Annotated in this window: 47 protein-coding genes and 2 pseudogenes (1 of these 49 running past the window's edge); 20 read left to right on the top strand and 29 right to left on the bottom strand. The window is 74.2% G+C overall.

What is annotated here, in order from left to right; genetic code table 11:
* Nucleotides 1-152 precede the first annotated feature (152 nt).
* The 5 genes from ACGFZL_RS26110 to ACGFZL_RS26130 form a co-directional block, all read right to left on the bottom strand.
* A complete protein-coding gene (locus ACGFZL_RS26110; protein ID WP_393695237.1) occupies nt 153-2,525 on the bottom strand; it encodes an AbfB domain-containing protein in 2,373 nt (790 codons plus the stop codon).
* 176 nt (nt 2,526-2,701) lie between these two features.
* On the bottom strand, nt 2,702-3,736 hold the full coding sequence (locus ACGFZL_RS26115) for an ABC transporter permease (RefSeq protein ID WP_355175824.1): 1,035 nt from the start codon (nt 3,734-3,736) through the stop codon (nt 2,702-2,704).
* Nucleotides 3,733-4,695 carry an ABC transporter permease gene (locus ACGFZL_RS26120; protein WP_355175825.1) on the bottom strand — a complete coding sequence of 321 codons (963 nt, stop codon included), beginning with the start codon at nt 4,693-4,695 and terminating at the stop codon, nt 3,733-3,735. Before ACGFZL_RS26120 ends, ACGFZL_RS26115 begins: the two co-directional genes overlap by 4 nt.
* A complete protein-coding gene (locus ACGFZL_RS26125; RefSeq protein WP_393695239.1) occupies nt 4,688-6,277 on the bottom strand; it encodes a sugar ABC transporter ATP-binding protein in 1,590 nt (529 codons plus the stop codon). Before ACGFZL_RS26125 ends, ACGFZL_RS26120 begins: the two co-directional genes overlap by 8 nt.
* 71 nt (nt 6,278-6,348) lie before the next feature.
* Nucleotides 6,349-7,446, bottom strand: a complete 1,098-nt coding sequence (locus ACGFZL_RS26130; RefSeq protein ID WP_393695241.1) for an ABC transporter substrate-binding protein — start codon at nt 7,444-7,446, stop codon at nt 6,349-6,351.
* Between the two features lie 270 nt (nt 7,447-7,716).
* On the opposite strand from ACGFZL_RS26130, the gene ACGFZL_RS26135 reads away from it, so the two are divergent.
* Nucleotides 7,717-8,061, top strand: a complete 345-nt coding sequence (locus tag ACGFZL_RS26135; RefSeq protein ID WP_393695243.1) for a pentapeptide repeat-containing protein — start codon at nt 7,717-7,719, stop codon at nt 8,059-8,061.
* 367 nt (nt 8,062-8,428) lie between these two features.
* On the opposite strand, the gene ACGFZL_RS26140 is transcribed toward ACGFZL_RS26135, so the two are convergent.
* The 3 genes from ACGFZL_RS26140 to ACGFZL_RS26150 all read right to left on the bottom strand — a co-directional run bounded on the left by ACGFZL_RS26140 (nt 8,429) and on the right by ACGFZL_RS26150 (nt 11,443).
* A complete protein-coding gene (locus ACGFZL_RS26140; protein WP_393695245.1) occupies nt 8,429-9,448 on the bottom strand; it encodes a LacI family DNA-binding transcriptional regulator in 1,020 nt (339 codons plus the stop codon).
* A gap of 231 nt (nt 9,449-9,679) precedes the next feature.
* Complete coding sequence (locus ACGFZL_RS26145) at nt 9,680-10,732, bottom strand: ketopantoate reductase family protein (protein WP_393695247.1); 1,053 nt, start codon at nt 10,730-10,732, stop codon at nt 9,680-9,682.
* A gap of 9 nt (nt 10,733-10,741) precedes the next feature.
* Nucleotides 10,742-11,443: an MBL fold metallo-hydrolase gene (locus ACGFZL_RS26150; protein WP_393695249.1), complete on the bottom strand. Its 702-nt coding sequence runs from the start codon at nt 11,441-11,443 to the stop codon at nt 10,742-10,744.
* A gap of 14 nt (nt 11,444-11,457) precedes the next feature.
* On the opposite strand from ACGFZL_RS26150, the gene ACGFZL_RS26155 reads away from it, so the two are divergent.
* Entirely contained in the window at nt 11,458-11,934 is a 477-nt protein-coding gene (locus ACGFZL_RS26155; RefSeq protein WP_393695251.1) for a MarR family winged helix-turn-helix transcriptional regulator, read from the top strand.
* A gap of 12 nt (nt 11,935-11,946) precedes the next feature.
* Here the strand turns inward: ACGFZL_RS26155 and ACGFZL_RS26160 are convergent, their stop codons facing one another.
* Nucleotides 11,947-12,495 carry a hypothetical protein gene (locus ACGFZL_RS26160; protein ID WP_393695253.1) on the bottom strand — a complete coding sequence of 183 codons (549 nt, stop codon included), beginning with the start codon at nt 12,493-12,495 and terminating at the stop codon, nt 11,947-11,949.
* 253 nt (nt 12,496-12,748) lie between these two features.
* On the opposite strand from ACGFZL_RS26160, the gene ACGFZL_RS26165 reads away from it, so the two are divergent.
* Nucleotides 12,749-13,993: a glycosyltransferase gene (locus tag ACGFZL_RS26165; RefSeq protein ID WP_393695255.1), complete on the top strand. Its 1,245-nt coding sequence runs from the start codon at nt 12,749-12,751 to the stop codon at nt 13,991-13,993.
* 52 nt (nt 13,994-14,045) lie between these two features.
* On the opposite strand, the gene ACGFZL_RS26170 is transcribed toward ACGFZL_RS26165, so the two are convergent.
* Nucleotides 14,046-14,777, bottom strand: a complete 732-nt coding sequence (locus ACGFZL_RS26170) for a TioE family transcriptional regulator (RefSeq protein ID WP_393695257.1) — start codon at nt 14,775-14,777, stop codon at nt 14,046-14,048.
* Nucleotides 14,778-14,834: 57 nt separating this feature from the next.
* Between ACGFZL_RS26170 and ACGFZL_RS26175 the strand changes: the two genes are divergently transcribed.
* Nucleotides 14,835-16,046, top strand: a complete 1,212-nt coding sequence (locus tag ACGFZL_RS26175) for an erythromycin esterase family protein (RefSeq protein ID WP_393695259.1) — start codon at nt 14,835-14,837, stop codon at nt 16,044-16,046.
* On the opposite strand, the gene ACGFZL_RS26180 is transcribed toward ACGFZL_RS26175, so the two are convergent.
* Both ACGFZL_RS26180 and ACGFZL_RS26185 read right to left on the bottom strand, forming a co-directional pair.
* Nucleotides 16,024-16,599 (bottom strand): pyridoxamine 5'-phosphate oxidase family protein, encoded by a 576-nt coding sequence (locus ACGFZL_RS26180; RefSeq protein ID WP_393695261.1) that lies wholly within the window; start codon nt 16,597-16,599, stop codon nt 16,024-16,026. The two genes, ACGFZL_RS26175 and ACGFZL_RS26180, sit on opposite strands and share 23 nt — an antisense overlap.
* Before the next feature lie 243 nt (nt 16,600-16,842).
* Nucleotides 16,843-17,853 (bottom strand): LacI family DNA-binding transcriptional regulator, encoded by a 1,011-nt coding sequence (locus ACGFZL_RS26185; RefSeq protein ID WP_393695263.1) that lies wholly within the window; start codon nt 17,851-17,853, stop codon nt 16,843-16,845.
* A gap of 216 nt (nt 17,854-18,069) precedes the next feature.
* On the opposite strand from ACGFZL_RS26185, the gene ACGFZL_RS26190 reads away from it, so the two are divergent.
* The 4 genes from ACGFZL_RS26190 to ACGFZL_RS26205 are packed head-to-tail and all read left to right on the top strand — an operon-like array spanning nt 18,070 to nt 23,160.
* The gene (locus ACGFZL_RS26190; protein ID WP_393695265.1) at nt 18,070-19,914 is read left to right on the top strand and encodes a glycoside hydrolase family 2 protein; all 1,845 of its coding nucleotides are present in this window, start codon (nt 18,070-18,072) and stop codon (nt 19,912-19,914) included.
* A 47-nt stretch (nt 19,915-19,961) separates the two neighbouring features.
* Entirely contained in the window at nt 19,962-21,281 is a 1,320-nt protein-coding gene (locus tag ACGFZL_RS26195; RefSeq protein WP_393695267.1) for an extracellular solute-binding protein, read from the top strand.
* A gap of 27 nt (nt 21,282-21,308) precedes the next feature.
* Nucleotides 21,309-22,211, top strand: coding sequence for a sugar ABC transporter permease (locus tag ACGFZL_RS26200; RefSeq protein ID WP_355175840.1), 903 nt, complete (start codon nt 21,309-21,311; stop codon nt 22,209-22,211).
* Nucleotide 22,212: 1 nt separating this feature from the next.
* A complete protein-coding gene (locus ACGFZL_RS26205; RefSeq protein ID WP_393695269.1) occupies nt 22,213-23,160 on the top strand; it encodes a carbohydrate ABC transporter permease in 948 nt (315 codons plus the stop codon).
* A gap of 79 nt (nt 23,161-23,239) precedes the next feature.
* On the opposite strand, the pseudogene ACGFZL_RS26210 reads toward ACGFZL_RS26205, so the two are convergent.
* From ACGFZL_RS26210 to ACGFZL_RS26225, 4 genes and pseudogenes are all read right to left on the bottom strand, one after another.
* Nucleotides 23,240-23,773, bottom strand: a pseudogene (locus ACGFZL_RS26210) (lysoplasmalogenase family protein); the annotation flags it as partial.
* Entirely contained in the window at nt 23,773-24,606 is an 834-nt protein-coding gene (locus ACGFZL_RS26215; protein WP_393695271.1) for a sterol desaturase family protein, read from the bottom strand. The gene ACGFZL_RS26215 and the pseudogene ACGFZL_RS26210, both read right to left, overlap by 1 nt.
* Nucleotide 24,607: 1 nt before the next feature.
* Nucleotides 24,608-25,330: a GntR family transcriptional regulator gene (locus ACGFZL_RS26220; protein WP_355175843.1), complete on the bottom strand. Its 723-nt coding sequence runs from the start codon at nt 25,328-25,330 to the stop codon at nt 24,608-24,610.
* A gap of 79 nt (nt 25,331-25,409) precedes the next feature.
* Nucleotides 25,410-27,284: an ABC transporter ATP-binding protein gene (locus ACGFZL_RS26225; protein WP_393695391.1), complete on the bottom strand. Its 1,875-nt coding sequence runs from the start codon at nt 27,282-27,284 to the stop codon at nt 25,410-25,412.
* A gap of 174 nt (nt 27,285-27,458) precedes the next feature.
* Here ACGFZL_RS26225 and ACGFZL_RS26230 point away from each other — a divergent pair.
* The 4 genes and pseudogenes from ACGFZL_RS26230 (at nt 27,459) to ACGFZL_RS26245 (ending at nt 32,773) form a co-directional block, all read left to right on the top strand.
* Nucleotides 27,459-28,381 (top strand): annotated as a pseudogene (locus ACGFZL_RS26230) (YbhN family protein).
* Nucleotides 28,382-28,515: 134 nt separating this feature from the next.
* Complete coding sequence (locus ACGFZL_RS26235) at nt 28,516-29,619, top strand: mechanosensitive ion channel family protein (RefSeq protein ID WP_393695393.1); 1,104 nt, start codon at nt 28,516-28,518, stop codon at nt 29,617-29,619.
* 36 nt (nt 29,620-29,655) lie between these two features.
* Nucleotides 29,656-31,875 (top strand): NADP-dependent isocitrate dehydrogenase, encoded by a 2,220-nt coding sequence (locus ACGFZL_RS26240; RefSeq protein WP_393695273.1) that lies wholly within the window; start codon nt 29,656-29,658, stop codon nt 31,873-31,875.
* A 100-nt stretch (nt 31,876-31,975) separates the two neighbouring features.
* Nucleotides 31,976-32,773: an N-formylglutamate amidohydrolase gene (locus ACGFZL_RS26245; RefSeq protein ID WP_393695275.1), complete on the top strand. Its 798-nt coding sequence runs from the start codon at nt 31,976-31,978 to the stop codon at nt 32,771-32,773.
* Nucleotides 32,774-32,779: 6 nt separating this feature from the next.
* On the opposite strand, the gene ACGFZL_RS26250 is transcribed toward ACGFZL_RS26245, so the two are convergent.
* The 3 genes from ACGFZL_RS26250 to ACGFZL_RS26260 are packed head-to-tail and all read right to left on the bottom strand — an operon-like array spanning nt 32,780 to nt 35,332.
* Nucleotides 32,780-33,247, bottom strand: coding sequence for a hypothetical protein (locus tag ACGFZL_RS26250; protein ID WP_393695277.1), 468 nt, complete (start codon nt 33,245-33,247; stop codon nt 32,780-32,782).
* Entirely contained in the window at nt 33,244-33,888 is a 645-nt protein-coding gene (locus ACGFZL_RS26255; RefSeq protein ID WP_355175849.1) for a sigma-70 family RNA polymerase sigma factor, read from the bottom strand. The genes ACGFZL_RS26250 and ACGFZL_RS26255 overlap by 4 nt, the downstream gene beginning before the upstream one ends.
* Before the next feature lie 10 nt (nt 33,889-33,898).
* Nucleotides 33,899-35,332 (bottom strand): S8/S53 family peptidase, encoded by a 1,434-nt coding sequence (locus tag ACGFZL_RS26260; RefSeq protein ID WP_393695280.1) that lies wholly within the window; start codon nt 35,330-35,332, stop codon nt 33,899-33,901.
* Nucleotides 35,333-35,491: 159 nt separating this feature from the next.
* Here ACGFZL_RS26260 and ACGFZL_RS26265 point away from each other — a divergent pair, with 159 nt between their 5' ends.
* Nucleotides 35,492-38,080 (top strand): CHAT domain-containing protein, encoded by a 2,589-nt coding sequence (locus ACGFZL_RS26265; RefSeq protein ID WP_393695395.1) that lies wholly within the window; start codon nt 35,492-35,494, stop codon nt 38,078-38,080.
* A gap of 21 nt (nt 38,081-38,101) precedes the next feature.
* Here the strand turns inward: ACGFZL_RS26265 and ACGFZL_RS26270 are convergent, their stop codons facing one another.
* Nucleotides 38,102-39,889 (bottom strand): LuxR C-terminal-related transcriptional regulator, encoded by a 1,788-nt coding sequence (locus ACGFZL_RS26270; protein ID WP_393695282.1) that lies wholly within the window; start codon nt 39,887-39,889, stop codon nt 38,102-38,104.
* Between the two features lie 177 nt (nt 39,890-40,066).
* Here ACGFZL_RS26270 and ACGFZL_RS26275 point away from each other — a divergent pair, with 177 nt between their 5' ends.
* Nucleotides 40,067-40,627: a hypothetical protein gene (locus ACGFZL_RS26275; protein WP_393695284.1), complete on the top strand. Its 561-nt coding sequence runs from the start codon at nt 40,067-40,069 to the stop codon at nt 40,625-40,627.
* Nucleotides 40,628-40,634: 7 nt separating this feature from the next.
* Here ACGFZL_RS26275 and ACGFZL_RS26280 read toward each other — a convergent pair whose 3' ends face one another.
* Nucleotides 40,635-41,321, bottom strand: coding sequence for a TetR/AcrR family transcriptional regulator (locus ACGFZL_RS26280; protein ID WP_393695286.1), 687 nt, complete (start codon nt 41,319-41,321; stop codon nt 40,635-40,637).
* Nucleotides 41,322-41,430: 109 nt separating this feature from the next.
* Between ACGFZL_RS26280 and ACGFZL_RS26285 the strand changes: the two genes are divergently transcribed.
* The 3 genes from ACGFZL_RS26285 (at nt 41,431) to ACGFZL_RS26295 (ending at nt 45,802) form a co-directional block, all read left to right on the top strand.
* A complete protein-coding gene (locus tag ACGFZL_RS26285) occupies nt 41,431-43,053 on the top strand; it encodes an MFS transporter (protein ID WP_393695288.1) in 1,623 nt (540 codons plus the stop codon).
* Nucleotides 43,054-43,118: 65 nt separating this feature from the next.
* Nucleotides 43,119-44,630, top strand: a complete 1,512-nt coding sequence (locus ACGFZL_RS26290; RefSeq protein WP_393695290.1) for a flavin-containing monooxygenase — start codon at nt 43,119-43,121, stop codon at nt 44,628-44,630.
* Entirely contained in the window at nt 44,627-45,802 is a 1,176-nt protein-coding gene (locus tag ACGFZL_RS26295; protein ID WP_393695292.1) for a zinc-binding dehydrogenase, read from the top strand. The genes ACGFZL_RS26290 and ACGFZL_RS26295 overlap by 4 nt, the downstream gene beginning before the upstream one ends.
* Nucleotides 45,803-45,820: 18 nt before the next feature.
* Here the strand turns inward: ACGFZL_RS26295 and ACGFZL_RS26300 are convergent, their stop codons facing one another.
* Genes ACGFZL_RS26300 through ACGFZL_RS26310 form a run of 3 tightly spaced genes read right to left on the bottom strand, consistent with a single transcriptional unit; the run spans nt 45,821 to nt 48,451 of the window.
* On the bottom strand, nt 45,821-46,663 hold the full coding sequence (locus tag ACGFZL_RS26300; RefSeq protein WP_393695294.1) for a helix-turn-helix transcriptional regulator: 843 nt from the start codon (nt 46,661-46,663) through the stop codon (nt 45,821-45,823).
* A 13-nt stretch (nt 46,664-46,676) separates the two neighbouring features.
* The gene (locus ACGFZL_RS26305; RefSeq protein WP_393695296.1) at nt 46,677-47,630 is read right to left on the bottom strand and encodes an SDR family oxidoreductase; all 954 of its coding nucleotides are present in this window, start codon (nt 47,628-47,630) and stop codon (nt 46,677-46,679) included.
* Nucleotides 47,631-47,689: 59 nt separating this feature from the next.
* Entirely contained in the window at nt 47,690-48,451 is a 762-nt protein-coding gene (locus ACGFZL_RS26310; RefSeq protein ID WP_393695298.1) for an SDR family NAD(P)-dependent oxidoreductase, read from the bottom strand.
* 215 nt (nt 48,452-48,666) lie between these two features.
* On the opposite strand from ACGFZL_RS26310, the gene ACGFZL_RS26315 reads away from it, so the two are divergent.
* The gene (locus ACGFZL_RS26315) at nt 48,667-49,632 is read left to right on the top strand and encodes a bile acid:sodium symporter family protein (RefSeq protein WP_393695300.1); all 966 of its coding nucleotides are present in this window, start codon (nt 48,667-48,669) and stop codon (nt 49,630-49,632) included.
* A gap of 10 nt (nt 49,633-49,642) precedes the next feature.
* On the opposite strand, the gene ACGFZL_RS26320 is transcribed toward ACGFZL_RS26315, so the two are convergent.
* Nucleotides 49,643-50,296, bottom strand: coding sequence for a GntR family transcriptional regulator (locus tag ACGFZL_RS26320; protein WP_393695302.1), 654 nt, complete (start codon nt 50,294-50,296; stop codon nt 49,643-49,645).
* A 177-nt stretch (nt 50,297-50,473) separates the two neighbouring features.
* On the opposite strand from ACGFZL_RS26320, the gene ACGFZL_RS26325 reads away from it, so the two are divergent.
* Nucleotides 50,474-50,824, top strand: a complete 351-nt coding sequence (locus ACGFZL_RS26325) for a cupin domain-containing protein (protein WP_355175862.1) — start codon at nt 50,474-50,476, stop codon at nt 50,822-50,824.
* A gap of 117 nt (nt 50,825-50,941) precedes the next feature.
* Nucleotides 50,942-52,111: a Gfo/Idh/MocA family protein gene (locus ACGFZL_RS26330; protein WP_393695304.1), complete on the top strand. Its 1,170-nt coding sequence runs from the start codon at nt 50,942-50,944 to the stop codon at nt 52,109-52,111.
* Nucleotides 52,112-52,178: 67 nt separating this feature from the next.
* Here ACGFZL_RS26330 and ACGFZL_RS26335 read toward each other — a convergent pair whose 3' ends face one another.
* The 4 genes from ACGFZL_RS26335 to ACGFZL_RS26350 all read right to left on the bottom strand — a co-directional run.
* The gene (locus ACGFZL_RS26335) at nt 52,179-52,592 is read right to left on the bottom strand and encodes a VOC family protein (RefSeq protein ID WP_393695306.1); all 414 of its coding nucleotides are present in this window, start codon (nt 52,590-52,592) and stop codon (nt 52,179-52,181) included.
* A 77-nt stretch (nt 52,593-52,669) separates the two neighbouring features.
* Nucleotides 52,670-53,572, bottom strand: coding sequence for a sugar phosphate isomerase/epimerase family protein (locus ACGFZL_RS26340; RefSeq protein ID WP_393695308.1), 903 nt, complete (start codon nt 53,570-53,572; stop codon nt 52,670-52,672).
* A gap of 1 nt (nt 53,573) precedes the next feature.
* Complete coding sequence (locus ACGFZL_RS26345) at nt 53,574-54,494, bottom strand: ATP-binding cassette domain-containing protein (RefSeq protein WP_393695310.1); 921 nt, start codon at nt 54,492-54,494, stop codon at nt 53,574-53,576.
* 5 nt (nt 54,495-54,499) lie between these two features.
* Nucleotides 54,500-55,264, bottom strand: partial view of an ABC transporter permease gene (locus ACGFZL_RS26350; RefSeq protein ID WP_393695312.1) — the 3' portion only. It continues 312 nt past the right edge of the window; the window shows 765 of its 1,077 coding nt (coding positions 313-1,077); its start codon lies off the right edge, out of view — the gene reads right to left on this strand; the stop codon is at nt 54,500-54,502.

Consider the following 55,264-nt stretch of genomic DNA (forward strand, 5'->3'; position numbering starts at 1 on the left):
CGGCGGGGTGGTGGACCCCCGGCCGGGGGGGGGGCGGCCCCCCGGGGGGGTGGGGGGGGGCCGCCGGGGGGCCCCCGGGGGGCCCTCCCCGCCGGGGGGGGGGGCGCCCCCGGCGGGGCCCCCCACCGCTCTCTGCTCTTCGGCTCAGCCGGTCAGGGCGCCCAGGGCGCCTCCACCGCCCAGCTGGTGTCCTCCGTGAAGAGGGACGGGCCCTCCCAGGCGTGCGTGCCGCCCGGGGTGGCGAGGTACAGCGTCGAGTCGTAGTGGCGCAGGTACTGGTCGGGGAAGTTGTACGCCGACATCCGCACCGAGCCGTTCGCGCCCGGCACCGGGCAGAAGGTGGCGTCGTTGCGGAACAGGTCGTCGGTGCCGCCCTCCTTGTAGACGCGGAACTCGCGGTGGCGCAGGTACTGGCCCGGGTAGTTGCGCGACTCGAAGGAGTAGCAGGAGCTGTTCGCCAGGCCCGGCACGATCCGCCAGGTGGCGTCGTTCTTCAGCAGCGCGTCGCTGCCGGAGTTGACGACGTCGGTGCGGGCGGCGCCCGCCTGGTGGCGCACGTAGCGGTCGCTGAAGCCCGGGGTGACCACGCGCAGCGACTTGTACTGGTTGACCGGCAGGGTGGCCGGCGTCGTGTTGCCGCGGGAGGCGTTGATCAGCGCCTGGTTGGCGGCCCTGACCCGGGCCTCGTCGACCTTGACCACCTGCCGGTCGTAGGTGAGCAGGCCGTTGGCCTCGTTCTCGACGTCGGTGATCTCGGTGTAGACCGAGGCCGACAGGCCGCGGGGCATGCGTACCTGGCGCAGGGCGTCGAGGAGGCCGATGAAGCGGTTGGTGAGGTGGGCGGCGTCGGGCTGGTCCTCGTAGCTGAAGCCGCCGCCCGGGTACCACTCGTGTCCGGCGACCTTGAGGCCGAGGCCGCCGTACTCGCCGAGGACGGCGGCGCGGGTGGAGCTGGGCACGGTGTTGCCGGGGCCGACGTAGACGTGGTGGTCGAGCACGTCGCCGTTGCCGCCGTCGACGGCGCCGCAGCAGTTGATGCCGCTCATGTTGTCGACCAGGCGCGAGGGGTCGGCCGCCTTCACCTTGTTGGCGATGCGGGCCTGGTCGTACTGGCCCCAGCCCTCGTTCTGGTTGACCCACATCACCAGCGACGGGGAGCTGCGGTGCTGGTCGATGATGCGGTCGTACTCGGCCTCCCACTGGGTGCGGGCGGCGGCGTCCGGGGTGCGGGTGTCCATGGCCGGCATGTCCTGCCAGACGAGCAGGCCGAGCCGGTCGGCCCAGTAGAACCAGCGTTGCGGTTCGACCTTGATGTGCTTGCGGACCATGTTGAAGCCGAGGTCCTTGTGCTTCTGCAGGTCGAAGCGGAGGGCCGCGTCGGTGGGCGCGGTGTAGATGCCGTCCGGCCAGTAGCCCTGGTCGAGGGTGCCGGTCTGGAAGACGAACTGGCCGTTCAGGACGGGCCGCAGGACGCCGCCGACGTTGGCTACGGAGATGGTGCGCATGCCGGTGTAGCTGCCGACGGAGTCGACGGTGGTGGAGCCGGAGAGCAGGTCGGCCTTGACGTCGTAGAGGAACGGGTCGTCCGGGGTCCAGCGGTGCGCGTTGGGTACGGGCACGTAGAACTCGCTGCCGACCGTGCCGGTGGCGGTGCCGACGGTGGTGCCGCCGGTGGACACCGTGACGCGGGCCTGCTGGCCGCCGCTGGTGCCGGCGCCGCGGACGGTGACCTTCAGGCGGTTGTTGGCCAGGTCGGGCACCATGTCGAGGCGGTCGACGCGGGCCGCGTTGGTGGGCTCCAGCCACACCGTCTGCCAGATGCCGGAGGCGGCGGTGTAGAAGATGCCACCGCCCGGGTGCGGGGTGACGTCGTTGATGCGCTGCTTGCCGATCGCCTGCCCACCGGTCTGGGTGGGGTCGAAGACGGAGACGACGATGGTGTTGGTGCCGCCGTTGAGGAGGTCGGTGATGTCGTAGGTGAAGGCGTCGTAGCCGCCGCTGTGCGCGGCCCCGGCCTGGCGGCCGTTGACCCACACCGTGGTCTGCCAGTCGCTGGCGCCGAAGTTGAGCTGGACGCGGCGGCCGTTCCAGTTCGACGGCACGGTGAAGGTGCGCTTGTACCAGAGCTTGTCGTTCTGGGTGATCCTGCGCTGGATGCCGGAGAGCGCGGACTCGGCGACGAAGGGCACCCGGATCTGCTCGCCGAAGGTGGCGGGCTGGCCGGCGCCCGCCGAGGTGACGGCGAAGTCCCAGATGCCGTTCAGGTTGGCCCAGTCGGGCCGGGTGAGCTGCGGGCGGGGGTACTCAGGCAGCGGGTTGGCCGTGGGCACCTGGTTGGTCCACGGGGTGGTCAGGGGCGCGGGCTTGGGGGTCCACGCCTGCGGCGCGGCGCTCGCGGTCCCGGAAGCGGCGGCGGTGAGCGCGGTGCCGCCCAGGAGGGCCAGTGCCGCGAGGGCGGTGGCGGCCCGGTGCGCTCGCCGTCTGAGCCAGGGCACCGGGGAACGCCGTGCGGGTGGTCGACGCATCGTGACTCCTTGCTGAGTGGGGGCGGGGAGACGTGCGTGTACGACGACGGGCCGGTCCGTACCGTCGGTGCGGTGGTGCCGGCCCGCCGTGGGTCCGGACGCGGCGGCCGGGATCGAGAGAAGGCACGACCGCCGCGTCCGGGGTTCTCGGGGGTGGGTGTCGGAGTGTCGGGGGGTCACATGAGCTGGCGCCTGCGGCCCAGATACGTCTGGGCGATGACGACGACGGCGAGGAACGCGCCGCTGACGACCTGCTGGTAGGAGGAGTCGAGGGAGCCGATCTGGTTGATGACGTTCTGGATGACCTTCAGCAGCAGCACGCCGACCAGCGAGCCGCTGACGTAGCCGAGGCCGCCGGTGAGCAGGGTGCCGCCGATGACGACGGCGGAGATGGCGTCCAGTTCCATGCCGTTGCCGAGGATGGTCACGCCGGAGGCGAGCCAGGCGGCGTTCAGGGCGCCGGCCAGGCCGGCCAGGAGGCCGGAGAGGGTGTAGACGAGGATCTTGGTGCGGGCCACCGGGGCGCCCATCAGGGCCGCCGCGTCCTCGTTGCCGCCGACCGCGTACACGTGCTGCCCGAAGCGGGTGCGGCGCAGCACGATCGCGCCGGCGACGAACAGCAGCAGCGTGATCCACACCGGGTTGCCGACGCCGAACGTCTTGCCCTGGCCCAGCTCGGCGAGGACGGAGTCCTTGCCGATCAGGTAGGTGTCGGCGCCCTCGTCGGTGAGGGACAGCATCAGGCCGCGCGCGCCGAGCATGGCGGCCAGGGTGACGATGAACGGCGCGAGGCGGGAGCGGGCCACGAGGAGCCCGTTGACCACGCCGATCAGGCCGCACACCGCGAGCGGCAGCAGCAGCGCGACGAAGGTGCCGTGCCGGGAGCCCCAGGCGGCCAGCACGCCGCCGAGCGCGAACAGGGAGCCGACCGAGAGGTCGATGCCGCCGGTGATGATGACGAAGGTCATGCCGAGGGCGACGACGGCGAGGAAGGCCGAACTGGTGGCCATGTTGCCGAGGTTGTCGCCGGTGGCGAAGGAGTCGAAGCTGAACGACGCCACCAGGGAGACGATGACCAGGACGGCCAGCGCGCCGTGCTGCTGGACCAGGGCGCTCAGCCGCTCGGAGCGGGCGGAGCCGGCCGGCGCGGTCTCGCCGGTGGGTTCGTTGCTCGCGGTGGTCACGGGTGAGTCCGTGTTCGTGACGGTCATCGCTTCCCCCGTCCCCGTGCCGCGTAGACCGCGCACACGATCACTATGGCCTGGGCGATCTGGGTCCACGAGGGCGGCAGATCGTGCTTGATGAGGGTGGCGGTGAGCAGCTGGATGAGGACGGCGCCGGCCACGGTGCCGCCGATGTTGACCCGGCCGCCGGTGAGCGGGGTGCCGCCGACGACCACCGCGGTGATGGCGGACAGCTCCATCAGGTTGCCCAGCGAGGTCGGGTCGCTGGCCTGGAGCCGGGCGGTGGCGAGCACGCCGGCCACGGCCGCGAGCAGCGCGCTGACGACGTAGACGATGATCAGGACGCGGCGCACCGGCAGGCCGGCGAGCTGGGCGGCCGGGCGGCTGTCGCCGATGGCGAGGAGCTGGCGCCCGAAGGTGGTGCGGCGCACCACGAAGGCCACCAGGAAGGCCAGTGCGGCGGCGATGAGGATCAGGTACGGGATCCCCACGATGTCGCCGGAGCCGAGGTCGGCCAGGGTCGGGTTGCGCAGGTCCTTCAGCTGCGGCAGCAGCACCAGGGCGATGCCCCGGCCGCCGACCATGAGGGCCAGGGTGGCGACGATGGGCTGCACGCCGATGAACGCGACCAGCGCCCCGTTGGCGAGGCCCACGCCGGCCGCGAACACCGCGACGATCAGCAGGGTGGGCAGCAGCCCGTAGCCGAGGTAGAGGGCGGTGACGGCGGCCGCCAGCGCCATCACGGCGCCCACCGACAGGTCGACGCCCTCGGTGCCGATGACCAGGGCCATGCCGAGCGCGACGATGATGACGGGGGCGACCTGCACGGCCTGGGTGCGGAAGTTCTCCACCGACAGGAAGTGCGGGGTGATGGCGATGTTGACGATCAGGAGCAGGGCGACGCCCGCGTAGACCCCGTACGTCTGGAGCCATTGCAGGATGCGGGCCTTGTCGAGGGCGACTCCCCCGGCGGTGGCTTCAGCCATCGGTGGCCGCCTCCTTCACCGTGGTGACCGCGGTGACGGCGTGCCCGCCCCGGGGCGCCGCGGGGGCGTCGCCTGCGATGGTGCGCATCAGCTTGTCCTCGGTGACGTCCTCGCCGGTCAGCTCGCCGACGACGGCTCCGTCCTTCAGTACGACCACGCGGTCGGACCCTTCGATCAGTTCCTCCAGGTCGGAGGAGATGAGCAGGACGCCCAGGCCGTCGGCGGCCAGTTCGTCCACGAGCTTCTGCACCTCGGCCTTGGCACCGACGTCGATGCCCCGGGTGGGCTCGTCGAGCAGCAGGACCTTGGGGTTCATCGCCAGCCAGCGGGCGAGCAGCACCTTCTGCTGGTTGCCGCCGGAGAGTTCGCCGACCTTCTGGTGCGGGGAGGACGCTTTGATGCGCAGCCGCTCGATGAAGGTGTCCACGATGGCGTCGACGCGGGCCTCGGAGACCAGGCCGAAGCGGGAGAGGCGGGGCAGCACGGCGAGGGCGATGTTCTCGCGGACCGACAGGCCGGGCACGATGCCCTCGCTCTTGCGGTCCTCGGGGAGGAGGCTGACGCCGGCCCGGATCGCGGCCGGGGTGGAGCCGCCGCGCAGCGGCACGCCGGCCACCGTGACATTGCCCGAACGCAGCGCCAGGGCGCCGGAGATGGCCTTCGCCGTCTCGGTGCGCCCGGAGCCGAGCAGCCCGCCGAGGCCGACGACCTCGCCGGGGCGGATGGTCACCGACACGCCGTGCAGCCGGTGCGGGACGTCGAGGTCCTCGGCGGCCAGCACGGGAGCCGCGTCGGCGGCGTGGTGGTCGCCGCTGAACTTGGTGAGGCCCTCGGCGCGGACCTCGCCCAGTTCGCGGCCGAGCATGGTGGAGACCAGGGCGAGGCGGTCGAGGTCGGCGAGCCTGCCGTGGTGGACGCGGCGGCCGTCGCGGAGCACGGTGACCGTCTCGCACACGGCGTACAGCTCGTCCAGGCGGTGGCTGACGTAGACCACGGCGATGCCGTCGTCGCGCAGCCGGCGGATGACCGAGAACAGGGTCTCGACCTCGCGGGGTTCGAGGGAGGAGGTCGGCTCGTCCATGATGACGACCCGCGCCTCGGTGGCGACGGCCCGGGCGAGGGCGACCATCTGCTGGGCGCCGACGCCGAGGGTGCGCAGCGAGCGGCGGACGTCGACGCGGACGCCGTACTCGGCGAGCACCCGCTCGGCCTCGCGGTTCATCCGGGCGAAGTCCAGCAGGCCGAGGCGGGTGCGCGGTTCGCGGCCGAGGAAGAGGTTGCGGGCCACGCTCAGCAGCGGGATGAGGTTGACCTCTTGGTAGATGGTCGAGATCCCGGCCTTCTGCGCCTCCAGGGGGGTGGCGAAGGAGACCTTGCCGCCCTGGAAGGTGATGTCTCCCGCGTCCGGCCGGTAGACGCCGGTGAGGAGCTTGATGAGGGTCGACTTGCCGGCGCCGTTCTCGCCGATCAGCGCGTGGACCTCACCGGCGTGCAGGGTGAGGTCGACGTCGTCCAGGGCCCGGACGCCGGGGAAGGTCTTGCTCAGCCCGCGGACGGCGAGGACTTCGGCGGGGGGTGCCACCTGTGCCTCCAGGAAGTGTGCGTGTGGGTGAGGCGGGCGGGGGCCCGTGCCGGACGGGCCCCCGGTCGGGATCAGTACGCCTTGCCGATGTCCTGCTTGGCGTTGTCCGCGTTGTAGGCGCTGTCCTCGATGATGATGTCCTGCGCGACTTCCTTGCCCTGGGTGAAGGTGTCCAGGGTCTGGAAGGCGAGCGGGCCGAAGCGCGGGTTGGACTCGATGACGCCGCTGATCCAGCCGTCGGCGATGCCCTGGACGGCGTTGCGGGTGCCGTCCACGGTGACGATCTTGACGTCGCCGGCCTTCTTGCCGGCGCCCTTCAGGGCGGCGACGGCGCCGAGGCCCATCTCGTCGTTCTCGGCGTAGACGCCCTTGATGCCGGGCTTGGACTGGATGAGCTGCTCGGTGACCTGCTGGCCCTTCTCGCGCGCGAAGTCGCCGGTCTGCTCGAAGACCACCTTCAGGTCGGGGGCCTTGGCGGCGATCTGGTCCTTGAAGCCCTTGGTGCGCTCGGTGGTGACGTTGTTGCCGGCCGCGCCGAGCAGGATCGCCACCTCGCCCTTGCCGCCGGTGGCCTCGATCATCTGATCCGCGGCGCGCTTGCCCTGCCCGACGAAGTCGGAGGCGATGAAGGAGACGTAGTCCTTGCAGGCGGTGGCGTTGATCTTGCGGTCGATGGTGACGATCGGGACCTTCTTGGCGGCGGCGGCCTGGAGCACCGGGTCCCAGCCGTCGGAGTTGAGCGGGGCGATCACCAGCAGGTCGGCGCCCTTGGCGAGCAGGTCCTGCACGTCGCTGATCTGCTTGGAGAACTGCGACTGGGCGTTGGCCGTCAGCAGCTTCACGCCGCGCTTCTTCGCCTCGTCCTTGATGGACTGCGTCTCGGCGATGCGGAAGGGGTTGGCCTCCTTCTCCGACTGGGAGAAGCCGACGGTGGCGCCCTTGAGGTCAAGCTTCTTGGCGCCGTACGCGTCGACGGTGCAGCTCTTGCTGCCCGCCTTCGGCGTGGCGACCTTCTGACCGGCGTCGGCCGCGGACGCGGAGGACTTGGTGTCGTCCGACCCGTCGTCCTCCGACTTCGCGCAGGCGGAGGCGGTCAGCGCGACCGCGGCGGCCAGGGCCACGGCCGCGGGGCGGGCGAAGTGACGAGGACGGTGAGAGCTGCGCTGCATGGTGACCCCGATCCGGGTGACGCGGAGAGCTGAGAAGGGTTGAGGGGAGCGGACAGGCGGTGCCACGAGCGGGAACGGCGTTTCTCCCCCGGCACGAGACGTTGTCACGTCCGCCGCAAGGAGGTTTTTACATCGTTGGAAGAGTGCTGTAAACCCCCTGTGCACAACCTGCGGGCACGGCGGGGCCCGGCGGGCGTCCCTTGACGCTCCCGGAGGCGGGCGACAGGATGGCCACGGGAGTTGACAACGTTGTCGAGATGGAGTGCCGGCATGTATGACGAAGACCCTGTGCCGGGTGTCGCCCTGGCCGCCGCGCCGGGATCGCTGGCGGGCGCCGACCTGACGGGCCTCGACCTGGAGGGCATCACCCTCGCCGGCCGCGACCTGAGCGGGGCGCGCCTGGAGTCGGCGCATCTCGCCGCCGCCGACCTGGGCGGCGCCCGGCTGGTCGGGGCGGTACTGCGCTGCGCCGACCTGAGCGACGCGGTGCTGGCGGGGGCGGTGCTGCGGGACGCGTGCCTGTGCGGGGCGGATCTGTGGGGGGCGGACCTGTCCGGGGCGGATCTGCGGGGGGCGTGCCTGGAGGGGACGTGTCTGGAGGGGGCGGCGCTGTAGGGGTGGGCGGGGGTGCGGGGGGGCCGCCGCGTGGGCGCGGATCGCCGTACGGGGTCTGCCGGTACGGGGCCCGTCCGTAGGGGATTCGGCTGTACGGGACCCGGTTGTACGGGGCCCGCCCGTGGGGGACTCGGCTGCACCGGACCCGCCAGCACGGGGCCCGCCCGCAGGGCACCCGGCTGTACCGGACCCACCGGCACGGGGCCCGCCCGTAGGGGGCCCGGCTGTGCCGGGCCTTCCAACACGGGGCCCACCCGCAGGGCACCCGGCTGTGCCGGACCCAGCAGCACGGGGCCCGCCCGTGAGGGACCCGGCTGCACGGGGCCGCCCGGTGCCGTGCCGCGTTCCTCTCGGCCCTGACCCGCCGTCAGGCGCCCGCACGGTGGCCCAGGGTGCTTTCCCGGGCGACCAGGCGGTGGGCCGCCCAGACCCGGCGGGGGTCGGGGGCCGCCTCGGCGGCGAGGCGGGCGAGTACCGACTCCACCGCGAGGCGCCCGATGGCCTCCTTGTCCGGCGATACGGAGGTGAGGGTCACCGCGCCGAAGCGCCCCTCGATGACGTCGTCGAAGCCGACCACGGCGATGTCCTCGGGGACCCTGAGGCCCCGCTCGTGCAGCACCCGCATCGCACCGATGGCCATCGGGTCGTTGTAGGCGAACACCGCGTCGGGGCGGCGCCCGCTCTCCAGGATGCGGGTCATGGCCGCCGCGCCGTCCGCGTGGCCCCAGCCGTCGGTCGCGGCCACCAGACCGGCGTCAGCGGCGAGTCCGGCGGCGGTCAGCTCCTCCCGCCAGCCCCGCACCCGGAGTTGCGCGGGCTCGCTGCGGCCTCGCCGGGCCCCGATGAAGGCCACCTCGCGGCGGCCGAGGTCGAGCAGGTGCCGGACCGCGCCGCGGGCGGCGGCGACGTTGTCGATGGCGATGTGGTCGTAGGGCAGGCCGTAGTCCCGCTCGCCGAGCAGCACCAGCGGCACGTTCTCGTCCCGGTCGCACAGGTCCTCGGCCTCCAGCTCGATGGGGCTGAGGATGAGCCCGTCGATGACCCGCGCCCGGAACCCCTGGCTGACCAGCAGCTCCTGCTCGCGACGCCCGCCGGTGTGGTCGAGCAGCACGATGTAGTCGTGCTCGGCGGCGGTGTCCACGACGGCGGCGGCCAACTCGGCGAAGTAGGGGTTGCCCAGCTCCGGCAGGGCGAGCGCGATGATGCCGGTGCGGCCCTTGCGCAGGTGCCGGGCGGCCAGGTTGGGGCGGTAGCCGAGCACGTCGATGGAGCGCTGGACGCGCTCGCGCATCGCGGGGGTGACGTGCTGGTAGTTGTTCACCACGTTGGAGACGGTCTTGATGGAGACCCCCGCGTGCGCGGCGACGTCCTTGAGGCTGACCCGCACGGCATTCCCTTCCGGAGCGGCCCGAAATCGGGTGTCGGAGCGGGTCAGGTGCGGTGACCGTGAGCCGTGCGCCGAGCCCCTGCATGTTGGTTTACAACGTTATACAGCGCTGTTATACATGCGTGTCCTCCGCAGTGACAAGGTAGTCGACGGGGCGGCGGGGAGCGGTGCGCCGGGGCGGTGAGCGAGGCCGCCCGGACCGGGGTACGCACCGCGGGCGCCGCCCGCCGGTCACCGGGCGAGGCGGCCGCGCAGCTCGGCCGGTGTCAGGTCTCCCGGCCGGTGCCGCGCCCGCGCGGCGGCGCGGGCCAGGGCGGTGAGATCGGCGTTGACCGGGGCGCTCAGGCCGAGCCTGCGGGCCATCAGGACGATCTCTCCGTTCAGGTAGTCGGTCTCGATGTTGCCGGTGCCGCGCGTCAGCGACTGCCAGGAGGAGCCGCCGAGTCGCGCCGGCTCACCGGGGATCTCGCGCACCTCCAGGTCGGCCCGGGCCGCGCGTGCCTCGTCCTCGCCGGGCAGCACGACGCCGGCCGCGGCCAGCACGGCGCGGGCCTCGGACCGGGCGGCCTCCAGGACGTCCTCGGCGCCCGAGGTGTCGCCCAGCAGCGCCTGCAGCACGTTCCCGAGGTTGGCCAGCAGCTTCGCGTACTTCCACGGCATCACGTCGTCCGGGAGGAGCACGCGCAGGTCCGCGGCGTCCGCGTCCGCCACGAGGTCGTCCAGGAACGCCCCCTCCCCCTGCTCCCGGGCGCCGCCGTAGCGGCCGACATGGAAAATGCCGCGCACCGGGACACCGCGCACGAGCACCTCGCCCGGGTCCGTCATGACCGTCGGGCACCACACGCACACCCCGAAGACGCGGGAGAAGCGGCGCAGCGCGATGTCCTCGGCCGCCACCCCGTTCAGCGCGGTCAGCAGGGGCAGCAGGTCGCCCGCCCGCCCGGCGTTCCGTCCGGTCCCGTCGTGCACCGGCACGTCGGCCCACTGCTCGACGGCCGCCTCGGCCTGCTGGGTCTTGACCGTGAGCAGCAGCACGTCGTCCGTCGTCAGCCGCACCTGCTCCGGCCCCGTCACCACCGGGACCGGCACCGTCCACGCGCCGTCCGGGCAGCGCAGCCGGAGGCCCTTCGCGGCGGCCACCCGGGCGTGCTCACCCCGGGCGACGAGCAGGACCTCGCGGCCCGCACGCGCCAGGAGACCTCCCATCGCGCTGCCCACCGCGCCGGCACCCACCACCACGTAACGCCGCATCCTCGCCCCCTCCTCGACGGTCGTCCCCTCCATGGTCGCCGCTCAGACCTCGGTGGAGTCGCCCCAGGCGAGAGTTTTCAACGGGACGCCGGTCAGACCGTCCTTGCCGAGGAACATGGCGGCCGAGTTCTGGCCGAGTTCGCTGAGCATCAGCTCGTGGATCTGGAGGGTGCGGCCGGGGCGCACCGCGCGGACGAAGTCGGCGGCCTCGCCGAACTTGGTCCACGGACCGCTGGTCGGCACCAGCAGGGTCTCCACGGGGGTGTCCGGCACGTGGTACGAGTCGCCGGGGTGGAAGACGCGGTCGGCCACGAGGAAGCCGACGTTCTGCACCAGCGGGATGTCCGCGTGGATGAGCGCGTGCTGCTCACCGTGGACGGCGACGTCGAAGCCCGCGGCCTGGAAGCGGTCGCCCGCCGTGACGGCCACGGCCTGCTCGCCCAGCTTCGCGGCCACCTCCGCGGTGGTGTGGACGGTGAGGTCGGGGCGCTTGGCCAGCTCCGCCCGCAGGGCGTTCTCGTCGATGTGGTCGAAGTGCTCATGGGTCACCAGGACCGCGTCGGCGCGGGTGAGCAGCTCGGCCGCGTTCGGCGTGAAGGCGCCGGGGTCGATCAGCAGCGTGCGGTCGCCGTCGGTGAGGGTGACGCAGGCGTGGGCGTACTTGGTGAGGCGCACGGGCTTCTTCTCTCTCTCGTCCCGCCGGTTCTTCTCGTCGCACCGGCCGGGGAAGATGTACAGCAGCATTGTATATTTTACCGATGGACGTGAACCACGAGGACATCGCGGAGGAGCTGCGCCGCTCGATCGGCCGCTTCGTGCGCGCCGTTCGCGCCCGTGCCGACACCGTGCCGCCGCTGCACGCCTCAGCGCTGGGCACGCTCGACCGCGAGGGCCCGCGGACGATAGCCGCCCTGGCCGCCGCGCACCGGGTGAAGCACCAGAGCATGAGCCGCACCGTCGCCGCGCTGGAGGCGGCCGGCCTCGTCAGCCGCTCCCGCAGCCCGCACGACGGGCGCTCCTTCCTCATCGCGCTCACTCCGGCGGGCGTCCGAGCACTCGAGGGCGACCGGCGCACGCGCCGCCGCTGGGTGGCCGGGACCATCGCCGAGCGGCTGACCCCGGACGAGCGACGCATGCTGCTCGCCGTCCCGGACCTGCTCGACCGCCTCTCGGACGCCGCCGAGCAGCCGGCCACGCCCCGGCCGGGGGCGACGGGGTCCACCGCGGAGCGCTAGTCCTCCGGCCCGTCACCGATCGTCGGGGCCGGTCCACCGGGTGGCGGCGACCACCTCGCGGGCGAGGTCGGGGACGGACCGGCCGTCGGTGGCGATCCGCACGGCGTCCGCGGGGGCCCGTTCGTCCAGCAGGCGCGCCTTGCGCACGCTGCCGCGTAGCTCGTGCTCCAGTTCCGAGCCGCGCTCGCGGCCGGTCAGGCGGGCCCGGGCCGTCGCGTCGGACGCGGTGAGCAGGACGCGCACGATCCGCACCTCCTCCCCCATGGCCCGCCGGAACATGCCGGCGGTCTCCGGCAGCACGCTGACGGTGTTCGTGTAGACCAGTCGCCGGCATCCGGTCCGGGCGAGGTTGGCCCACAGCGCCGCCAGGTTGGCCTCGGTGAGCCGGGACCGGTCGGGGTCGTCCGCGGGGGCGGGGTGCACCTGGCCCAGGTAGTCGCCTTCGAGCACGGCGTGCGGCATGTCGCGGGCCCGCAGCAGCGCGGAGACCTCCCAGGCCACGCTGGTCTTGCCGACTCCGGCGCGACCGCCGATGAGCAGTGCCTCCGTGGGTGTCGTCATGCGGGCATCGTGACAGCCGGGCCCGGGACCGAGCCCCTCTTTTTCTCCGGCGCCGGCGCCCGGCGGCACGCGTTCCCCGGCACGCCCTCCCCGGCGCTCGGGCCGTGCCGCGCCGGACATGACGAAGGCAGGGAGTACGCAACTCCCTGCCACTATCAACCTATAGCGCACCGGGGGGCTTGCGGCAAGGCCCCCGTCCTGCCGCACACTCGGCGGCCGAGAGCCGGAAACTGCTTAGCCGAGGGGGCGCCGCGTGCGCGTGCTGTTGATGACTTGGGGATCGCGCGGGGATGTCGAACCGCTGGCGGCGCTGGCGGTGGCGCTGCGCGGACGGGGTGCGGAGGCGCGGGTCTGCGCGCCGCCGGACGAGGAGTTCGCGGCGCTGCTGGCACGGGCCGGCGTGCCCCTGGTGCCGCTCGGCCCGACGGTGCGGTCGGTGGTCGCCGGGCCGACCCCGCCGAACGCGCGGGACGCCCTGCGGCTCGCCCCCGAACTGGTCGCCGCGCGGTTCGCCACGCTCGGCGCGGCGGCCGAGGGGTGCGACGCGGTGCTGGCGACGGGGCTGATGCCGGCCGGCGCGCGGGACGTGGCCGAGAAGCTGGGCATTCCCTACGTCCTCGCCTGCTTCCACGTCCTCGGGCTCCCGTCCCGGCACTTCCGCCCGGGGGCGCGGCCGGGCACGCCCTCCCCGGCGGAGGAGACCGACCACCGGGTGCTGTGGGAACAGGACGCCCAGCGGGTGAACGCCCTGTACGGCGGGGCGCTCAACGACCACCGCGCGGCGCTCGGCCTGCCCCCGGTGGACAACGTCCGCGACCACGTCCTCACCGACCGGCCGTGGCTGGCGGCGGACCCGGTGCTGTGTCCGTCCCGGGGCCTGACGGAGCTGGACCCCGTCCAGACCGGAGCGTGGATCCTGCCCGACGAACGCCCGCTGCCGGCCCGGCTCGAGGCGTTCCTCGCGGCCGGCGAACCGCCGGTGTACGTCGGCTTCGGCAGCATGGCCGCGCACGCCCCGCAGGACATCGCGCGGGTGGCCACTCAGGCGGGCCGCGCCCTCGGCCGCCGCGTCCTGCTGGCCTCGGGCTGGGCCGGCCTGGCGGCGGTCGACGACGCGGACGACTGCCTCGTCGTCGGCGAGGTCAACCAGCAGGCGCTGTTCGGCCGGGTGGCCGCCGTCGTCCACCACGGCGGCGCGGGCACCACGACCACCGCGGCCCGCGCCGGGGCACCCCAGGTGCTGGTCCCCCGGATCGCGGACCAGCCCTACTGGGCCACCCGCGTGGCCGACCTCGGCATCGGCGCGGCCCACCACGACCGCACCCCGACCGTCGCCTCACTGACGGCGGCACTGTCGAGGGCCCTCGCCCCGGAGACCCGCGCACGGGCGGGCGCCGTGGCCGGCACGGTCCGCGCGGACGGCGCGGGGGTGGCGGCGGACCTGCTGCTCCGCACGATCACCGAGCACAGGTCACCCGTAGCGGTCGAGCACCCGTAGCGGTCGGGGCCGACCGCCCTCCCTGGAGCGGTCGGAAGACCTGGCCCGCGCCTCAGGACGAGCGCCGGTTGAGGTACGCCTCCAGTGCCGCGGCGCCCGTCAGCAGGGCCCGGCCCCGGGTGGACAGGCGGGCCCGCCACTCCCGCAGGGCGGATTCCAGCGGGGCCAGGCCGCCGGCCGAGCGGACCTGGGTGATCAGGGGGGCGATCTGGTCCAGCAGGTAGCCGCCGCGGCGGAGTTGGCGGGTCAGCCGGGCGTCCCGTACGGCGGCGCTGCCGTAGACGCGGTAGCCGGTGTGCGGGTCGCGGTGCGGGTGGACCAGGCCGGCGCGTTCCCATTTGCGGAGCGTGGCGGGGCGGATGCCGAGCCTGCCGGCCAGCGGGCCGATGAAGGTGTCGCCCGGCGCGGCCGGTGCGGGCGCCGAGGCGGGGTCGCGGTCGAGGTCTCGCAGGGCGTCCTCCACCGCCTGGAGGGTGCGCCGGTCCTCCAGGAGTTGGGCGTGGGTCTCGTCCACGAGACGGAGGGCCTCGTCCTCCGCGCCCCGGTTCACCGCCCGCAGCACCGACGCCGCCGTCTGGTGGCCGTGGCCGGGCACCAGGGCGAGGAACGCGCGCAGGGCCTCGGCGTGCAGCGGGGTGTAGGCGCGGTAGCCGCTGGGGGTGCGCTCGGCGGGCGGGAGGATGCCGGCCTCCTCGTAGTTCCGTACCGCCTGCGTGGACAAACCGTGCCCGCGGGCCAGGTCGACGGGCCGGAGGTGTTCGCGGCTTTGAGGGTTTCGCACCATGAGCGCGAGGATAGTCGGGCTGAGTTTCAACCGTAGGTTCAACGATAGCGTTGAGACATGGCTACCGACACCACCGCCGACCTCGCACCGGCCGCCCGCTCCGTCGACGCCGCGACCGTCATGGGGCTGCTGCCGGCCCGGCCCCGCGTGCTCGCCCTCGGCGAGCCCACGCACGGCGAGGACATGCTCCTCGACCTCCGCAACGACCTCTTCGGGCAGTTGGCCGAGCGGGAGGGTTACCGGACGATCGCTCTGGAGAGCGACTGCCTGCGGGGGCTGATCGTGGACGACCACGTGGTCTCGGGCACCGGCACCCTGGACGACGTCATGGCGCGCGGCTTCAGCCACGGCTTCGGCGACTCGGCCGCCAACCGCGCGCTCGTGCGCTGGATGCGGGCGTACAACGAGACCCGGCCCCCGGCCGAGCGGCTCCGCTTCGCCGGGCTGGACGGACCGCTGGAGATCACCGGCGCCGCGAGCCCCCGGCAGGCCCTCACCGCGCTCCACCGCCACCTCGCCGACCGGGTCGAGGCGGGCCTGCTGCCCTGCGACGCGGAGACGCTCGACCGGCTGCTCGGCGCCGACGAGCGGTGGACCGAGCCCGACGCGATGACCGACCCGGGGCGTTCCGCGGGGCGGTCGGCCGACGCGGAGCGGCTGCGGCTGCTGGCCGACGAGTTGGTGGCGCTGCTCGGCACGCGGACGCCGGAGCTGCTCGCGGCGGGGACGCGGGACGACTGGGAGCGGGCCGGGCTGTACGGGCGCACCGCCGTGGGGTTGCTGCGCTACCACCACGCCATGGCCGACCCGTCACCGGCCCGCATGACCCGCCTGCTGGGGCTGCGGGACCTGATGATGGCCGACAACCTCCTCGCACTGGCCGACCGGAGCCCGGTCCTGGTGCACGCGCACAACAGCCACCTCCAGCGCGAGAAGAGCACGATGCGCATGTGGGGCCACACCCCGGTGGAGTGGTGGAGCGCCGGCGCCCTCGCGCACGCCCGGCTGGGGACGGCGTACGCCTTCCTGGCCACGGCCCTCGGCACGATCGAGCACCGGGGTGTGGGCACTCCCCCGCCGGACACCCTGGAGGGCGTTCTCCACGCGCTCCCGAAGGACGCCTGCCTGGTCGACGCCGCCCGCCTGGCCGCAGCCCTCGGCGGGGCCGTCCCGCGGGAGTCGCCGTGGTTCGGCTACGCCCCGCTCGACCCGGCCCGGCTGACCCGCGTCGACGGGGTCGTGTACGTCAGGGACGTTCCCCGGCGTTGAACGTCCAGCGCGTGTGGGTGTAGACGCCGTCGTTCCGGCCGAAGCCGTACGCCGTGGTCGGCGCCACCGCGAAGACCAGGTCCCGGCCGTCGCGGAGCCCCTCCCCGAGGCCGTGGAAGGTCCCCTCGGGCGAGGTGATGTGCTCGCCGTACTTCGCCTCGAACGCGGCGCTCACCTCCTCCAGGGCCGCCGGGTCCGTGACCCGCTCCGCGCGGCCCTCGACCACCAGGTCGAGCCCCTGGGTGAGCGCGTTGCCCCCGGTGGTGAGCGCGCAGTGCGGGTCGTGGGCGAGGTTGCGGGCCTTCTGCTCGTCCCTGCCGGTGCAGAAGTGCAGCGCCTCCCCGTGCCAGACGGCGATCAGGGGGGTGACGTGCAGGTGGCCGTCCGGGCGCACGGTGGACACCCAGAAGATCTCCGCGCCCGCCATCTCCCGCAACGCCTCGGCCCACTCGGTGGGGGCGGCGTCACGGGCTCCCGGGCGGGGCTGGAGCGCGGAGCTGTAGCGGGCGTCGAGTTCGGTGGTGGGGTTGTCGGCGAGTTCGTGTGACGTCATGGCGGATCCCCTCTCTCTCCTCTCCAGTGTCGACCGTCCGGGGGCTCGGAACTCATCGCCGCGCCAGTCCGGGGTCACCGGCGTCCGGCATCACCCGCGTCCGGGGGCACCCCGGCCTCCCGGCACCGGCCCTCCGCGCCGCCCGGCCGGGAGCCCTTCCCGCCCCCACCGATGGGGGACCCTCTCCCGCCCCCACCGGTGCGGGAGCCCCCTTCGCCCCCGTGACGGCAAGGCCCGCGCCGCTCAGCCGCCCGAGCTCTCCCGCACGATCAGCCGGTGCCCCGCCGTCTCGTCGCGGGCCGGTCCCCCGGCCGGGTCCTCCACCCGGTCCAGGAGCAGCCGGACCGCGCGGCGGGCGATGCCCGGTTTGTCGGGGGCGACGGTGGTGAGGGAGGGGACGCTGAAGCGGGTGGCCTCGATGCCGTCGAAGCCGACCACGTCCAGGTCGGCGGGGACCGACCAGCCGTCCTCGTGCAGGGCGCGCACCGCGCCGAGGGCGAGGTGGTCGTTGAGGCAGAGCAGGGCGTCGGGGGGCGAGGGGCGCCGCATCAGGGCGCGGGCGGCCTTCGCGCCGTCGGCCCAGCGGAAGGCGGGCACCGGCAGCACCAGGTCGTCGGCGACCGGGACGCCCGCCGCGACGAGGGCCTGCCGGTGGCCGGCGGTGCGCAGCCGGCGGGTGTTCTGCGGGCCGTGCGTCTCACCGCCGACCACCGCGATGCGGCGGCGGCCCCGGGCGAGCAGGTGGGCGGTGGCCTCGCGGGCCGCGGCCACGTTGTCGATGGCGACGTGGTCGGCGGTGCCTGAGGGGTCGTTCTCGCCGAGCAGCACCAGCGGCAGCCGGGTGTCGCGGCCGGCCAGGTCGCGGGGGTGCAGGGCCAGCGGGGAGAGGATCACGCCGTCGGTGAACTGGGCGTCGAAGCCGCGCACGGCGGCCAGTTCCTTCTCGCGCCGGCCGCCGGTCTCCACCAGGAGCGTGGTGCTGCCAAGCCGCTCGGTCTCGGCCATGACGTGCCGGGCCAGCTCGGCGAAGTAGGCGACGTCCAGGTCGGGCACCGCGAGCGCGATCATGCCCGTGCGGCCCCGGCGCAGCTGGCGGCCGGCGATGTTGACCCGGTAGCCGAGGGCGTCGATGGCCTCGCGGACCACGGTCCGGGTGCGCTCGGAGACGTGCTCGTAGTCGTTCAGGACGTTCGACACCGTCTTCGGGGAGACGCCCGCGTACGCCGCGACGTCCTTGATCCTCGGCCTGCCCATGCTGTGCTTCGCTCTCCTCGCCGTCCTCGGGATCGTAACCGCAGCTCCGGCGCGAGAAGTCGGCCACCCGCGCGCGCCCGGCGAACGCATCGCGAACGCACGGCCGAACACATTTCGCCGCCGGCATTTACATCGATGTAATCGTGTGGTCGCATAAGCCCGTACCGAGCGCCCCACCACGGGCACCAGCACAAACCCCGCACCACAAGGAGCAGCATGAGCATGCCCCTGCCCGCGAACCGGACGGACGTCCCGCGTCCGGAGTACCCCCGGCCGCAGTTCGTCCGCGACGAGTGGCTGAATCTGAACGGCCGCTGGCAGTTCGAGGTGGACCGCGGCGACAGCGGCCTGGAGCGCGGGCTGCGCGAGCGGGAGCCGGCGGGCGAGATCACCGTGCCGTTCTGCCCGGAGTCGGAGCTGTCGGGGGTCGGCGAGACGGACTTCCTGGAGGCCGTCTGGTACCGGCGCACCGTGACCGTCCCGGCCGAGTGGGCCGGCTCCGACGTGCTGCTGCACTTCGGCGCCGTCGACCACGACGCGACGGTCTGGGTCAACGGGACCGAGGTGGCCCGCCACCGGGGCGGCTTCACCCCCTTCACCGCCGAGCTGCGCGGCGTCGCCGCCCCCGGCGAGGAGGCGGTGATCGTGGTGCGCGCCCGGGACAGCCGGCACGGCCTCCAGGCGCGCGGCAAACAGGCCACCTGGTACGCCAACACGCACTGCCACTACACCCGGACCACCGGCATCTGGCAGACCGTGTGGCTGGAGCCGGTGCCGGCGGCCGTGCGGCTCAAGCGCCCGCGCGTCACGCCCGACCTGGGCTCGGGCGCCTTCCACGTCGAGCTGCCGGTGACCGCCAACCTGCCCGGCCACCGGGTGCGCGCGGTGCTCTCCGACGCCCGCGGCGAGGTGGTGAGCGCAGCCGCCCGCGCCGACCTGGACCTCGCCCCCAAGCTGGTGCTCACCGTGCCCGAGGACCGGGTGCGCCCCTGGTCGCCCGCCGACCCGCACCTGTACGACCTGCGCCTGGAACTCCTCGACGCCGAGGGCGCGGTGGTGGACGCGGCCAGCTCGTACGCCGGGCTGCGCTCGGTCGCCCTGCGCGGCAAGCGGGTGCTGCTCAACGGCGAGCCCCTCTTCCAGCGCCTCGTCCTCGACCAGGGCTACTACCCGGACGGCCTGATGACCGCCCCCACCGACGCCGACCTGGTCCGCGACATCGAGCTGGGCATCAGGGCCGGCTTCAACGGGGCCCGGCTGCACCAGAAGGTGTTCGAGGAGCGCTACCTCTACCACGCCGACCGGCTCGGCTACCTGGTGTGGGGCGAGTTCGGCGACTGGGGCTGCGAGAGCGGCGTGCGCGACGACAACCAGCGCCCCGACGCCTCCTACGTCGCCCAGTGGCTGGAGGCCCTGGAGCGGGACCACTCCCACCCGTCGATCATCGGCTGGTGCCCGCTGAACGAGACGTACCAGCACCTGCACGACCGGATCACGCAGCTGGACGACGTCACCCGGGCGATGTTCCTGGCCACCAAGCTCGCCGACCCGAGCCGTCCCGTCATCGACGCCTCCGGCTACGCGCACCGCGTGGCGGAGACCGACGTGTACGACTCGCACTGCTACGAGCAGGACCCGCGCGCCTTCGCCAAGACCATGGCCGGGCTCGCCGAGGACCGCCCGTACGTCAACGCGGGCCCGGACGGGCGCACCTGGTCGCTGCCCTACCGCGGACAGCCGTACTTCTGCTCCGAGTTCGGCGGCATCTGGTGGGACCCCGCGGCGGCGGCCACCGCGGCCGGCGACGAGACCGGCAGCTCCTGGGGGTACGGCGAACGGCCGCGCAGCGCCGCCGAGTTCACCGAGCGCTTCACCGGCCTGGTGGACGTGCTGCTCGACGACCCGGACATGTTCGGCTACTGCTACACGCAGCTCACGGACGTCTTCCAGGAACGCAACGGCGTCTACGCCTTCGACCGCAGCGAGAAGCTCGACACCGCCGTCCTGCACCGGGCCCAGACCCGCCCGGCGGCCTCCGAGTCCCGCACGCCCGCGCCCTGATCCGCCCCCGACGACGCACAACGACGTGAGGTAAGGAAGGTAGAGCCATGGCCGACCTGTCCCGACGGAGGATGCTGCGGGCCTCGCTCGCCTCGGCCGCCGTGCTGCTCGGCGGCGGGGCCCTGGGCGCCTGCGGTTCCGCCGCGGCGGCCGGGGACCCCGGCACCGTGCGCCTGTGGGACCTGTTCAGCGGCGCCGACGGGGCCCTGCTGAACGAGCTGGTGGACACCGCCCGCCCGGACATGCCCGGCACCGACGTGGAGCGGACGGTGCTGGAGTGGGGCACCCCGTACTACACCAAGCTCGCCATGGCGTCGGCCGGCGGCCGGGGCCCGGACGTCGCGGTCGCCCACATGTCGCGGCTCGCCGGCTACGCGCCGCTCGGCCTGCTCGACCCCTGGGACACCGGCCTGCTCGCGGAGTTCGGCGTCCACGAGAGCGACTTCGCGCCGGCCGTCTGGGAGCGCACCCGGTACCGGGGGCAGACGTACGCGGTCCCGCTGGACACCCACCCCTTCATCGTGTTCTTCCATCCGGAGCCGGCCCGCAAGGCCGGGCTGCTGACCGGTGACGGCGCCCTGGACGCGGGGGCGTTCGACTCCCCCGAGCGCTTCCTGGCGGCGGGCCGGGAGCTGGCGAAGGCGTCCGGCGGGCAGGGCATCGACTTCGGCCACGTCAACGACTACGCGCAGGGCTGGCGGCTGTTCTACGGGCTGTACCGGCAGACCGGCAACGACTTCGAGCTGCCCGAGGGCGGGCCCGCCAAGGGCGACGTGGACGCCATGGCCGAGGTCATCTCCTTCATGGTGAAGCTGTTCGACGGCCGCACCAACCCGCGCCGCCACGACTACCCGGCGGCCATCGCCGCCTTCACCAACCGGCAGTCCGCGATGATCCTCTCCGGTGAGTGGGAGCTGGGCACCTTCCAGCAGGCCGACCCGAAGGTCGGGGCCGCCCCCTTCCCCACCGTCTTCGGCACGCCGGCCGTCTACGCCGACTCGCACTCCTTCGTGCTGCCCCGCCGCCACGACCCCGACGAGGCGCACCGCCGGCGCATCCACCAGGCGGTGGCGGCGATCCTCAAGGCCGGGCAGGTCTGGGCGCGGGCCGGGCACATCCCGGCGTACCAGCCGGTGACCCGTACCGCGGCCTACCGCGAACTCCAGCCGCAGGCGCGGTACGCGGGCGCCGCGGGGCACGTGGTGCTCGACCCGGCGGTGTGGTTCGCGGGCGCCGGGTCGGACTTCCAGACCGCCATGGCGCAGACGCTCCAGCGGGCCCTCCTCGACGGGCTGAGCCCGGACCGGACGGCCCGCGCCATGCTCGCGCGCTTCGACACCTTCCTCTCCCAGCCCAGCCCGGCCTGACCCGCCCGCCGTCCCGAAGGAGGCAGCATGTCCACCCCTCTCGCCCCGGGCGGGCTCGGCGCCCGGCTGCGCCGCGCCGTACCGCCGGGGCTGCTCCTCGCCCTGCCGTTCCTCGTCCTGTTCGCCCTGTTCATGGTGTGGCCGCTGGTCGAGGGCGCGTGGATGAGCCTGACCGACACCTCGCTGGCGAGCCAGGACCCGTCGTTCGTCGGTCTGGACAACTATTCGGAGGCGCTCGGCGACGCCGAGATGTGGCGCACCGTCGGGCACACCGTGTGGTTCACCCTGATCTCGACGGTCCCGCTGGTCGTGGTGGCGCTCGCCATGGCGCTGCTCGTGCACACCGGGCTGCCGGGGCAGTGGGTGTGGCGGCTGGCGTTCTTCACCCCCTACCTGCTGCCGGTCGGCGTGGTGGGGCTGCTGTTCACCTGGCTCTACCAGCCCGATCTCGGCCTGTACAACAAGCTGCTGACCGCGGTCGGCCTGGACGGCTACGCCTGGCTGAGCGACGAGTCGGTGGCGCTGTACGCCATCGTCGTCGCCACGCTGTGGTGGACGGTCGGCTTCAACTTCCTGCTGTTCCTGGCCGCGTTGCAGTCCGTGCCCGACCACCTCTACGAGGCGGCGGCCCTGGACGGGGCGGGCGCCTGGCGGCGGCTGTGGCATGTGACGCTGCCGCAGCTGCGGCGGATCACCGGCGTGGTGACCGTGCTCCAGATCCTGTCCTCGCTGAAGGTCTTCGACCAGGTGTACCTGCTGACCAAGGGCGGCCCGAACGGCTCGACCCGGCCGGTCGTGGAGTACCTCTACGACGTGGGCTTCACCGGGTACCGCCTGGGTTACGCGTCCGCCATCAGCTATGTCTTCTTCGCGCTGATCCTCTTCGCCTCCGCCGTGCAGTTCCTCGCCCTCCGCCGCAGGGAGAAGTGACATGACCACCTCTGCCGAACCCCAGACGACCCCCTCCCGGCGCACCGTCTCGCCCGTGCCGGCCGGGAACCGGGCCCGCCGCACGCGTCCGGCCGTGCAGCGGGGGCCCAACCTGACCCTGGGGCCCGGTCCGCTCGCCCGGGTGCTGGCGCTGGGGGCGCTCGCCGTCCTCGCGGTGGTGTGGCTGCTGCCGCTGGCCTGGGCCGTGCTCACCGCGTTCAAGTCCGACCAGGACGCCAGCGATCCGGTGCACTGGTTCTGGCCGCGGGGCGGCTTCACCCTCGACGGCTTCCGCACCGTGATCGAACGCGGCGACCTGCCGCTGTGGATGCTGAACAGCTTCCTGATCTCGGCTGCGGTCACCCTCATCACCGTGGCCGTCTCCGCGACGGCCGGCTACGCCTTCTCCCGCACCCGCTTCCGTGGCCGCCGGACGCTGTTCGCCCTGAGCACGCTGGCCATCCTGGTGCCGCCGCAGCTGCTGATCGTGCCGTGGTTCCGGCAGATGCTGACCCTCGACCTGGTGGACACCTACGCGGCGGTGATCCTGCCGCAGACGGTGGCGCCGGTGATGGTGTTCATCCTGAAGAAGCACTTCGACACCATCCCCAAGGAGCTGGAGGAGGCGGCCCGGCTGGACGGCGCCGGGCACCTGCGCACCTTCTGGTCGGTGATGCTGCCGCTGTCCCGGCCGATGCTCGCCGCGGTGTCGGTCTTCGTGTTCATCGGCGCCTGGAACAACTTCCTGTGGCCCTTCGTCGCCACCTCCGACCCGTCCCTGATGACGCTGCCGGTCGGCATCACCGCGGTGAAGGACGCCTACGGGGTGGTGTACGCCCAGACGATGGCGTCGGCGGTCCTGGCCGCGGCGCCGCTGGTGCTGGTGTTCCTGTTCTTCCAGCGGCACATCGTGAAGTCGGTGGCGACGACGGGCCTGGGCGGCCAGTGAGCGCCGTGCGGACGAACGCCTCGGTGATGAGGTACTGCGCCGCCGCGTAGGTCGCCATCACCAGGACCCGGCGGCCGGTGAACTCCACGCCGGCCACGCCGAGTCCGACCAGCAGGTCGGAGGCGACGAACAGGCCGCCGCCGAGGGTGGCGAGCGGGCGCAGCACGTCCGCGGCGGACGCCATCGCCACCAGGGCCAGGCTGTAGGGGGCGACCACCAGGGCCAGCGGGCCCAGTTGGGGCACCAGGGCCGCGTTGGCCGCCGCCCACACGGCGAGGGCCCCGCCGTACAGCCAGGGCCTGGCCCGGAGGTGGGCGAGGGCGCCCTGGTGGGCGAAGGCGGCGAGGTAGCAGAGCTGGGTGCCGAGGAAGCAGGCGGTGCCGGCGAGGAAGGCGGCCCGGCCGGGCACCAGCAGGAGCACGTCCCCCGCGGTGGCCAGGGCGAGGCCGGCGAGGACCGGCGGGTGCGCCCTGCCCGCTGCCCGCCACAGGTGTGCGGCGAGCAGCGGGGCGAGCAGCGGCTTGGTGACCCACTCCAGCCACTCGGCGTGCAGCGCGACACCGGTGAGGTCCAGGACGGCGAGCGCCGCGTAGGCGAGGAGCAGCGGGGGCATCAGACCTCGGCCTTCGGCTGCCAGCCGGGCGGGCCGAAGAGGTGCCCCGCCTTGTCCCGCCAGCGTCGCGCGCCCCGCACGTCCCGCCAGGCGGCGGCGTACTCGTGGAAGGCGACCCGCACCGGGTTGTAGGTGTCGATGTTCTTCGTCAGCCCGTAGACGACGCGCTCGCCCTCCGCCTCGAAGGTGCCGCACAGCCGGTCCCAGACGATGAGGATGCCGCCGTAGTTGCGGTCCAGGTAGACGTTGTTGGAGCCGTGGTGCACGCGGTGGTGCGAGGGCGTGTTGAAGAACCACTCGACGGGCCGCCACAGCTTGTCGACCCGCTCGGTGTGCAGGAAGAACTGGTAGACGAGGCTGACCGACTGCTGGAGCAGGATCATCCACGGCGGGATGCCGAGCAGCGCCAGCGGCAGCCAGAAGGGCAGGGTCGTCATCGGCGTCCAGCTCTGCCGCAGCGCGGTGGAGAGGTTGAAGCGGATGCTGGAGTGGTGCACGACGTGCCCGGCCCACAGCACCCGCACCCGGTGGTGGGCGCGGTGGAAGGCGTAGTAGGCGAGGTCGTCGGCGAAGAAGAGCAGCACCCAGGTCAGCGGCGAGGCGGCCGACAGGTGCCAGGGCGAGAGGGCGAAGGCGGCGGCGTAGGCCACCACGGCGAACAGCTTCCACGGCAGTCCGACGACCTGGCTGCCGGCGCCCATGGACAGGCTGGTGGCGGTGTCGCGCAGCTCGTAGCCGCGCTCCTCGTCGTCGGGCAGGAAGCGGTAGGACAGCGCCTCGACGAGGACGAGGAGGACGAAGAACGGTATGGCGTAGACGACGGCGGGGATCATCTCAGCCCGCCCTCCTCTCGGGGGTCACGGGGGCGGCGGGCACGCTGCGCTGGAGCAGGCGGCGGGCGAGGTGCTCGGCGGCGGCGGCCTCGCGCGCCTCGATCAGCTCGGCGAGACGCAGGTGGGCGGCGACGTCGAGCAGTTCCCCGGCGCGCCCGTCGGCGGGGGCCTCGCCGACCGCGAGGGTGCCGCCGACCAGGCTGTTGAAGGCGAGCAGGTAGGCGAGGTTGCCCGAGCCCGCCACGATCAGCCGCCACCAGGCGACGTCCGCCGCGCCGAGGGCGGCGAGGTCGGGCCCGGCGGTGCGGTAGGCGTCCGCGGCCTCGGTGATCGCCGCCGACTGCTCGTCGGTGCGGCGCTCGGCGCACAGCCGGGCCGCGTCCGCGCCGACGCAGGCGCGCATCTCCAGCGCGTCGCGGGCGAGTCCGGCCAGGTCCGGCGGGGTGGCGGCGCCGGCGAGGTGCACCGCGAGGTCCAGGCCCGCGGTGCGCCGCCAGTCCAGGACCAGGGTGCGACCGCCGTGGCTGACCTCGACCAGGCGGGCCTGCTGGAGGCGCTTGACCGCCTCGCGCACCGCGTGCCGGTTCACGCCGAACTCCGCGGCCAGCTCCCGCTCCGCCGTCAGCGCGGCGCCGGGCGCCAGGGCCCCGCCCAGGATGCGGTCGCGCAGTCGGGAGAAGAGCTGGTCCGACACGGCTTCCCGCCGCAGGGGTTGCTCTGTCATGGCGCACAGCGTCCACCGCGAACGATATCTGGTCAACTGGTTGGACCAGATGAGTTTCCGCCCACCCGCGCCCGGCCGGTCACGCCGCCTCCGGCACCGCCCGCGGTCCGGACTGCGCCCGGTGCAGCTCGGCGTAGCGGCCCCGGGCGGCGAGGAGTTCGTCGTGCGTGCCGCGCTCCACGATGCGGCCGGCCTCGACCACCAGGATCTGGTCGGCCGCGCGGACCGTGGACAGCCGGTGGGCGATGACCAGGGCGGTGCGGTCCTTCAGGGCTTCGGCGAGGGCCTCCTGGACGGCCGCCTCGGAGGTGTTGTCGAGGTGGGCGGTGGCCTCGTCCAGGACGACGACGCGCTGCCGGGCCAGGAGCAGCCGGGCGATGGTCATCCGCTGGCGCTCCCCGCCGGAGAGCCGGTAGCCGCGTTCGCCGACCACGGTGTCCAGGCCGTCCGGCAGGGACCGCACGAGGGTGTCCAGACGGGCGCGGCCCAGCGCGTCCCACAGTTCGGCGTCGGTGGCCTCGGGGCGGGCGAGGAGCAGGTTGGCGCGGACGGAGTCGTGGAAGAGGTGGCCGTCCTGGGTCACCATGCCGACCGTGTCCCGCAGCGACCGGGCGGTCAGCTCGCGGACGTCGACGCCGCCGACCCGCACCGCGCCGGCGTCCACGTCGTAGAGCCGGGGCAGCAGCGAGGCGACGGTGGACTTGCCGGCGCCGGAGGAGCCGACCAGGGCGACGGTCTGCCCGGGTTCGGCGCGGAAGGAGAGGCCGTGCAGGACCTCGGCGCCGCCCCGGGTGTCGAGCGCGGCGACCTCTTCGAGGGAGGCGAGGGAGACCTGGTCGGCGGCCGGGTAGGCGAAGCGCACGTCCTCGAACTCGACGGCGACCGGGCCCTCGGGGACCGGCCGGGCGTCCGGGCGCTCGGCGATCAGCGGGGTGAGGTCGAGGACCTCGAAGACCCGCTCGAAGCTGACCAGTGCGCTCATCACCTCCACGCGGGCGCCCGCGAGGGCGGTCAGCGGCGCGTACAGCCGGGTGAGCAGCAGCGCGAGGGCGACCACGGCGCCGGGGTCCAGGGAGCCCTGGAGGGCTAGCCGGCCGCCGAGCCCGTAGACCAGCGCCAGGGCGAGCGCGGAGACGGTGGTGAGGGCGGTGATGAAGACGGCCTGGGCGGTGGCGGTGCGCACGCCGATGTCGGCGACGCGCCGGGCCCGGGCGGCGAACTCGGCGGACTCCTCCCCGGGGCGGCCGAACAGCTTGATCAGCGTGGCGCCGGGCGCGGAGAACCGCTCGGTCATCCGGGTGCCCATCGCCGCGTTGAGCGTGGCGGCCTCGCGCTGCATCCGCGCCATCCGGCGGCCCATCCGCCGGGCCGGGAGCACGAACACCGGCAGCAGCACCAGGGCGGCCAGGGTGATCCGCCAGGACAGGGTGAGCATCACGGCGAGGGTGAGGAGCAGCGTGACCAGGTTGGTGACCACCCCGGACAGGGTGTTGCTGAAGGCGCGCTGGGCGCCGATGACGTCGTTGTTGAGCCGGGAGACGAGCGCGCCCGTGCGGGTACGCGTGAAGAACGCGACCGGCATGCGCTGCACATGATCGAACACAGCCGTGCGCAGATCGAGGATGAGCCCCTCCCCGAGCACCGCCGACAGCCGCCGGGACAGGATGCCGAGCCCCGCCTCCGCGAGCGCGATCAGCGCGATGAGCAGGGCCAGGCGCACCACCCGGTCCGGGTCGCCGCCCGACACGATCGCGTCCACGACGCGGCCGGCCAGGACGGGGGTGGCGACGGCGAGCAGCGCGGTCCCCACCCCGAGCAGCACGAAGCGGACGATGCGGGTGCGGTGCGGGCGGGCGAAGGCGCCGACGCGGCGCAGGGTCGCGCGGGCGAGGGGGCGGCGGTCGCGTTCGGCGTTGAGGACGCTGTGCAGCTGGGTCCAGGCCGTGGTCTCCATGCTCATGCCGATGACGCTAGAACCTCGACCTTTGTCGAGGTCAAGGCCCGTAAGGCGGTGTTCGCGCGTCGGACACTCGTAAGCGGCGCCGGTCGGGGAATCTCTGCTGTTGTGACCGTGGTCCAGCTTCCCGAGAGTCCCCCCGACAGACCGTCGCTCCGGCTCCCCCGCCGGCTGCCGGTCCGCCCCGTGCTGTGCGCGCTGCCACTGCTCCTGGTGACCGTCGTGGCGGTGCGGCACCGTGCCGTGCTCGCCGACGGCCTCGGCCTGCTCGCCGGCGCCGAGTGGCCCTGGCTGCTGGCGGCCGGCTGCGCCACCTGCCTGACCTGGCCGGCCGCGGCCTGTACCCGGCAGGGCGCCGTCGTGGAGCGGCTGCCGGCCGGGCGCCTCGTCGCCGTGCAGTTCGCGGCCGGCGCCGCCAACCACCTGCTGCCCACCGGCCTCGGCGCCGGCGCGGTGAACCTGCGGTTCCTGGCGGTGTGCGGGCTGCCGCTGGCCCGCTCCTCGGCCGCGCTGGCGCTGTACCTGCTGGCGGAGGCGGCCGGCCGGGTCGCCCTGCTCGGCCTGCTCCTCCTGGCGTTCCCCGGCGCCCTGCGCCTCGACGGGCTGCTGCCGGCGGCGGCACTCGGCCCGCTGCTCGTCGCCGCGGTCGCGGTGCCGGTCCTCGCGGCCGTCGTGCTGCTCGGGGTGCGGCGGCTGCGCACGGCCGCCGGCTCCTTCCTGCGCACGGCACTCGGCGAGGCCCGCGCGGTGCACGCGCGCCCGGTGCGGGCGCTGGCGCTGTGGGGCGGCGCGTTCGCCTTCCCGGCGCTCCAGGCCGGCGCGCTGGTGCTGACCGCCCGGTCGCTCGGCCTGTCCGTACCGGCCGGGCACCTGGCCCTGGCTACCTGGCGGCCACGGTCGCCGTCGCGCTGGTGCCCACCCCCGGCGGCCTCGGCTCGGTCGAGGCGGCCCTGGTGGTCGCCCTGGTCGCGGCGGGCGCCGCCGCGGCGCCGGCCACCGCGGTGGCCCTCGCCTTCCGCGCCGTCACCGTGTGGCTGCCGCTGGCCCCCGGGGCGCTGACGCTGGCTGCGCTGGTGCGGGCGCGGGTGATCTGAGCGCGGTACGGGGTGCCTCCCCGGATGGGGCAGGATGAGGGGTCGCGCCGGGCGAACTCCCTTGTGGAGGCGTACGGATCGGCGCGTTCGCTCATCTGGGGATTCGGAGGTGGCCGGTGACACACGGCCTCACCATGGACCACGCCGTACGGGCCGGCATCGCGCTGGTCGCGGGGCTCGCCGGGGCGTTCCTGCTGCGGCTGCTGCTGCGCTGGCTCGCCGGGCACGCCGGCCGCACGCGCTGGGGCGGCGACGACGTGATGGTGGACGCGCTGCGCACGGTCGTGCCGTGGCTGGCGGTCGCGGGCGGCGTCTCCGGCGCGGCGGCGGCGCTGCCGCTGACCCGCACGGTGCAGCACAACGTCAACCAGGTGCTGACGGTGGTGCTGATCTTCGTGGCCACGCTGACGGCCGCGCGGGTGGTGACCGGCCTGGTGCGGACGGTGACGACCTCACGCTCCGGGGTGGCGGGATCGGCCACGATCTTCGTCAACATCACCCGCATCCTGGTGCTCGCCATCGGCTTCCTGGTGGTGCTCCAGACCCTCGGCATCTCCATCGCGCCGATGCTCACCGCCCTGGGCGTGGGCGGTCTTGCGGTCGCCCTGGCGCTCCAGGACACCCTCGCCAACCTCTTCGCCGGCATCCACATCCTGGCCTCCAAGACGGTGCAGCCGGGCGACTACATCCAGCTCAGCAGCGGCGAGGAGGGCTACGTCGAGGACATCAATTGGCGGCAGACCACCGTGCGGGAGCTGTCCAACAACCTCGTGGTGATACCGAACGGCCAGCTCGCCAAGTCGAACATGACCAACTTCATGCGGCCCGAGCAGCAGCTCACCATCCTGGTGCAGGCCGGCGTGGCCTACGACAGCGACCTGGAGCAGGTGGAGCGGGTCACCATGGAGGTCGTCGCCGAGGTCATGACGGAGACCACCGGCGCGGTGCCCGACCACGAGCCCGCCGTGCGCTTCCACACCTTCGGCGACTCCCGGATCGGCTTCACCGTGATCCTGGGCGTCGGCGAGTTCAGCGACCAGTACCGGATCAAGCACGAGTTCATCAAGCGGCTGCACCGGCGCTACCGCGAGGAGGGCATCCGCATCCCGGCCCCGGCCCGCACGGTCGCGCTCCAGCAGGGCGCCGTGGTGATACCGCAGCAGCGGCCGGGCGGCGACACCGCCGAGCGCTCCGCGCACGACCCCTTTCGGGCCGGGGCCGATCAGGAGATATCTTGATGTCGAGCAATGTTGCAGACGTGGAGCGGAGCACCGGTGACTGACTCGACCATCATCTACACACACACTGACGAGGCCCCGGCCCTGGCGACGTATTCCTTCCTGCCGGTCGTCCGGGCGTACGCCTCGCAGGCGGGCGTACCCGTGGAGACCCGGGACATCTCGCTGGCCGGACGCATCATCGCCGTGTTCCCGGAGCACCTCACCGAGGACCAGCGCATCCCGGACGCCCTCGCGGAGCTGGGCGAGCTGGCGAAGACGCCCGCCGCCAACATCATCAAGCTGCCGAACATCTCGGCCTCGATCCCGCAGCTCAAGGCGGCCGTCGCCGAGCTGCAGGGCCAGGGCTACACGCTGCCGGACTACCCGGACGACCCGAAGACCGACGAGGAGCGCGAGATCCGCGCCCGCTACGACAAGGTCAAGGGCTCCGCGGTCAACCCGGTGCTGCGCGAGGGCAACTCCGACCGGCGCGCCCCGGCCTCGGTGAAGAACTACGCCAAGGCCCACCCGCACCGCATGGGCGCCTGGTCCGCCGAGTCGCAGACCAACGTCGCGACCATGGGCGAGAACGACTTCCGCTCCACCGAGAAGTCGGTGGTGATCGCCGAGGACGGCACGCTGCGCATCGAGCTGGTCGGCGACGACGGCACGACCACCGTGCTGCGCGAGTCCGTGCCCGTCACCGCCGGCGAGGTCGTCGACGCCTCGGTGCTGCGCACCGCCGCGCTGCGCGAGTTCCTCACCGCGCAGGTGGCCCGCGCCAAGGCCGAGGGCGTGCTGTTCTCGGTGCACCTGAAGGCCACCATGATGAAGGTCTCCGACCCGATCATCTTCGGCCACGTGGTGCGCGCGTTCTTCCCGAAGACGTTCGCGAAGTACGCCGAGACCTTCGCGGCGGCCGGCCTGACCCCGAACGACGGTCTGGGCGGCATCCACAAGGGCCTGGAGTCCCTGCCGGAGGGCGCCGAGATCAAGGCGTCCTTCGACGCCGAGCTGGCCGAGGGCCCGGAGCTGGCCATGGTCGACTCCGACAAGGGCATCACCAACCTGCACGTCCCCTCGGACGTCATCATCGACGCCTCGATGCCGGCGATGATCCGCACCTCGGGCCACATGTGGGGCCCGGACGGCCAGGAGCACGACACCCTCGCCGTCGTCCCGGACTCCTCCTACGCGGGCGTCTACCAGGCCGTCATCGAGGACTGCCGCGCCAACGGCGCCTTCGACCCCTCCACCATGGGCTCGGTGCCGAACGTCGGCCTGATGGCGCAGAAGGCCGAGGAGTACGGCAGCCACGACAAGACCTTCGAGATCCCGACCACGGGCACGGTCCGGCTGGTCGACGCGAGCGGCGAGGCCGTCATCGAGCAGGCCGTCTCCGCCGGCGACATCTTCCGTGCCTGCCAGACCAAGGACGCGCCGGTCCGCGACTGGGTGAAGCTGGCCGTCACCCGCGCCCGCGCCACCGGCGACCCGGCCGTCTTCTGGCTGGACGAGGGCCGCGCGCACGACGCCAACCTCATCGCCAAGGTGAACGAGTACCTGGCGGAGCACGACACCGAGGGCCTGGACATCAAGATCCTCTCCCCGGTGGAGGCGACCAAGCTGTCGGTGGAGCGCATCCGCCGCGGCGAGAACACCATCTCCGTCACCGGCAACGTGCTGCGCGACTACCTGACCGACCTGTTCCCGATCCTGGAGCTGGGCACCAGCGCCAAGATGCTGTCGGTCGTGCCGCTGATGGCGGGCGGCGGCCTCTTCGAGACCGGCGCCGGCGGCTCCGCGCCCAAGCACGTGCAGCAGCTGGTCAAGGAGAACTACCTGCGCTGGGACTCCCTCGGCGAGTTCTTCGCCCTGGTGCCGTCCCTGGAGCAGTTCGCCGAGGCCACCGGCAATACCCGCGCCAAGGTCCTCGCCGACACCCTGGACCGCGCCACGGCGACCTTCCTCAACGAGGACAAGTCCCCGACCCGGCGCGTCGGCGGCATCGACAACCGCGGCAGCCACTTCTACCTGTCCCTGTACTGGGCCCAGGAGCTGGCCGCGCAGACCGACGACGCCGACCTGGCCAAGGCGTTCGCGCCGTTCGCCGAGACCCTCACCGCGCAGGAGGGCACGATCGTCGACGAGCTGAACGCCGTGCAGGGCGAGCACGCCGAGATCGGCGGCTACTACCAGCCCGACCCGGCCAAGGCCGCCAAGGTCATGCGCCCGTCGGCCACCTGGAACGAGGCGCTGGCGTCCCTCGCCTGAGCCGTCCGCGTCCCGCTTTCCCCGGCACCCCGGTCCCGCCGTCCGTCGACGGGACCGGGGTGTCCGGCGTTCGCCGTCCGTTCGCCCCCAGGAGTGCCCCGTGACCGACACCGGCCCGTCCTACGCCCTCCTGCCGGGCGCCCCCGACTCCCCCGTGCTCCTGCACGTGCCGCACTCGTCCCGGGCGATCCCGGCCGACGTGCGGGCCGGCATCGCGCTGGACGACGGCGCGCTGGAGCGGGAGCTGGACCACCTCACCGACGCCCATACGGCGGAGATCGCCGCGCGCGCCGCCGAGGCGGCCGGGGTGGCGCCCTGGCGGTTCGTGAACGGGGTGTCGCGGCTGGTCGTGGACCCCGAGCGGTTCCCCGACGAGCGGGAGGAGATGGCGGCCGTCGGGATGGGGGCGGTGTACACGCGGACCACGCACCGCGAGGCGCTGCGCCCCGAGGGGGCCGATCCCGAGCCGCTCCTCGCCCGGTACTTCCGGCCGTACGCCGCCGCGATGACCGAGGCGGTCGCCGACCGGCTCGCGGCCACCGGGCGGGCCGTCGTGATCGACGTGCACTCCTACCCGACCGAGCCGCTCCCCTACGAGCTGCACGGCAGCGGCCCGCGCCCGCCGGTGTGCCTGGGCACCGACGCCTTCCACACCCCGCCGGAGCTGCTCGCCGCGGCGCGGGAGGCGTTCGCGCCGTGCGGGGAGACCGGCCTGGACAGCCCGTTCGGCGGGACGTACGTGCCGCTGGCGTACTACGGCGCGCGGCGCGAGGTCGGCGCGCTGATGGTCGAGATCCGCCGGGACACGTACATGACCGAGCCGGGCGGTCCGGCGGGGCCGGGTCTGGAGCGGCTCGCGGCATGCCTGGCGGCGCTGGTGGACGCCGTGTCGGGCTGAACGGCGCTAGGTGCGCAGCCACTCCGTGACGACCGTCTCCCCGCCCGTCCGCAGGCGCAGGGCGAAGGGGCCGGGTGGCGGGGCGGCGCCGGCGAAGCGGCCCAGGTCGTCGGCGTCGAGGCGGGTGTGGGCGCGGGGGCCGGTGAGGACCTCGACGCCGGCCGGTCCCGGCGGCACCAGCTGGCCGATCAGGCCGTCGGCGCTCACCTCGACGTCGACGGTCAGCCCGGCCGCCTCGAAGGTCAGCATCCGCGGCGGGTCCGCCTCGCCGCGCACCGGGAGCGCGTCGACCAGGGAGTCGAAGGTCAGCTCCGCGACCGCCGCGTCCAGGTCGTGCAGCGCGAAGGCGTCCACCGCGATGCCCCGCAGCTCGGCGGGGACCGGGTCGAGGATCGCGGCGGCCTGCCGCAGCTCGGCCTCCAGGAGTTCCTCCAGCGGCCCGAAGTCCTCGCCGTCACGGTCGTCGTCACTCATGCCGCACCCGTCTCCCCCGCCTCGAGGCGGGACCGCAGCCGGCGCAGGCAGCGCTGGCGGATCGGCCCGATGCTGCCCACCGCGATGCCGAGCGCGGCGGACACCTCCTGATAGCTGGGCGGCGGCGAGGCCATCAGCACCCGCAGCAGCCGGCGGCACCGCTCGCCCAGCTCCTCGAACTCCCGCCACAGCCGCCGCACCCGCTCGGTCTGCGCGGCGGCCTCCTCCGAGTCGAGCACCGACTCCTCCGGCGTGCGCTCCTCGCTCGGCCGGTCGAGGATCCGCACGTCGTCGGTGGGCGTGAGGCGCTGCGACGCCCGCAGCAGCTTCAGGCACTCGTGCCGCGCCGTGCTGGCCAGCCAGGAGCCGGTCTTCTCCGGTTCCCGGATCCGCCCGAGGTGCTGGGCGAAACGGAACCACGCGGTCTGGTACACCTCGTGGGCGTCGGCGTCGGACAGCCCGTGCGCCCGCACCACCGACCAGACCAGTGGGCCGAGCCCGTCCACCAGCGACTTCCAGGCCGCCGCGTCCCCGTCGGCGGCCGACCGGACGAGCGCCCCGACCTCTGCACGGTCCACGGTCCCACCCCTCGTGTACGACTCGTCATCGTACGCCGGGGAGCGGAGGGTTCCGTACCGCATCGGCGCCGCCTCACCCTCCGCCGGTGGGCGGGTCGACGGGCACCGGACGCCAGGTCGGCGGCAGCAGCGCCGGCACGTGGGCGCCGCGCACCTCGGCGAACTCGACGTTGCCGGTCAGGAGTTGGTGCCGGGCCGCCCGGGGGTCGCGCTCCCGGCGGGCCGTCATGTGCGAGGCGACCAGGCCGGCCGCGACCGGGGTGGCGAAGGAGGTGCCGCTCCACTGCGCGTGGCCCTCGAACATCACCTGGTCCGGCTTGGCGGGCGCCTCGCCCGGCTCGCTCAGCACCCCGTTGTGGCGCGGGTACTGGCAGGTGCAGGCGTAGGTGAAGCCGTAGCGGCAGGTGTCGTAGGTGGAGTGCTGGTAGACGTACGGCACCGGCCGGCCGAAGCCGGTGAGGGCGCTGACCAGGCGCTCGCCGGGGGCGTACGCGGCGACCCAGGGGCCGTGGTTGCTGAAGCAGGCGCCGTACTCGCCGTCGCCGCGCAGCGCGCCGACCGAGAGGACCGTGTCCTCCCAGCCGGGCAGGGCGGCGTAGGCGGCGGGCCAGAAGGGCGTGGCGCTGGAGTTGTTGCCGGCGGCGGCGACCAGCAGGGTGCGCTGCTCGCGCAGTTCCGCCATGAAGGCGTGCAGCCCGAGCAGGCCGTCGGCGCGGCCGTTGGAGGTGCCGGCGGACAGGCTGAGGACGTCGGGCCAGCCGCCCGCGTCGACGGCCTCGAAGAGCTTCGCGCCCAGCTCGGACTCGAGGATCGCCCCGGCGTCGTTGAGCGTGCCCCGCACGGTGACGTCGGTGTTGGGGGCGACGGCGGCGACGAGCCCGGCGATGAAGGTGCCGTGCCCGACGTACTGCTTCAGCACGCCGTCCTCGTCGCACTCGCTGACCTGGGCGTCGCCGTCGGTGTGGGCGAGCAGCGGGCAGGAGCGGTAGTCGCCCATGAGGCCGGTGTCGATGACGAGGACGGCGACGGCGGTGGCCGCGTCGTAGGGCGTGGCCGCGGGCGCGGGATTGAGCGGTTCGGCGACCGGCACCGGGACCGGCTCGTCGCCGGGGCAGGCGTTGACCGCGATGGACACCACGTGGTTGCGGCTGATCAGCCGCCGCCCGGCCCGCCCCTCCACGGTGCGCAGCGAGCGCAGGGCGTGCGCCACCGTGAGGTCGCCGGCCGCGTCGCCCGCGCCCGGGTCGCCGACCTGGATTCGGGTGATGCCGGTGCGGTTGGTCTCGGGCCCGGCCCGGCGCACGTGGTCGGCGGTGAGCGCCGGGGACGCGGTGAAGTGCTCGCGGACGGTGTCCTCGACCAGGCGGGCCTCCTCGCCGTCGCGGGCGAGGACGACGCCCTTCTCGTAGAAGAACTCGGCGGAGTCGTCCGGGCCCATGGCCAGTGGGACGTCCGGCATGGAGCGCTGGATCTGGTCGAACTGCTCGCGGAATCGCTGTGGTGCCATCCGTGTCCTCCCCCGGTGACCGCGGTCCCCAATCAGAGCCCGCGCACGGCTGATTGATACAGCTGACTGATACGGACACCGTGCTGTGGGGCACGGTTCCGGAGCACTACCATCCGAGGGGTGACGGCGCGAAGCGACGAGGTGCTGGGGCTGCTGCCGATGGTCTTCGCCGACCCCGGCGAGGCGCTGGCGCGGGCCGAGGAGGTCCTCGGCGCATCTCCCCCGCCGCTGCACGCGTCCGTGGCGCACCAGGTGATCGGCATCTGGCAGCGGGACTTCGGCGACACCCGGCGGGCGCTGGCCCATCTGCGGCGGGCCCGGGACCTCGCGGCGCGCGCGGAGTCCGCCGACCGGGAGGCGGACGTGCTGGCCACGCTCGGGGTGGCGCTGGTGCACAGCGGGCGCACCCGGGAGGGCCTCGCGGCCTTCGAGCGGGGCGTGGCGCGCGGCACCGGGCACACCAGGGCGCGGGTGCTGTTCCGGCGGGCGTACGTGTGGTGGGTGCTCGGCCGGCACGGCGAGGCGCTGGAGGACGTGCGGCGGGCGGTGCCGGTGCTGCGGCAGGCGGGCGACGTGATCTGGACGGCGCGGGCGCTGACCCTGCGGGCCACCGTGCATCTGGCGCTCGGCGCGGTGGAGCGGGCGGAGGCCGACTTCACGGCCGCCGGGTCGCTGTGGGACACCACGGGCCAGGAGCACGACAAGGCGGACGCGGTGGAGAGCCGGGGCCTGGCCGCCTTCCGGTCCGGCGACGTGCCGGCGGCGCTGCGGCTGCTCGACGAGGCGGCGGCGCGCTACGCGGCGCTCGGCACGCCGACGTTCATGCTGACCATCCGGCGCTGCGAGGTGCTGATGGCGGCGGGCCTCGCCCCCGAGGCGCTGGCCGAGGCGGACGCGGCGACCGCCGCGCTCGACGGTATCGGCGGGCAGTCCACCCGCCGGGCGGAACTGCTCCTCGTCGCGGCGCGGGCGGCCCGCCTGGCGGACGACCCGGCGACCGCGACGGCGCGCGCGGCGGCGGCGGTGCGGCTGTTCGCCGGGCAGCGGCGGGCCTGGTACGAGACGCACGCGCGGCTGGTGCTGACCGAGGCACGGGCCGCGGCGGGCCGCCGCTCGGGCCGCCTCGTCACGCAGGCGGCGGCGGTGGCGGAGCGGCTGGCCGCCCTGGGCGCGCCGGCCGCGCCTGAGGCGTCGCTGCTGGCGGGCCGGATCGCGCTGCGCCTTGGCCGGCGGGCGGAGGCGGAGCCTCATCTGGCGTCGGCCGCGCGCCGCCGGCACAGCGGGCCGCCGCTGGCGCGGATGACGGGCTGGGCGGCACAGGCGCTCCGGGCGGAGGCTGCCGGGTCGGCGCGGGGCGTCCTGGAGGCGTGCCGGCGGGGTCTGGACGTCCTGGACGACCACCGGATGACGCTGGGCGCCTCGGAGCTGCGGGCCCGGGCCACCGCGCAGGGTGCGGAGCTGGCGGCGCTGGCGCAGCGGGCGAGCCTGGTGTCGGGCGGGCCGCGGCGGCTCCTGGAGTGGAGCGAGCGGTGGCGGGCGACGGCGCTGTCCGCGCCGCCGGCCCGGCCGCCGGCCGATCCGGTGCTGCTGAGCGGGATGACGGCGTACCGGGAGATCGCCGCCCGCGCGGAGGAGGCGCGCACGGGGGGCGCTCGGCCGATCGCCGCCCTGGAGCGGGAGCAGCGGCGCCTGGAGCGGGAGATCAGATCGCGGACGCTGCACATCAGGGGCGGCGGCGCGGCGGGGTTCGGGGGTCGTGACGACACCGGGCGGTTCGACGTGGGGCGGCTGCTCGACCGGCTGGGCGGGGAGACCCTGCTGGTGGAACTGGCGGTGCTCGACGGGCGGGTGCACGTGCTGCTGTGCGGGCGGGGGCGGGTGCGGCGGTTCGAGGCGGGGCTGCTCGCCGAGGCCGAGCGGGAGGCCGAGCACGTCCAGGCGGGGCTGCGGCGGCTGGCCCACCCCGGGGCCGGGGCACGGCTGCCGCTGGTGGAGGCGGCGGGGGCGCGGCTCCAGGAGCTGCTGCTCGGCCCGGCGGCGGAGCGGCTCGGCACCGGCCCGGTGGTGATCGTGCCGCCGGGGCGGCTGCACCGGGTGCCGTGGGCGCTGCTGCCGGTGCTGCGCGAGCGGGTGCACAGTGTGTCGCCGTCGGCGCGGAGCTGGCTGCGGGCCGGGGAGACGGCAGCGCCGGCCGGTGGCCGCCAGGTCCTGGTCCGGGGCCCCGGGCTGTCGAGCGGCGGGGCGGAGGTGCCCGAACTGGCCGACCGGTACGGGACGGTGACCGTGCTGGAGGGGGCGGCGGCCCGGACGCCCCGGGTGCTGCGGGAGCTCGACGGGGCGGCGCTCGCGCACATCGCCGCGCACGGCACCTTCCGGGCGGACAGTCCGCTCTTCTCGTCCCTGCGGATGGCCGACGGGCCGCTGATCGTGCACGACTTCGAGCGGCTGGCCCGCAGCCCGTACCGGATCATCCTGTCCTGCTGCGACACCGCCCGCTTCGCGACGGTCGGCGCGGACGAGCTGCTCGGCCTGGTCACCGCGCTGCTGCCGCTGGGCACGGCCGGGGTGGTGGCGTGCAGCGCGCCGGTCAACGACGCGGCGGTGGTGCCGCTGATGCTGGCGCTGCACAAGGGTCTGGACTCGGGGCTGTCCCTGGCGGAGGCGCTGCGGGACGCGCGGGCGGCGCTGCCGGCGGACGCGGTGCACCAGGCGACGGGGTGGGCGTTCTCGGCGTTCGGGGCGGCGTGAGAAGGCCCTGGGGCCCCGGCCTCAGGCGGACCGTGCCGTGGGGGGCTCCACCAGCCGGGGCAGGGCGTCGCGGTCGCCGGTGCCGAGGCGGGTGTAGGCGGCGTGCAGGTGGTTGCCGACGGTGCGCACGGACAGGGTGAGGCGCTCGGCGATCTGCCGGTTGCTCAGGCCGGCGGCGGCGAGGCTGACGATCTGCCGCTGACGGGCGGTGAGTTCGCCGAGGATGACGGCGGTCAGGGCGGGGGTGCGGGCGCCCTGGCAGCGCCGGGCGAGGACGGCGGCACGGCTCCGGCTGGCCCGGGCGGCGGCCGGGTCGCGGTGCGCGCCGACGGCCTGGGCGTGCGCCTCGGCCGCGAAGAGCAGGAACCCGCGGCGCCGCAGCCGCTCGGCGGCCTCGTCGAGGGCGGGGCCGTCCCGGCGGACGAGCGCGTCGGCGTGGGCGGCGAAGACGCCGGTGAGGCGGCCGGCGGGGGGTACGGGGTCGGGGGTGCCGAGCCGGACGGCGTCGTAGGGGGCGGCGGCGCGGACGGCGCCGTCGAGGTCGCCGCGGGCGGCGGCGGTCCAGACGGCGGCGGCGCCGGTGAGGTGTCCGGTCGGCGGGAGTCCCGACTGCGCCTCGGCCAGGGCGAGTTCGCCGCGGCATTCGGGGTCGTCCCTCGTGCGCAGCCCTTCGCGGGCCCACGCGGCGGCCTCGCGCAGCCGCCCGCCGAGCCGGGCGAACCGGGCGCGCAGGGCGGCGTACCCGGCGGGCAGCGGCGCGCCCTCGGCCGCGAGCCACTCCCCCACGGGCGCGGACAGCTCCCGTACGTCGTCCCGCGCGACGGCGCGCCTCAGGGCCTCCGCCTCCGCGGCGAGGGCGGGCCCGCACCGGTCCGGGGCGCGGGCCGGCCGCCGGGCCCGCAGCCGGCCCGCGGCGGCGCGCAGCACCGGGCCGTGCAGGGGGTGGGCGAGGCGGGCGGCGCCGTGGGCGTCGACGGTGACCAGGCCCTCGGCCTCCAGCTCCGCCAGGGCCGTGAGGTCGAGGGCGTCCGTGTCGGCGGGCGGGGTCAGGGACAGGGGCAGCGGCTCGGCGAAGGCGAGGGCGTCGAGGACGGCGCGCTCGGCGGTCCTGCCCGGGCGGAGCACGCGGGCGGCGTGCTCCCGGACGGCCGCGGTGACCGGCACGGGACCGCGCCAGGCCCGCTCCTCCGTGCCGTCCACCGGGGCGAAGACCACGGCGCGCACCAGCTCCCGCAGCAGCCGCAGGTCGCCGCCGCACAGCCGGTGCAGCCGGTCGGCGGTGAGCGGGTCCACGCCGTGCCCGAGGGCCGCGGCGAGCAGCTCGGCACTCTCCTCGCGCCGCAACGGCGCCAGCGCGAGGCGCGGCAGCAGCTCGCCGGTCCACAGCCGGGAGACGGCGCCGGGTGCCGGGGCGTCGTCGGCGGCGACGACCACGAGCCGGGTGCGGCCGTGCGCGGCGAGCTGGTGGATCAGGGCGGCGGAGGCGTCGTCCAGGAGGTGCGCGTCGTCCACGAACAGCAGCCGCACACCGGAGAGCAGGCGCACCGCGCCGTGCAGGGTGACGGGCTCGGGCAGCAGGTGGGCGAAGGCGGCGAACGGGATGCCCCGGCACTCGGGCGTCCCGATCGCGCGCACATGCTCGGTGCCGTGCAGCGCCTCGCTCACCAGCCGGGTCTTCCCGCGCCCGGCGGGCCCGGTCACCACGACGCCGCCCCGGCGCACCAGCTCGGTCTCAGCGGCCCGCCCGGTGAAGGGCCAGGGGGCACTCGGGTCCTGCGGGGTCGTCGCGTCCTGCGGGAAGCTCGTCACGACAACTGGAGCCGCCCTACTCGGTTCTGATACAGCCCGACTTGAGTACCCCTCGACTCAAGCCTCCACCCCGCCCCGCACGGCAGGCTGGGAGCCCGGACGGCCACGGCACCGGGGGAAGGTCCGCGGACGTCGCCCTTCGGGGGTGGGCGACGTCCGCGACCGCATCCTGACCGGATGCCCGCCCCACCCCGCTGGGACCTCCTGCCGCCCGACGTCCGTGACCAGATCGACGCGCGTCTCCTTCGGGACGCGAGCCTGACTGCGCTCGGCGTCGCCATGACCGCGGGCCTGGGCCTGGCCTTCACCGACGCCGTCCGCCTCGTGGAGGATCGCTGCACGGCACTCGGCGATCGGGTCGCCCGCACGCCGGACGACCCCCTGGACACCGACTCCCTCGCCGCCCGCGCGACGGCCTGCCCGGGCCGGCTGGTGGCCGTCGAGGCGGTCTGGAACGGCGACACGCGGTACGGCTGGTTCGTGGTGCTGCTGGTCCTGACGGACGACCCGCCCGCGCAGCACCACCTGGCCACGGTCCATTGGCGGGCGGCAACCCGGTACCTCGACGGGACCGGGACACCGACCGGCACAGAGAGCCCGTCGGCACCGCACCCCCCGTCCCGCGCCGCGACTCTCGCCGGCACGGCCCTCGCCGCCCGTCTCGGGGTTCCGTTCCACTTCGCGAGCCCGGACGAGCCGGACGACGAGGCACCCCGACTGCGGCCCGGCGACCGCTGACGAGCCGTCATCCGGCCGTTCGGGAACCGCGGTCGGACCCCTCCAGGAGCGCCAGGGCGAAGCCCGTGAGGTGGTCGGCCAGGACGTCCGGGTCGTCCGCCATGTCCCGCTCCAGCCAGTCGATCAGCACCTCGGTGACGCCGGCCACCAGCCCGAGCAGCACCCGGTCGCGGCGCTGCCGGTCGGCCGGGGCCGGGGCCGGCGCCACGCGGTGGACCAGCCGGCCGAACAGCTCGGCGTCCTTGCGCAGCAGCCCCCGTCGACGCAGCTCCATGCGCGGGGCGTTGATGTAGATGACCTTCGCCGACTCCGGATGGTCGGCGAGCAGGCGCACCAGGGCCGTCATCATGGGCCGCAGCAGTGCCGCCAGGTCGGCGGGCTCCTCCGGGGCCGCCTCCGCCACGCCCGCGAGCAGCCACGCGTTCTGCTGCCGGTGTACCGCGAGCAGCAGGTCCTCGCGGTCGGTGAAGTGCTCGTAGAAGTAGCGCTTCGACACCTTCGCGCGGGCACACACGTCGGCCACGGTGACGTCGTCGAAGGCCCGGGCGGCGAACAGCTCCAGGCCCGCCCTGGTCAGCCGCTCGCCCCGGTCTGCGGCGCGCGCCTCGCGGGACCGTCCGCCGTACGTCTCGCCCCGCACCCGCTCGCTCAACCCGTTCTCCCTCTCCGGCACCCGAATCAATCTGGAACTCATGCGTTCCAGAACCTTGTGCGGCCCGTGGACCCGCTCCCATACTGCACAGCCAAGCGGGGTTCTCTCCCGCGCCCCCAGCCCCGGTGCACCTCTGACTCCAGGAGCCGCCATGTCCCTCTGGCACCGCGACCTGCCCGCCTATCCCCGGCCGGCGCACCGCTACACCTACCTGGGGATCGTCGTCGTCACCACGGTGGTGCTCTACTACCTGCTCTACATCCAGTACGCCGTCGCCACCTCGATCATGGCCCACTACGACATGACCTTCGGCTACTTCATCCTGCTGTCGGTCGTGGGCAACGCCGTCGGCGCCTTCGCCTCCCTGGTGGCGGGCCTGGCGGACCGGTGGGGCCGGGCCAACATGGTGGTCTACGGCGTGCTGCTGGCGGCGGTCCTCGTGCTGTTCCTGCCGAGCGCGCCGGACAGGACGACCTACCTCGTGCTGTTCGCCGCCCTCTACTTCATCGAGGGCATCGTCCTCGTGGCGACGCCCGCGCTGATCCGCGACTTCTCCCCGCAGCTCGGCCGGGCCACCGCCATGGGCTCCTGGACCATGGGCCCCATCGTCGGCAGCCTCGTCGTCACCACCGTGACGAGCGCGACGCTGGACACCTCCACCTGGCAGGACGAACTGCGCTACGCGGGGGTCGCGGCGCTGGTCGTCTTCGTCATCGCCCTCTTCGGACTGCGGGAGCTGTCCCCCGCCCTGCGGGACCAGGTGATGGTGAGCCTGCGCGACCGCGCCCTGGTCGAGGCCCGCGCCCGGGGCCTGACGCCCGAGCCCGGGGCCTCGGGACACTGGCGGCGCATGCTGCGCCCCGCCATCCTCGGTCCGGCCTTCGCCATCAGCGTCTACCTGCTCTTCTACTACGCCGCCGTCGGCAACCTGGTGATCTACTACTCGGCCGTCCACGGCTACAGCGAGCAGCGCGCCAACGCGCTCGCCAACTGGTACTGGGGCGCCAGCGCCCTCGGACTGATCGCGGCCGGCGTGCTCTCCGACCGGCTGCGGGTGCGCAAGCCGCTGATGGTCGCGGGCGGCGTCGGATCGGTGGCCGGCACGGCCGTCTTCGCCGCGCTGGCCACCCGGACGGACACCGGGTACTACACCTTCGCCTGGCTGTTCGTCGCGATGGGCCTCTTCAGCGGGCTGACCTACGCGCCCTGGATGGCGGCCTTCACGGAGACCGTCGAGCGGCACGACCCCGCGGCCACCGCGACCGGTCTCGCCGTCTGGGGCTGGATCCTGCGCGTGGTGGTCGCGGTGTCCGCAGCCTTCCTGCCGGTCGCGGTGACGTCCGTGACGCCGATCGTCGAGCACGGCCACGAGGTGCAGGCCGCGCAGGCCGAGGCCGGTCCCGCCCTCGCGGTGGTCGACGCCCACCCGGCGCTGTTCGCCGAACTCGCCCGCCACCCGGCGGGCCAGGCCCCGCCCGAGCTGCAGGCCAGAGCGGTGAAGGAGGTCGGTCCGGCCGGCCTCGCCCTCGTCGCCAAGGCGCAGCCGCAACTCGAGGTGCTCCAGGAGCACGGCGCCGACGTGCAGAAGGCGTCCGAGGAGGGTCCCGGGCAGTGGCGCGACTGGTGGCTGGTCTGCATGGGCGGGCAGATCCTCTTCCTGCCGTTCGTCTTCGTCATGGGCGGCCGGTGGAGCCCGCGCCGGGCGCGCGAGGACGCCGAGGCCCACCAGCGGGCCGTGGACCTGGAGATGAGCCGGCTGGCGCCGTCGGCCTGACCGGCCGGCCCGGCATCGGCAGGACGCCCACCGCGCCCACAGCACCTACAGAAAGAGAACGTTCCGTGGTTCAGCACGCTCAAGTCCTCATCGTGGGAAGCGGCTTCTCCGGCATCGCGCTCGGGCGCGCGCTGCGCGCGGCGAGGTTCACCGACTTCCGCATCCTCGAACGCGGCGACGACGTCGGCGGGGTGTGGTGCTCCAACACCTACCCCGGCTGCCGCTGCGACGTCCCCTCCCACCTCTACTCCTTCTCCTTCGCCCCCAACCCCGACTGGACCTCGACCTACTCGCCGCAGCCCGAGATCCAGGACTACCTGCGCCGCTGCCTGGACCGCTTCGGGCTGCGCCCGCACCTGCGCACCGGGGTGGAGGTCGAGGAGGCCCGCTGGGACGAGGAGCGGGGGCTCTGGCACGTCGCGACGAGCGAGGGGCCCTGGACGGCGCAGGTCCTGGTCTCCGCCGTGGGCCCGCTCACCGAGCCCAAGCTGCCCGACGCCCCCGGCATCGACCGCTTCCGGGGCACGCTGATGCACTCGGCGCGCTGGGACCACGGCCACGACCTGACCGGTGAGCGGGTCGCCTCCATCGGCACCGGGGCCTCCGCGATCCAGTACGTGCCCGAGATCGCCGACCGGGTCGGCAGGCTGTACGTCTTCCAGCGCAGCGCCCCCTGGATCACCCCGCACGACAAGCGGCCGGTCACCGACGCCGAGCGCGCCGCGTTCCGGGCCCGGCCGCTGCGGCAGCGGATCGAGCGCGGGAAGGCGTACGCCGCCAAGGAGGTGCTGGTGCTCGGCTTCGCCAAGCGCCCGCAGCTGATGAAGGTGCTCCAGGGCGTCACCCGCAAGCACCTGGAGCGGCAGGTGGCGGATCCGGCCCTGCGCCGGGCCCTCACCCCGGACTTCACCCTGGGGTGCAAGCGGATCGTGCCGTCCAACGCCTGGTACCCGGCGCTGCAGAAGCCTCAGGTCGAGCTCGTGCCCCGGGCCCTGCGCGAGATCCGCGAGCACAGTGTGGTCGACGCGGACGGGGTGGAGCGCGAGGTCGACACCATCGTCTTCGGCACCGGCTTCCACGTCACCGACATCCCCTTCGCCGACCGGGTGTACGGCCGCACCGGGGAGTCGATGAACGCCATGTGGGCGGGCTCGCCGCGGGCCTACCTCGGCGTGTCCGTGCCCGGCTTCCCCAACTTCTTCATGTTCCTCGGCCCCAACTCCGGCCTCGGGCACAGCTCGATGGTCTACATGATCGAGGCCCAGGCCGAGCACGTGAAGAACGCGATCCGCGCGCTCGACGTCTCCGGCGCGGCCACCATCGAGGTGGACCGGCGGGTGCACGACGCGTACAACGCCGAGCTGGACCGCAAGCTGGCCACCACGGTGTGGGAGACCGGCGGGTGCCGGACGTTCTACCGGGACGCCAACGGCCGCAACGCCACCCTCTACCCCGACTGGACGTTCGCCTTCCGCCGCCGGGCCACCCGGTGGAAGCCGGATGCCTATCACCTCACACCCGCCGCTCCCCGGACCTCCGGGGAGCGGCGGTCGGCCACCACCGCGGACGCCTCATGAGGGCCGCGACCCTCATCGGGGGCCGGGTGGAACCGGTCGACCTGCCGGCCCCCCGCGCGGGGGCGGGCCAGTTGCTGCTCGACGTCAAGCGGTGCGGGATCTGCGGCTCGGACCTGCACGCCCGGCGGCACGGTGACGACCTCGCGGACACGCTCCGGCTGTGCGGCTACCCGCGCTATCTGCGCTCCGGGCAGCGGGTGATCCTGGGGCACGAGATCTACGGGGAGGTGGCCGAGCACGGCCCCTGGACCTCGGGCAGGTTCAGGACCGGCACCCCGGTGGTCGCCGTCCCGCTGGTCCGGCGCGGTCGCCAGGTCGACGGCATCGGCCTCTCCGCCGACGCCCCCGGCGGGTACGCCGAGCAGGTCGTCGTGCAGGAGGCGCTCACCCTGCCGGTGCCGAACGGCCTGCCCGCGGACGTCGCCGCCCTGACCGAGCCCATGGCCGTGGCCTGGCACGCCGTCGCCCGCGGCGAGGTGACGCGCAAGGACACCGCGGTCGTCCTCGGCTGCGGCCCCGTCGGCCTCGCGGTGATCGCGGTGCTCAAGGCCCGGGGCGTGGCCACCGTCGTCGCCAGTGACTACTCGGCGGCCCGGCGGGCGCTGGCCGAGCGGTGCGGCGCCGACGTCACCGTCGACCCGGCGACCGGGTCCCCGTGGGAGGAGGCCGCCGCCGGGCGCGGTTTCGTCCGCGCGATGCCGGACGAGTACAACGCCGGCATCGACGCCCTGGAGAAGCTCGGCCGCCTGCCGGTGCCGTGGTGGACGGCCTGGCGCGCCCTGGACCGGATCGGGGCGACCGCGCCGGAGCGTCCGGTGGTCTTCGAGTGCGTCGGGGTGCCCGGCATGCTCGACTCCGTGCTGGCCGGGGCGCCGCTGCACTCGCGGGTCGTGGTGGTCGGCGTGTGCATGGGCGAGGACGTGCTCCGTCCGTCCCTCGCGGTCAACAAGGAGCTGGACCTGCGCTTCGTCGTCGGGTACACCCCGCTGGAGTTCCGCGACACCCTGCACGCCCTCGCCGACGGCACCCTCGACGCCTCGTACCTCGTCACCGGGCGGGTCGGGCTGGCCGGCGTCCCGGACGCCTTCACGGCGCTCGCCGACCCCGAGGCGCACGCCAAGATCCTCATCGATCCGGGCCTCGGCGGGGAGGAGGTTGCGGCGAGTGCCTGACCGTCACGGCGGCCGGCGTCAGGCGTGCGGCTGCCGGTCGCCGAGCACGGAGAGCAGGCGCAGTCTCTCGTGGCTCTCCGTGCCGGGTGTGGCGGTGTAGACCAGGAGGACCTGGGCCTGGTCGGCGTCGTAGAGGACCTGGCAGTGCAGTTCCAGGAGGCCGAGGTCGGGGTGCTGGATGCGCTTGGCGTCCGCCTCGTGGCGCAGGCCGATCTCGTGGGCGCTCCACAGGGCGGCGAACTCCTCGCTGCGCTCCAGCAGGGCGTCCACGATCTCGCCGGCGCGGGAGCGGGCTCCCTGGCGTGAGTAGACGGCGCGCAGTTCGCTGCTGAAGATCCGGCCGTGGGCGGGGTGGTCCGCCTCCGGGTAGATCCGCCGGGCGTGCGGGTCGGTGAACCAGCGGTAGGCCACGCTGCGGGCCAGGCCGGTGAAGCGGGTCTCGTCGCCGACCAGCGCGACGGCCGGGCGGGTCTGCACCAGCGTCTCGCCCAGCGCGTTGAGGACCTGGGCGGGGGTGTCGTCGAGCCGGTCCAGGATGCGCAGCATGCCGGGCGAGATGTGCTCGGTGGGCAGGGTCCGGCTGGGGGTGTTGTGGCCGGCCGTGCGGAAGAGGTGGTCGCGCTCGTCCAGGGACAGGTGCAGGCCCCGGGCGAGGGCGGCGAGCATCGCCTCGGAGGGTACGGGGCCGCGCCGCTGCTCGATGCGGGCGTAGTAGTCGGTGGACATCCCGCAGAGCGCGGCGACCTCCTCGCGGCGCAGGCCCCTGGTGCGCCGCCGGGGCCCACGGGGCAGGCCGACGTCCTCTGGCTGGGTGGCCTCTCTTCGGGTGCGCAGGAAGTCGGCCAGCTGGGCTCGGTCCATGGTGCCGATCCTTTCAGACCTCGCCCTGTCCGGCCCCGGGGAAGCGGACCCCGGTCAGCTCCTCGGACAGTTCCCAGATCCGGCGGGCGTCCTCGGGGTCGCGGGCGGTCCGGTAGAGCGGCTGCTCGGCGGGGGCGCCGCGCAGGTGGAGGAAGCCGCCGGGGCCGTAGAACGCGCCGCCGCGGGCGTCGGGGCCGGTCGCCGCGTACAGGGCGGGCAGCGGTCCGGCCTCGGCCGGCTGGACCAGGACGCCGGTGCGGGCCATGCCCCGGATCAGCCGGACCGCGGTGGTGTCCCGGGACCGGCCCATGTGCGGCTGGGCGGCGAGCAGGTTGGAGGGGGTGACGCCGGGGTGGGCGGCGTTGCTGGTGATGCCCCAGCCGAGCGCGCCGGCGCGCCGGTCCAGCTCCGTGGCGAACAGCAGCAGGGCGATCTTGGACTGGCGGTAGGCGCCGCCGGGCCGGTAGCGGGTCCGCCACTGCGGGTCGTCCCAGCGGATGCCGCCCGTCCGCGCGGCGACGCTGGTCTGGGAGGTGATCCTCGCCCCGCCGGCCCGCAGCAGCGGCAGCAGGCGGGCGGTCAGGGCGAAGTGCCCGAGGTGGTTGGTGCCGAGCTGGAGCTCGAAGCCGTCCTCGGTCTCCTGCCGTGCCGGGGGCTCCATGACGCCGGCGTTGTTGACCAGGAGGTGGATGGGGCGGCCCTCGGCCAGCAGGCCGTCCGCGAGGGCCTCGACGGAGCCCAGGGACGACAGATCGAGGGTGCGGGTGGAGACCCGGGCACCCGGGTGGGCCGCGGTGACGCGGTCGACGGCGGCCGCGCCCTTGGCGGGGTTGCGTACGGGCAGGACGACCTCGGCGCCGGCGCCGGCGAGCCGGGTGGCCAGGCCGAGGCCGATGCCGTCGCTGCCGCCGGTGACCACGGCGAGCCTGCCGGTCAGGTCGGGGACGGTGTACTCGGGTTGCGTCATGATGTCTCTGCTCCTCGGTCTCGACGATGATGTGCGTCCCGGCGACTGCTCGCGCGGCGTCACAGCAGGGAGCCGCCGGACACCTCGATGCGCTGGGCGGTGATCCAGCCGGTGCCGGGGGCCAGCAGGGCCGCGATCACCGCGCCGATGTCCTCGGGGACGCCGACCCGGCCGAGCGCGGTCTGCCCGGCGAGCAGCGCGCGGAACTCCTCGTCGTCGCGGATGCCGCCGCCGCCGAAGTCGGTGCCGACCGGGCCGGGCGCGACGGCGTTGACGCTGATGCCGCGCCCGCCGAGCTCCTTGGCGAGGTAGCGCGTGTACGTCTCGACCGCGCTCTTGAGCGAGGCGTACACCGACCAGCCCTCGCTCACGAACCGGGTCAGGCCGGTGGAGAGGTTGACGATCCGGCCCCCGTCGGCGAGCAGCGGCAGCAGTGCCTGGGTCAGGAAGAACACGCCCTTGAAGTGCACGTCCGTCAGGAGGTCGAAGACGTCCGGCGTGGTCTCGCCCAGCGGTGAGGCGGCGGCGACTCCGGCGTTGTTGACCAGGAAGTCGAAGGTGTCCCGGTCCCAGGTCGCCCCGAGGGCGTCCCGGACGGCGGCGGCGAAGGCGGGGAAGGTGTCGAAGGCGGTGGTGTCCAGCTCCAGTGCCACGGCACGCCGGCCGAGGGCGGTGACCGCGTCGACGACCGCGGCGGCCTCCTCCTGGTGCGACCGGTAGGTCACGATGACGTCGGTGCCCGCCTCGGCGAGCGCGAGGGCGGTGGCGCGGCCCAGTCCCCGGTTGCCGCCGGTGATCAGGGCGATGGTCTGCGGGCTCATGAGGAACCTCTCGTCGCGGTGGGTGCCCGGGACGGCCGTGCCGGCCGGTCCGGGGGCGGAGGACCCGCCACCGGCAACGCTCCTCCGCTCCCGTCCGCGGATGAAGGCACAGCTCATCCAGGGACGACCGGTCCCCCTCTCGGAGCCGCCCGGCGAGATGATCACATCGCGAGACGGCCTTGCGGGAGGCCCGCCACCAGGCGTTGTCTCGCACGGTGCGTACCGAACGAACCGAACAGCAAGCCGGTGAGGAGGCCGGGGCGGGCGAGCGGGCCGCCCGGCGGGCCGTCACCCTCTTCCCCCTCCTGGTCCTCGCGGCCGGCGCCCTCGGCCTCGCGGCGCCGGGGAGTTTCACCGGGTGGGGCGAGGCGGTGCCGTACCTGCTCGGCGTGGTGATGTTCTGCATGGGCCTCACCATGACGCCGGAGGACTTCCGCGGGGTGGCGCGGCGGCCGTGGGCCGTAGCGCTCGGCCTGGTGGCGCACTACGTGATCATGCCGGGCCTGGGGTGGGCGATCGCGCATCTGCTGCACCTGTCGCCGCAGCTCGCCGCGGGCGTGATCCTCGTCGGATGCGCGCCGAGCGGGACCGCCTCCAACGTGGTGACGTACCTCGCCCGCGGCGACGTGGCGCTGTCCGTGTCGGTGGCGACCGTGTCCACCGTGCTCGCCCCGCTGGTCACCCCGCCGCTGACGCTGCTGCTGGCCGGTGAGTACCTGCCCGTGGACGCCGGTTCAATGGTCACCGACATCCTGAAGACCGTGCTGCTGCCGGTCCTGGCCGGGCTGCTGGTGCGGTTCCTCGGCGGGCGCCGGCTGCGCCGCGCGCTGCCCGTGCTGCCCTGGCTGTCGGCGCTGACGATCTCCGTGATCGTGGCGGTGGTCGTCGCGGGCAGCGCCGACGCCATCAAGTCGGCGGCGGCGCTGGTGTTCGTCGCCGTGGTGCTGCACAACGGCCTGGGTCTGGCGCTCGGTTACGGGGCGGGCCGGCTCGGGCGGCTCGGGGAGGGCGGCAGCCGGGCCATGGCGTTCGAGGTCGGCATGCAGAACTCCGGGCTCGCGGCCTCACTGGCCACCGCCCACTTCAGCCCGCTGGCCGCGCTGCCGGCCGCGGTCTTCAGCGTGTGGCACAACGTCTCCGGCGCCCTGGCGGCGGCCTGGCTGTCCCGCCGCGGTCGGTGAGCCGGGCGGCTCAGCCCGCGCGCAGGGCCTCGATCACGCTGGTGAGGTGGGCGCGTACGGCCGCCTCGGCCGCCTGCGGGTCCCTGGCCGTGACCGCCTTGATGACGGCCAGGTGCTCGTCGAGGGACCGGCGGGTGCGGCCCGGGCGGAAGGCCAGCCGCAGCAGCTGGCGGACCAGTTGGGCGTCCAGGCGCTCCAGCAGCTCCATCGCCGTGAACTGGCCGGACAGCTCCCGGATCCGGTGGTGCAGCCGGTGGGCCAGCTCCGCGTAGGCCAGCGGGTCGCCGTCCGCCACCGTCCGGCGCATCGCGGCGCCCAGGTCCGCCAGTTCGGCGGCCTGCTCGTCGTCGACGGCCGCCGCCGCCCTGGCCGCGCAGAGTCCCTCCAGGACCAGGCGGCACTCGGTCAGGGAGACCGCCTCCTCGACGCCGACCACCCGCACCCGCGAACCGCGGTTGCGGACCCGCTCCACGAGCCCCTGGGACTCCAGGTCGATCAGCGCGGCCCGGACGCTGGCCCGGGTCACCCCGTACCGCTCGGCCAGCTCGTTCTCGACCAGGCGCTGCGCCGGCGCCATCTCGCCGCGCAGGATGGCCTGCCGCAGCCGGCCGAGCGCGTGCTGTCTGGCCCGTTCCCCGCTGCTCGGACGGGTGTGGTTCGGCATGGTCGTCCTTCTCCGCGTGCGTGGGGATGAACGCTAGGTCCGGACAAGTACAACCGTCAACAATCCACCGCACCCCCCGCCCGGAGCCGGCTACCCGACGATGTGTCCGCGCCCGGCACCGGACACGCAGCACCCTGTCGCCCCCACCGCACCGCACGCCCCGGCTAGCGTCGCCGCATGACCCACAGCTTCGCAGTCCACGTACCCGACGCCGAGCTCGAACCCGAGCCCCTCGACCCCGCCCAGATCGTCTCCGGCACCCCCGAGGTGACCGGCAAGGTGGTCTGGGAGTCGGCCGACGGACGGCGGATCCGGGGCGTCTGGCAGATCACCCCGGGCGTCGTCACCGACACCGAGGCCGACGAGATGTTCGTCGTGCTCAGCGGCTCCGCGACCATCGAGGTGCAGGGGGGCGCCACGCTGCGGGTCGGGCCCGGCGACCTGGCGGTGCTGCGGGAGGGCGACCGGACGACCTGGACGGTGCACGAGACGCTGCGCAAGGTCTACGCCATCGACCTCGGGGAGTAGCGGCCCGCCCCCCGGCGATCGCCGGGGCCACATGTCCTGTCAAATGGTTGACATGATGGCCCGGCCGCGAACAGGGTGGCCTGGACACGATCCGGTTCCGTCCGGCGGAGGGCTGCCATGGGGCAAGCGGTGGAGGCGTTCGGGGTCGCCGTCGTCGGGTTCGGCTGGATGGGCCGGGTGCACAGCCGGGCGTACGCCCGCGTCCGGCACCACTACCCGCTGCTGCCGCTCCGTCCCGAGCTGGTGACGGTCGCCGACGAGGTGCCGGGGCGGGCGGAGAGCGCCGCAGAGCAGTTCGGCTTCGCCACGGCGACCCGCGACTGGCGCGAGGTGGCCGCCGACCCGCGCGTGCGGGCGGTCAGCGTCACCGCGCCGAACTTCCTGCACCGCGAGATCGGTGTGGCCATGGCCGAGGCCGGCAAGCACCTGTGGATCGAGAAGCCGGTCGGCCTCGGCGCCGAGGACGCGCGGGCGGTGGCGGACGCCGTCGCCGCGGCCGGCGTGCAGGGCGCGGTCGGCTTCAACTACCGCAACGCGCCGGCCGTGGAGGCCGCCCGCGAGTTGATCGCCGAGGGCGGGATCGGCGCCGTCACGCACGCCCGCGTCCGCTTCTTCAGCGACTACGCCGCCCACCCCGAGGCGTCGCTGACCTGGCGCTTCGAGCGCGAGCGCGGCGGCAGCGGGGTGCTGGGCGACCTGGCCTCGCACGCGGCCGACCTGGCCCGTTTCCTGCTCGGCGAGATCGACGCCCTGACCGCCGACACCGCCGTCTTCCTGCCCGAGCGGGCCCGCCCCGCCGGCGCCACCGCCGGCCACGCCCGGGCCGCGGGCGGCGCGCCGGGGCAGGTCGAGAACGAGGACTACGTCTCCTGCCTGCTGCGTTTCGCCTCCGGCGCCCGCGGCGTCCTGGAGGCGTGCCGGGTCTCGGTCGGCGAGCAGAACGCCTACGGCTTCGAGGTCCACGGCACACAGGGCGCGGTGTTCTGGGACTTCAGGCGCATGAACGAGTTGGGAGTCGCGCGCGGCACCGCCTACCAGGACCAGCCGGTCAGCACCGTCCAGGTCGGCCCCGGGCACGGGGAGTTCGCCGCCTTCCAGCCCGGCGCCGCGAACGCCATGGGCTACGACGACCTGAAGGTGGTGGAGGCGTACCGCTTCCTGCGCTCCGTCGCCGAGGGCGTCCCGCACGGCGCGGGCCTGCCGGACGCGGTGCGCGGCGCGGCCGTCGTGGACGCCATGGTCCGGTCGGCTCGGAGCGGCGGCTGGGTCGGGGTCGGGGGCGGCTAGGGGGCGTCTCGCCGATCTTCGTGGGCCCGCCCGCCGGGTGATCGGCGGGATCCGCCGAACGGCCCGCTCAGGCGGCCTGCCCGGCGATGTTCACCAGCCACGGCACGCCGAAGCGGTCGGTGCACATGCCGAAGACGTCGCCCCACATCTGCTTCTCCAGCGGCACCGACACCGAACCGTCGGCCGACAGCTTCTCCCAGTAGCCGCGCAGCTCGTCGGCGTCGTCGCCGCTGAGGCTCACCGAGTAACCGCTCGCCGGGTGGTGCTCTTCGCCGGGCGGGGTGTCGGCACCCATCAGGGTGAAGCCGCTCGGCGTCTCCAGCTGGCCGTGCATGATGTTGTCGGCGTAGGCGGCGTCGGACGGCCCGTAGTCACCGAAGGTGCTCAGGGTCAGGGAGCCGCCGAAGACGTCCCGGTAGAACTCCATCGCCTGGCGGGCGTCGCCGCCGAAGCTGAGGTACGGGTTGAGGCGCGAGCCCATGACAGCCTCCCGAGAGGAACGGTCCGTGCTTCGCACGCTAGTCGCGTCGGTGCCGTCCCACATCCCGGAGGGGCGCCTCACGCCCCGCAGGAGCGCAGGAACCTCCTGGTGCGGGTGGCGACGGGCAGCGGCCGGTCCGGCTCGCACGGGTACATGTCCTGCTCGACGATGGCGAACAGGTCGACGCCGAGCCGCTGGGCCGCCGTGAGGACCGGGCCCAACTCGGGTACGCCACCCGGCGGTTCGCACATCACCCCGCGCCCCACGGCCGGGCCGAACGGCAGGCCATCCGCCCGCACCCCGGCGAGGACCTCCGGGTCGACCTGCTTGAGGTGGAGGTAGCCGAGGCGCTCGCCGTAGGCCTCGATCAGCTCGACGCTGTCGCCGCCGCAGTAGGCGTAGTGACCGGTGTCCAGGCAGAGGCCGACCAGGGCGGGGTCGGTGGCGTCGAGGAAGCGCTCGACGTGCTCCTCGGTGTCGATGTGGGTGTCGGCGTGCGGGTGGACGACGACGTCCAGGCCGTAGGCGTCCCGCACCTCGCGGCCGAGCCGCTCCATGCCGCGGGCCAGGTGGCCCCACTGCTCGGCGGTCAGCTCCGGCGGCTCCAGGACCTCGGCCGTCTTGTCGTCGCGCCAGAAGGACGGGATGACGACGAGGTGCGAGGCGTCCACGGCCCGGGCCAGGGCGGCGACCCGGCTCACCTGCTCCCAGGTGGCGTCCCACTCGGCGGGTCCGCGGTGCAGGCCGCAGAAGATCGTGCCGGCCGACACCTTCAGGCCGCGCCGGGCCACCTCGTCGGCGAGCCGGGCCGGGTCGGTGGGCAGATATCCGTAGGGCCCCAGCTCGATCCACCCGTAGCCGGCCTCGGCGACCTCGTCCAGGAAGCGCCGCCAGGGCACCTGCCGCGGGTCGTCGGCGAACCAGACGCCCCAGGAGTCCGGGGCCGAGCCGACGCGGATGCGGTCCAGGGCTGCGGGCATGTCAGGGCTTCCCTTCGGTACGGCCCGGGCCGGTGGGAGCCGGGCCGGTGGGTTCCGAGGGTACGGTCCCGGTGGCGTCCGGCCCCGGCGGCGACCCCGCGTCCACCCCGCCGGCCCGCGCCAGCTCGTGCTCGAGCGCGGCCAGCTCCGCGCCGCCGGCCATGTGCTCGGTCAGCTGCTCCACGGTGATGTCGGCGCGGGCGGCGCTCAGCTCGAGGGTGCCGAGGCGCAGCACGTCGAAGCGGTCGCCGACCAGGTAGGCGTGGTGCGGGTTGTGGGTGACGAGGACGACGCCGAGGCCGCGTTCCCGGGCGGCGGCGACGTACTTCAGGACCACGCCCGACTGGCGCACGCCGAGCGCCGCGGTGGGCTCGTCCAGGATGAGCACGCGGGCCCCGAAGTGCACGGCGCGGGCGATGGCGACGCACTGGCGCTGGCCGCCGGAGAGGGTGCCGACGGGCTGCTCCAGGTCGTCCAGGACGATGCCCATGGCGCGCAGTTCCTCGTCGGCGACGCGCTTCATCCGGGCGATGTCCAGGCGGCGCAGCGGCCAGGGGCCCCGGGTGAGTTCGGAGCCGAGGAAGAAGTTGCGCCACACCGGCATCAGCGGGACGGTGGCGAGGTCCTGGTAGACGGCGGCGATGCCGCGGTCCAGGGCCTCGCGGGGGGTGCCGAAGCGCACCGGCTCGCCGTCGACCAGGAACTCGCCCTCGGTGTGCGCGTGCAACCCGGAGATGATCTTGATGAGGGTGGACTTGCCGGCCCCGTTGTCGCCGAGCACGCAGGTGACCCGGCCGGCGTGCACGGCGAGGTCGATGCCGTGCAGGGCGCGGAGGGTGCCGTAGGACTTGCCGGCGCCGCGCAGTTCGACGAGCGGCGGGCCCTCTGCGGGGGCGGGCGCGGTGGGGGTGCTGCCGGTCATGCCGCTCACCTCCGGGTGGCCGCGCGTCGGACGTACAGGTTGATCAGGACGGCGCCGAGCAGCATCGCGCCGAGGAACGCCTTGAACCAGTCGGGGTTCCAGCCGGCGAAGACGATGCCCTGGTTGACCATGCCGAACATGAAGGCGCCGAAGACCGGGCCGACGGCCGAGCCGTGGCCGCCGGTGAGCAGGCAGCCGCCGATGACGGCGGCGGCGATGTAGATCAGCTCCTGGCCGACGCCCTCGCCGGACTGCACGGTGTTGAAGGAGAACAGCTGGTGCATGCCGACGAACCAGGCGCCGAGGCCGACCAGCATGAACAGCGTGATCTTGGTGAAGGTGACGGGGACGCCGACCGCGCGCGCCGACTCCTGGTTGCCGCCGACCGCGAAGACCCAGTTGCCGTACTTGGTGCGCAGCAGCAGCCAGGTGGCCAGCGCCGCGAAGACCAGCCACCACACCACGGTGATCTTGATGTCGACGCCGCCGACGTCGAAGGAGGACGCGAAGAGGGCCTTGGCCTGGTCGAAGCCGTCCATGTCGCTGATGTCGTCGGTGGCGACGTTGCCGGTGACCGCCTTGGTGACCGCCAGATTGACGCCCTGGAGGATCAGGAAGGTGCCGAGCGTGACCAGGAAGCTGGGCAGGCCGGTCCGGGTCAGCACCCAGCCGTTGAACGCGCCGACCGCGAGGGAGGCGAGGAGGGCGACGAGGACGCCGGTCCAGACGTTCACGGTGAGCTGGTAGCTGAGCATGGCGGCGGTCAGCGC

The sequence above is a fragment of the Streptomyces sp. NPDC048182 genome (assembly GCF_043202555.1).
In the GTDB taxonomy this organism is placed as follows: domain Bacteria; phylum Actinomycetota; class Actinomycetes; order Streptomycetales; family Streptomycetaceae; genus Streptomyces.

Excerpts from the sequence above, each read along its gene's own strand:
- ACGFZL_RS26155 (WP_393695251.1), top strand. The coding sequence starts at position 11,458 with ATGGACGTGAACCACGAGGACATCGCGGAGGAGCTGCGCCGCTCGATC.
- ACGFZL_RS26205 (WP_393695269.1), top strand. The coding sequence starts at position 22,213 with ATGACCACCTCTGCCGAACCCCAGACGACCCCCTCCCGGCGCACCGTC.
- ACGFZL_RS26295 (WP_393695292.1), top strand. The coding sequence starts at position 44,627 with ATGAGGGCCGCGACCCTCATCGGGGGCCGGGTGGAACCGGTCGACCTG.
- ACGFZL_RS26190 (WP_393695265.1), top strand. The coding sequence starts at position 18,070 with ATGAGCATGCCCCTGCCCGCGAACCGGACGGACGTCCCGCGTCCGGAG.
- ACGFZL_RS26135 (WP_393695243.1), top strand. The coding sequence starts at position 7,717 with ATGTATGACGAAGACCCTGTGCCGGGTGTCGCCCTGGCCGCCGCGCCG.
- ACGFZL_RS26325 (WP_355175862.1), top strand. The coding sequence starts at position 50,474 with ATGACCCACAGCTTCGCAGTCCACGTACCCGACGCCGAGCTCGAACCC.
- ACGFZL_RS26285 (WP_393695288.1), top strand. The coding sequence starts at position 41,431 with ATGTCCCTCTGGCACCGCGACCTGCCCGCCTATCCCCGGCCGGCGCAC.
- ACGFZL_RS26335 (WP_393695306.1), bottom strand. The coding sequence starts at position 52,592 with ATGGGCTCGCGCCTCAACCCGTACCTCAGCTTCGGCGGCGACGCCCGC.
- ACGFZL_RS26175 (WP_393695259.1), top strand. The coding sequence starts at position 14,835 with ATGGCTACCGACACCACCGCCGACCTCGCACCGGCCGCCCGCTCCGTC.
- ACGFZL_RS26300 (WP_393695294.1), bottom strand. The coding sequence starts at position 46,663 with ATGGACCGAGCCCAGCTGGCCGACTTCCTGCGCACCCGAAGAGAGGCC.
- ACGFZL_RS26255 (WP_355175849.1), bottom strand. The coding sequence starts at position 33,888 with ATGCGGTACGGAACCCTCCGCTCCCCGGCGTACGATGACGAGTCGTAC.
- ACGFZL_RS26150 (WP_393695249.1), bottom strand. The coding sequence starts at position 11,443 with ATGCTGCTGTACATCTTCCCCGGCCGGTGCGACGAGAAGAACCGGCGG.
- ACGFZL_RS26345 (WP_393695310.1), bottom strand. The coding sequence starts at position 54,494 with ATGACCGGCAGCACCCCCACCGCGCCCGCCCCCGCAGAGGGCCCGCCG.
- ACGFZL_RS26185 (WP_393695263.1), bottom strand. The coding sequence starts at position 17,853 with ATGGGCAGGCCGAGGATCAAGGACGTCGCGGCGTACGCGGGCGTCTCC.
- ACGFZL_RS26160 (WP_393695253.1), bottom strand. The coding sequence starts at position 12,495 with ATGACGACACCCACGGAGGCACTGCTCATCGGCGGTCGCGCCGGAGTC.
- ACGFZL_RS26115 (WP_355175824.1), bottom strand. The coding sequence starts at position 3,736 with ATGACCGTCACGAACACGGACTCACCCGTGACCACCGCGAGCAACGAA.
- ACGFZL_RS26250 (WP_393695277.1), bottom strand. The coding sequence starts at position 33,247 with ATGAGTGACGACGACCGTGACGGCGAGGACTTCGGGCCGCTGGAGGAA.
- ACGFZL_RS26195 (WP_393695267.1), top strand. The coding sequence starts at position 19,962 with ATGGCCGACCTGTCCCGACGGAGGATGCTGCGGGCCTCGCTCGCCTCG.
- ACGFZL_RS26180 (WP_393695261.1), bottom strand. The coding sequence starts at position 16,599 with ATGACGTCACACGAACTCGCCGACAACCCCACCACCGAACTCGACGCC.
- ACGFZL_RS26120 (WP_355175825.1), bottom strand. The coding sequence starts at position 4,695 with ATGGCTGAAGCCACCGCCGGGGGAGTCGCCCTCGACAAGGCCCGCATC.
- ACGFZL_RS26275 (WP_393695284.1), top strand. The coding sequence starts at position 40,067 with ATGCCCGCCCCACCCCGCTGGGACCTCCTGCCGCCCGACGTCCGTGAC.
- ACGFZL_RS26305 (WP_393695296.1), bottom strand. The coding sequence starts at position 47,630 with ATGACGCAACCCGAGTACACCGTCCCCGACCTGACCGGCAGGCTCGCC.
- ACGFZL_RS26235 (WP_393695393.1), top strand. The coding sequence starts at position 28,516 with ATGGACCACGCCGTACGGGCCGGCATCGCGCTGGTCGCGGGGCTCGCC.
- ACGFZL_RS26330 (WP_393695304.1), top strand. The coding sequence starts at position 50,942 with ATGGGGCAAGCGGTGGAGGCGTTCGGGGTCGCCGTCGTCGGGTTCGGC.
- ACGFZL_RS26145 (WP_393695247.1), bottom strand. The coding sequence starts at position 10,732 with ATGGAGGGGACGACCGTCGAGGAGGGGGCGAGGATGCGGCGTTACGTG.
- ACGFZL_RS26260 (WP_393695280.1), bottom strand. The coding sequence starts at position 35,332 with ATGGCACCACAGCGATTCCGCGAGCAGTTCGACCAGATCCAGCGCTCC.
- ACGFZL_RS26265 (WP_393695395.1), top strand. The coding sequence starts at position 35,492 with ATGGTCTTCGCCGACCCCGGCGAGGCGCTGGCGCGGGCCGAGGAGGTC.
- ACGFZL_RS26215 (WP_393695271.1), bottom strand. The coding sequence starts at position 24,606 with ATGATCCCCGCCGTCGTCTACGCCATACCGTTCTTCGTCCTCCTCGTC.
- ACGFZL_RS26320 (WP_393695302.1), bottom strand. The coding sequence starts at position 50,296 with ATGCCGAACCACACCCGTCCGAGCAGCGGGGAACGGGCCAGACAGCAC.
- ACGFZL_RS26225 (WP_393695391.1), bottom strand. The coding sequence starts at position 27,284 with ATGGAGACCACGGCCTGGACCCAGCTGCACAGCGTCCTCAACGCCGAA.
- ACGFZL_RS26200 (WP_355175840.1), top strand. The coding sequence starts at position 21,309 with ATGTCCACCCCTCTCGCCCCGGGCGGGCTCGGCGCCCGGCTGCGCCGC.
- ACGFZL_RS26110 (WP_393695237.1), bottom strand. The coding sequence starts at position 2,525 with ATGCGTCGACCACCCGCACGGCGTTCCCCGGTGCCCTGGCTCAGACGG.
- ACGFZL_RS26280 (WP_393695286.1), bottom strand. The coding sequence starts at position 41,321 with ATGAGTTCCAGATTGATTCGGGTGCCGGAGAGGGAGAACGGGTTGAGC.
- ACGFZL_RS26170 (WP_393695257.1), bottom strand. The coding sequence starts at position 14,777 with ATGGTGCGAAACCCTCAAAGCCGCGAACACCTCCGGCCCGTCGACCTG.
- ACGFZL_RS26310 (WP_393695298.1), bottom strand. The coding sequence starts at position 48,451 with ATGAGCCCGCAGACCATCGCCCTGATCACCGGCGGCAACCGGGGACTG.
- ACGFZL_RS26130 (WP_393695241.1), bottom strand. The coding sequence starts at position 7,446 with ATGCAGCGCAGCTCTCACCGTCCTCGTCACTTCGCCCGCCCCGCGGCC.
- ACGFZL_RS26340 (WP_393695308.1), bottom strand. The coding sequence starts at position 53,572 with ATGCCCGCAGCCCTGGACCGCATCCGCGTCGGCTCGGCCCCGGACTCC.
- ACGFZL_RS26220 (WP_355175843.1), bottom strand. The coding sequence starts at position 25,330 with ATGACAGAGCAACCCCTGCGGCGGGAAGCCGTGTCGGACCAGCTCTTC.